Origin of the sequence: Paenactinomyces guangxiensis (genome assembly GCF_016055185.1) — a bacterium.
Classification (GTDB): Bacteria; Bacillota; Bacilli; order Thermoactinomycetales; family Thermoactinomycetaceae; genus Paenactinomyces; species Paenactinomyces guangxiensis.
The window spans coordinates 115344-173014 of record NZ_JAECVR010000007.1 but is presented as its reverse complement, the minus strand read 5'-3'; the positions used below and the strand labels follow the sequence as shown (position 1 = coordinate 173014).

The following is a 57671-nucleotide window of genomic DNA, read 5'->3' as shown; positions in this document are numbered from 1 at the left end:
GTGTGGCGATGACAGCAATCTATGCTTTTATCTTCGCCTGGAATGACCTGTTGATTCCTTTAATTTTTATTACGAAACCTGAATTGCGTCCCGTCAGTTTAGCTTTAACAGATTTTGTAGGGCAGAATATTGTTTACTGGCACCAGATGATGGCAGCCAGTGTTTTGACTACTTTACCGGTGGCCATTATGTTTAGCTTTGTACAGAAATTTTTTGTCCAGGGGTTTATGGCCGGCGCTGTTAAAGAGTAAGGATTAAAAAAAGGGGAGAATGACATGTTTCATGTGTTAATCATCGGTTCGGGTACGATGGGAAAAATACATGCCAGGGCTTATCAGGAAATGCAGGATGTTCAAGTGGCCGGAATCGTTGATATAAATAACGGTCGGGCAGAGAGCCTGGCAAAACAGTTAAACTGTAGAGCTTTTACCACTTTTGAAGATGCGATGGAACAAACGGATCACGTTGATATCGTTGATATTTGTCTCCCGACTTTTTTGCACCGGACTTATGTAGAAAAAGCAGCGGATGCCGGTATCCATATTATTTGTGAAAAGCCGCTGGCGAGAAATCTGGAAGATGCACGAAGTATGATTAATTATTGTCAAAGCAAAGGGGTTAAGCTTTTTGTGGGCCATGTGCTTCGCTTTTTTCCGGAATATAAAAAAATAAAAAAATTAATTGAAGATGGCACAATTGGTGATGTTGGCGTTGTCAGAACGAGCCGGGGCGGCATTTTTCCTGCGGGTGTTAATGACTGGTACGCAGATTTCAAGAGCAGCGGCGGGTTAGTGTTGGATATGATCATTCATGATTTTGACTTTTTGCGCTGGTGTTTTGGTGAAGTGGAGCGCGTTTTTGCCAAAAGCCTGCACGGGAGAAAGGTGGAACGGCTTGACTATGCACTGGTTACTTTGCGCTTTAAAAATGGGATTATCGCCCATGTTGAGGGAACCTGGGCTCATGAAGGGTTCTCATCCGCGATCGAAGTGGCAGGAAAATCAGGAATTATTGCTTTTGACAGCGCAAAAGAGAAACCGCTGCTGCTGCGGTTGCGTGGTCAGCAAGCGGGTAATCGCGGGGTAGAAGTGCCGGAAAGCCCTCTGCGGCAAACACCCTATGATCTGGAGTTAGCACATTTTCTATCTTGTTTACAGACAAACAGCGAACCGATTGTTTCAGCGGAAGATGCTTTTAAGGCGATGGAGATTGCTTTAGCCGCGATTGAATCAATTGAAACCGGAAAACCGGTCACCATTGGATAGGAGGAAATAAAAATGAAGATAGGGATTATCAGCTTTGCCCATATGCACGCTTACAGCTATGCAAGGGCTGTGCGGGAGATCGAAGGTGTCCAATTAAGCGCTATTGCAGATGATAATCGGGATCGCGGTGAGGCCATTGCCAGTGAATTAAATGTTGCGTTTTATTCAGATTATAAGCAACTGCTCGCGTCGGATGTGGATGCTGTCATTGTTACATCAGAGAATGCAAAGCATGTTCAACATGCAGTTGACGCAGCCAGAGCCGGAAAACATATTCTCTGTGAAAAGCCCCTGGCGACAACGATTGAAGATGGTAGGAAAATGATTGATGAGTGCCGGAAAAACGGGGTGGTTTTGCAAACAGCTTTCCCTGTCCGCTTCCATCCGTCAATCGAGAGAACCAAAAAAATTGTTGAAGAAGGGAGATTAGGAAAGATTTTATCCATTAAAGCGACCAATCGGGGCAGAAACCCGGGGGGTTGGTTTGTTGATCCCGCTTTGTCGGGCGGAGGGGCAGTCATGGATCATACTGTCCATGTAGTGGATATCATGCGGTGGGTGATGAAATCAGAAGTAAAAGAAGTTTATGCTGAGACAGGCAGCTTGCTTACAGAATCGCCGATTGATGACTGTGGAATCCTCACGCTTGAGTTTGAAAATGGTGTCTTTGCGACTCTGGATTGCAGTTGGTCCCGTCCGGCAAACTTCCCGACCTGGGGAGATGTAACCTTGGAAATTGTGGGAACCAATGCGAACTTGAGTATAGATGCTTTCACTCAGAAATTAGATGTATATGCAAATAAAGGTTTTGTCTGGGAATACTGGGGCGACGATATGGATGTTGAATTAATCAAAAGCTTTGTCGAAGCGATCCGAAACGGCACAGAACCATTTATTACGGGTGAAGACGGATGCAGGGCCGTTGAGGTTGCGCTAGCCGCATATGAGTCTTCAAGAAAAAAGGAACCGGTGTTCCTGAAAAAAGAATAATCAGGGATTATCCAACAGGCACCTGTCTTAGAGTCAGCATCAAGTTCAGTAAGGGCAAAGAAAAAACGTTGAAACCTCTAAACTTTAATGCAATTGAAACCATTGCTTAATAAAAGTCGCTGTGTTACAATAACGACAATTGAATACTGAGGATTTCTCTTATCCAGAGAGGTGTAGGGACAGGCCCGATGATACCTCGGCAACCATCCATGAAATCATGATGGAAATGGTGCCAATTCCTGCAGAACACACTGTTTGTTCTGACAGATGAGAGAAGGCGATTACATCGAACATGGATCCCTTTTTGCATCTGCAGAAGGGGATTTTTTGTTGACCTTCTGTGGAAGGCTGTGCAAAGGGAAATTTGGAGATCCGGTATTCAAAATAAATGAATGATCACATGAAAATCTATTTTTATAATGTTGTAAATTGTAGCCGTGGGTCTGCGTGCAAGATCCGGTTACAAAAGGCGGTGATGGTCAGATGGGCATTGAAAACGAGTTTATTGTAGCTTCGTATCTGATTACCGGGAAGTACGATTTTAACAAAAAAGCAAAAGGGATTGCCGTGGGTTTGACGGTTGGAACGTGGACTGAATTACCGGAAGCCAAAAAGGAGCGGATGGCACAACACTTGGGAAAAGTGATCGACATAACGGAATTGTCCCCCGATCTAGATGGCCGGCCGCGGGCGATTTGCAAAATCGGTTATCCGGTCAGAAATCTTACCCCGGATATCCCTGCGCTTTTAACGACAGTTTTTGGCAAATGCTCGATGGATGGGGCTATCAAGTGCCTGGATATTGAAGCTCCTGAAGCGTTTTTATCCCAATTGCCCGGTCCGAAGCTGGGGATTGATAAAATAAGAGAGCGTTTGGGTATCAAAGATCGCCCCCTGTTGATGAGCATTTTTAAACAATGTATCGGCATGACGCTTAAGGAATTGGAGGAAGCTTACCAGAATCAAATTGCCGGCGGGGTTGATCTGGTAAAAGATGATGAAATTTTTTTCCGTGATGATGCTGCTCCGGTGATGCAACGTGTTCGGCGCTTTAAAAGTCTCAGTCGCCAAAAAGAAGAAAGAACGGGGCAAGTTACCTGGTATGCAGTCAATTTAACCGGCCCTGTAACTGAGATGGCGGATCAGGCGAAACGATTGGTGGAACAGGGGGCGGATTGCCTGCTTTTAAATGTTCTTCCCTACGGTTTTGATATCCTGCACCGGATCGCAGCCGACCCCGACGTCCCGGTACCAGTTATGGCCCATCCCTCTTTCTCCGGGGCGATCTATCCATCCGGCCACTATGGGGTAAGTGCCCCGCTGTTATTGGGCAAGTTAATGAGGTGGGCAGGAGCCGATATCGTATTATATCCTTCTCCTTACGGGTCTGTGGCGATGCCGCGGGAGGATGCGTTAGCCATCGCCGGAAACTTACGAATTGAGTCAGCTGTTCACCAGCGCTCCTTTCCTGCTCCTGCGGCGGGGATTCATCCGGGGCTGGTTCCGGTGCTGTTCCGTGATTTTGGAAACGATTTGCTGGTTAATGCCGGCGGAGGGATTCACGGCCATCCCCAGGGAGCTGCCGCTGGCGGGAAAGCCTTCGTTGATGCGATTCGTGCAGCGATGGCGGGAGAGTCCTTAAAAGTGGCGGCTCAGAGATCGCCTGAACTGCAAGCGGCCCTGGATCAATGGGGGTGTATCGAAGAGTGACAATGGATCCTCAACGCGTGATCTTCTGTGATTTTGACGGGACGATCACCAACAATGACAATATTATCAGTATCTTTAAGTACTTTAACCCCCCGGGGTGGGAAGCGATTAAAGACAATATTCTGGCTCAACGCATCAGTATCCGGCAAGGGGTTGGGCAGATGTTTTCCCTTCTTCCGACCTCGAAGAAAGAAGAGATCATCCGGTACTCCATTGATCAGGCGGAGATTCGCCCGGGCTTTGCAGAATTTATCGATTTTTGCCGTAAGAATGAGATCCGTCTGCTGGTGACCAGCGGGGGAATTGATTTTTTTGTTTATCCCATTTTGTCCCGCTTTCCTATTCCGATTGAAGATATCTATTGCAATCATAGTGACTTCAGCGGGGAAAAAATTCGCATCGTTTGGCCCCATCCTTGTGATGAACACTGTAAGGTTGATTGTGGAATGTGTAAGACCAGCTTCATCCGCTCTTATAAAGACCAACGCTATGAGAAGATTGTTATCGGGGACAGCATCACCGATTTAGCAGCAGCTAAGCTGGCTGATTTTACGATTGCCCGTGATTTTCTGTTGCAAAAGTGCAGGGAACTGAATCTCTCTCATCAACCCTTTTCCACGTTTTATGATGTGATTGATATTTTAAGCAGAATGCAGTTAGTGAAGTGAGGTGATGGGAATGACTCAACTTAAATTGAAGAATCAGGTTCAAATTGATTTAGAAAATATCCAGCATTCCTTTGCCGAGTTGCGGGAAGTGAAAGATCTGTTTGCCAGAAGAAACTGGTTTCCCGCCACCAGCGGCAATCTTTCCGTACGGGTTGAAGTTCCGGATGGAGAACCGCCACTCATAGCTGTCACAGCCAGTGGAAAGGATAAGTCCGTACATACGGCTGAGGATTTTTTGCTCGTTGATCTGGAGGGAAAACCGGTACTGCCGACACGCCAAAAGCCGTCGGCAGAAACACTGGTCCATACAACCATTTATCAAAAGATCAAACAATGTCAGGCCATTTTTCATATTCACACCGTTTTCAACAATCTCATCTCCGAGTTGTATGGGGCGCAACAAGAAGTCACTTTTACCAATCAGGAAATTATTAAGGCGTTTAATATCTGGGATGAGGGGGCTGCGGTTGAGTTGCCCATTGTTGAGAATTATGCCCATATTCCAACTTTGGCGAAAGAGGTGGGTCAGGTGCTGGACCCGCGTATACCGGGGGTCCTCATCCGCAATCACGGGATTTACGTGTGGGGGGACAGTGTATTCGCCGCGAAAAGGCATCTGGAAGCCTTCGAGTTTTTATTTGAATATCAAGTAAATCTTTTTCTTTTGAAAAAATAAAGGAAGTTGCAAAAATAATTCATCATTGAAAGGGGTTCTGCAAAATGGCTCAAATCCACATTAGAAATAGTGGTGTACGTCTGGAAAGTGAACAGGAAGTCAGCTCTTTTCTTGAAGAACAAGGAGTGTTGTATGAGCACTGGCCGACTGAAAAGCTCCCGGATCACTTGCGCGAAAAATTTGTTTTAACGGATGCAGAAAAAGAAGAGATCTTAACCGTTTACCAGGAGGAAATTGAATCGCTTGCAAGAAGAAAGGGTTATGTGGAATGGGATATTGTAGCCCTGTCCGAAGCAACCCCCAATCTGGATGAGTTGCTCAAAAAATTTGAAAACGTTCATGTTCATACCGAAGATGAAGTTCGTGCCATTACGGCGGGGAATGGTATTTTTACCATTAAGGGAAATGAAGAGACCGGCTATTTTGATGTGGAACTAACTGCTGGCGATGTCATTTCAGTTCCGGTTAACACTCCGCATTTCTTTACATTGATGGAAAATCGCAAAGTAGTGGCAGTCCGGCTATTCATCGATCCATCGGGCTGGGTGGCACACCCGTATCATGATCCTCAATTTACGGCTTAAATGAATCCTCGCACCCGCACAGGGCTGTGCGGGTTTATCCTTCAAGAGAGGGGAAACATACAATGTTTGAAAAATACAAAGCTTTGACGGAAAAAGAGGCTGTTTCATATGCGCATTCCCTTCCCGGTTTGTTTGCTCCGGATGCTGAACTTTTGAATAAGGAAATCGGGGATGGCAACTTAAACCTGGTCTTTCACATCGCAGACCAGAAGTCGGGAAAAAGCGTGATTCTAAAGCAAGCCCTGCCTTATGCCCGTGTAGTCGGAGAGTCATGGCCGTTGACGCTTGATCGGTCGCGAATTGAAGCAGAAGCTTTAAAGCAGGCGGCAAAGCGGGTTTCTTCACTGGTTCCCCAAGTCTATTTTTATGACAGCCAGCTGGCGTTGACAGCGATTGAAGATTTATCTGATCATATTATATTGAGGAAAGGATTAATCGCGGGAACCCGTTACCCTCAATTGGCGGAGGATTTGTCCACTTATTTGGCGCACACTCTCTTTTATACCTCGGATTACTATTTGGACCCGCAGGAGAAAAAAGAAAAAGTCCGGCAGTTTATCAATCCGGAAATGTGTAAAATTACAGAAGATCTCGTTTTTACAGATCCGTATTATAACGCAGATACGAACTCATTTAATCCGCTTATTCGGGAATCTGTTGAGTCGATTTGGAACAACAATGAGTTGAAACGGGAAATTGCCCATCTGAAAGAGGCTTTTATGACCCGGACTCAGGCCCTGTTACATGGAGATCTGCATACAGGTTCAATCATGGTGAAAGAAGACAGCACCAAGGTTATTGATCCGGAATTTGCCTATTACGGACCGATCGGGTTTGATGTGGGTGCCATTGTTGCCAACCTGCTTCTTTCCTATGTTTCGCATGAGGCCCACAGTCTTGAACCTGACAAAAGAGAAGCCTTCCAAAAATGGTTGCTGGAAACGAGTGAAAAGATCTGGACAGGCTTTGAAACGAAGTTCCGTACCCTGTGGGAGAAACATGTGAAAGATGAAATATGGTTAACAGAAGGATATGTAGATGATATATTGCTACAGATATTACGGGATACTGCCGGCTTTGCAGGTTGCAAAATGATGCGCCGCGTGATCGGTTTGGCTCCAGTCGCCGATCTGGAGTTGATTGAACCTGCGGAAGTTCGGGCAGAAGCGGAAACGAACGCATTGCTTATTGGACAACAATTGATTTTAAAGCGCAAGAGCCTGCATAAGGTTTCTGAGCTGACAGATATTGCCCGTCAAGTTCTTGGCAAAGGATTGACAGTGAAATGAACAACAAACAGCTGATCCCCCATCCTCAATCCATCCTCTGGCAAGAGGATCATTTGGTTTTGTTAGATCAAAGGCTTTTGCCAACGGAAACTGTTTATCTGCATTGTACAACCCCTGAAGAAGTTTGGGACGCTATCGCTACTCTGGCTGTTCGCGGGGCACCGGCCATTGGAATTATGGCTGTTTATGGTTTATACCTGGGCATCCGGTCTTTATCCGAGCAGGATGAGGAGATGTTTTGGGCACAACTGGACCGGATTGCCCATTATCTAAACTCGGCCAGACCGACTGCTGTTAATTTGTCCTGGGCATTGAAGCGAGTGGTAAACAGAGCCAAACAGTTGAGGGGACAACCGATAGCCGCTATTAAAGAAGCGATTTTTAAGGAAGCGACGGAGATTCATGAAGAAGATGTAACGGTATGCCGTCAAATTGGTGAAAATTTGCTCCCACTGCTTTATGACGGGATGGGGATCCTGACACACTGCAATGCCGGAGGCCTCGCGACAGGGGCTTACGGTACGGCTCTTGCCCCCCTCTATTTAGCCCGTGAACGCGGTTGGAATCTGAAAGTGTTCGCTGATGAAACGCGCCCTGTATTGCAAGGGGCCCGTCTCACGGCATATGAATTGCAACAGGCCGGTGTGGATGTCACGCTGATCTGTGACAATATGGCCGGAGCGGTAATGAAGGAGGGGCAGATTCAAGCAGTGATCGTTGGAACAGACCGGGTGGCTGCAAATGGGGATGTTGCCAACAAAATCGGGACCTATAGTGTAGCCGTGCTCGCCAGGGCCCACGGCATCCCATTTTATGTTGCTGCTCCTGTCTCTTCCATTGACCTGGATACGGCAACTGGTGACGATATCCCGATTGAACAGAGATCTCCGGTAGAAGTAACCAACGGCTTTGGGAAACCAACTGCTCCTGAGGGTGTAAAAGTATATAACCCGGCGTTTGATGTCACCCCTGCTGAATATGTAACAGCAATCATTACAGAACATGGTGTATGCAAAGCTCCCTATGAAAAAAGTTTAAAAGAAGCCGTTAAAGTGGAGAGATCTTTGTGATTACCGAATGAACGATAAATGCCAGCATTTTTGAAAGTGCTGGCATTCATTTATGGCAATAAAAGGAGAGAGTGAAAGTGATGAGTGACTTGATCGCTGAAGCGTTCAACCTCCTGGGAGACCGGTCCAATATGATCAAACTTTGTCCGGTAGGGGGTGGAAGCATTAGTAAGGCTTTTTATGTAAAAACAATGTCTGCTGAGTATTTTGTCAAAACAAACGAGAACGTACACAGGGATTTTTTCACAAAAGAAGCTGACGGATTGAGATTGATTAAAAAAGCAAACGCCATTTTAGTTCCCGAAGTATACGGAGAATATTATTTTGAGGGCCGGCAATCTGCTGTTCTCATAATGGAGTGGGTGGAAGGGAAAACAGCTCCGGATACGGATGAACAGCTTGGTAGAGGGATTGCAAGGCTGCATCAAACTGTTGGACAGGCTTTTGGCCTGGAGGAGGATAACTACATCGGTTCACTGCCGCAGATCAATGGCTGGCATGATGAATGGAGTCTGTTTTACCGTGAAAGGAGATTGGGTGTACAACTGGAAATCGGGAAAAAATACGGATATATAAGCGGAAGCAGAATGAAGAAACTAGAGCGGTTGATGGATCATTTGCCCGGGTGGATCAACCATGACCCCAGGCCATCTCTACTTCACGGTGATCTGTGGAGCGGCAACTGGATCGTCGGTCCGGGCGGGCGGCCTTATTTAATTGATCCCGCTGTTTCTTACGGAGATTTTGAGCTGGAGTTGGCATTTACCGAGTTGTTTGGGAGATTCTCACAGAAGTTTTATCAGGCATATCAGGAAATGAATCCGCTGTGCCCCGGTTACCAGGACCGAAAACAGCTCTACCAGCTCTACTATTTGCTTGTTCACTTGAATGTGTTTGGAGAATCTTACGGCAGTTCAGTAGACCGGATTTTAGATTATTATGTGTAGGCTTAGTCCAAAATTGGAATGCTCTCATAGAAAACTGGGAAAACGGCGGATGATTTATTTGATAAAATAACTATTTTAAAATAGTAGATAAAATAGATGTCATCCATCTTATTCTCTTCTTTATATTTTTTATGTTATAAAGAGAGAGGGGTGAATTCGGATGGAGCCGTCAAATCTTATATATTTTACCGCCTTATCAATAATGTTGACCCTTTTACCGGGACCGGACATTTTATTTGTGACGGCACAAAGCATATCAAACGGCAGAAAAGAAGGTATTGCCACTTCACTCGGTTTAAGTTCGGGTCTGGTGGTGCATACTTTGGCTGCCGCATTGGGGATTTCAACTGTTCTCCATCATTCGTCTGTTGCTTTTCAGCTCTTAAAGTATGCCGGAGCTGTTTACCTGCTTTACCTCGCATTTCAATCTTTAAAAGAAAGCCAAAGTACGTTGGCGCCGCACTCTGTGGAAAAGGAAAAGTTTTTTTCGCTTTATAAACGAGGGATATTGATGAATCTGTTAAATCCAAAAGTTTCGTTGTTCTTTTTATCGTTTCTGCCACAGTTTGTTTCGCCGCAAGCGGGGCAGATCCCCATGCAAATGATGTTACTGGGAATCATCTTTATTATCCAGGCTTTTATCATTTTTGCCGCTGTCTCCATTTGCGCAGGCTTCGTCGGGAAGAAGCTGTCAGGAAACAAGAGAATCAATAAGTATGTACCATTCGCGAAAGCGGGGATCTTTGCGATTTTAGGTGTGCGTTTGGCCCTGCTTGAAAAGATATAGACAGGTTCCATGTCAATCTCGGGAAACCTTGTCTTCCTTTGAAAAAGCTTTTTAGATTACTTTTTTAATTGAATGATGCTGAAGGTGATGTACTTGATTGAATACCGAACGGGAAATCTTCTGCACAGCGAAGCAGAAGCGCTGGTCAATGCCGTAAATTGTGTCGGAGTGATGGGGAAAGGGATTGCCTTACAATTTAAACAAGCATACCCGGAGAACTTTTCTTTTTATGAGAGGGCTTGTCGCGAGAACAAAGTAAAACCGGGGAAAGTACTGGTTTTTCTGACTGGCTTATTTACCAATCCGCAATATATTGTCAATTTTCCTACCAAGCGCCATTTCAGGGGTAAATCTACATTAGAGGATATCAGAAACGGTTTGGACGATCTGATAAAGGAAATTCAGATATTAAATATTAAGTCCATTGCGGTCCCCCGACTGGGATGTGGGAATGGGGGGCTTGAGTGGGAAGAAGTACAACCTCTGATGGAAGAGGCATTTGCCCGGGTTCCCAAGGTACAAGTGTTTATCTATGAACCCGGAAAGGGTCATCATTTGCTGGGAATCGGGTAAATAGCCGCAGAGGGGTATAACGATAAAGTAAATGGTTTTTAATAAAGGCTTGGATCATGCCAGATCTAAGCCTTTTGATACCTTAACGGAAAGGTTAACCTCCACTGCCTGTTCTAGAAAAAAAATCGGTTAAAGGTTATATTTATATATGAAATGATTAGAGAAAGGAAAATAGAATGACTAAAATTGATTTTATTATAAATGTGACAGAGTCCACGCTTGAAGAAAACCCCCAGTATTATGACCATGCAATTGCCATTCATGGGATTAAAGAGCGTTTATATCAGGAGACCGGCATTCAATTTCATTTGTATGAAATGGAAATAGATGAGGATGAGCTCTGGGATATCTTGTCAGAAGACCTTGAAACAAATCCCGGACGCGTCAAATTGCTCAGCCATGTATATGACTGTTTGGAAATAAGCCGGGTCAGTGAAGTGATGACCAAAGAACGTTCACTCAAATATAAGGTGATGCCGACTTTTAACAACTCGATTTATTATTATCCGGAATTTAAAGTCTGTCTGTGTAAGATTCCGATTTATCAGGCTCATGAAGATTACGAGTATGAGTTTTTGTTTGCTCCTGATCACGATTGTGTCAATCGTTTTTTACATTATATCAGCCAACGCCAACGAGAGATTATGCACCAATATATCAACATTTTTATTGATACAGCGAGCGGAGTGGAGAGAAAAAAAGAAAGTTTATCATGTCGTGTCAATCGTGAAGATATTTTATTGGAACCAAAATTAATGAATGAAATCTTTCGTTCCATTGATCAATTTTTTCTGGAAGAGGGTGAGTTTTTCAAAAAATACAATATCCCGTATAAACGGGGTATCCTTCTGTATGGAAAACCGGGTAATGGAAAAACAACCTTAACCAAAGCGATTACAGGAAGTGTCCGGGCACCTGTGGTTTACTGGCAAGTAACGGAACATACTTCCAGTTATACTGTCAATGAAGTTTTTTCCAACGTACATAAGCTGGCACCCATTGTTTTGGTAATTGAAGATATTGATTCCATGCCTGATGGAGTGCGCTCTTTCTTTCTCAATATATTGGATGGAGCAGTTTCCAAAGAAGGTGTTTTCTTAATTGGTACTACCAACTACCCTGAACGTATTGATCCTGCCTTAATTAATAGAGCAGGAAGGTTTGACCGTGCGTATGAGTTGCGTCTGCCTGATGCAAATTTGCGTGAAATCTATCTGTTAAAAAAATCGCTGACGCAATTTATCACCAGTGATGAATTAAAAATGATTGTAACGCAGACAGAAGGATTTTCTTTTGCCCAATTAAATGAGGTATATACCTCAATCGCCTTGCAGTGTCATTATGAAGGAAAGGCTGATGTTGAGAAGATTATCGCTGATTTGCGGGCTGACAACAAAAGTGGAAAACAGAATGATTGGGGTTCTGATATGGACTCAAGACTTGGCTTCATTTAAATATTTTGAACCAAATAAAGACTGCCGACTATCGAGGCCGGCAGTCCTATTTTTATTAACGATGATCTAATTTTGCCTGCAAAGTGGAAATTATTTTCAAATTTATAAATATTTTAAAGTTCGGAGACGGGACCTAAACTGCAACAATCTCTGTGAACAAAGCTAAAAAAAGAACCATTTAAAGATTAAGGAGATATCATATGAAACCACAGGTTGTCGTAATGGAATAAATGCGTTGCACATCCCGGGATGGGCTTGTTATAATTTAATCTTCGCATTAAACGACAGTGAGTAAAAAGGATCAAGAAGCGGGTTCTTCACAGTCCTTTCCTTATAATCACTATTGCTGCTACAGATGTTTCTCTTCCTTTTTCTAGCAACATTTTTCTAGCTGAAACGAATAGTTTTTGATAAACTCATTTAGTAGAATGAAAGACAATAGAACAGAGAGTTAAACTGGAAGCTGGTTGAAATGTTGTGAACAGGGGGTGGGGCAATGAAAGTTGGTCATGAACGTTTGCTCAAATTATTTCAAGAGGCAAAGTGCCCGAGTGAATGGCTTCCTCATTTTGAACTGGCATTTATCGAGAAAGTGGAAGTGGATCCGATCAAGAAAACATGGCTGATTCACATCCATTTTCCTGAACCCATTCCACCCGAAGTCTGGCAAGGATTTCAAGAGCGTGTAAAGCAATCATTTCAAAGGATCGCTTCAGCTCACATTCTTTTTCACTATGACCGGGTCGAAACGGATCAGGTCTTGCAAAAATACTGGTATTGGATCAAAAAGAAAATCCATGAAAATGTGGCCCCCGCCTTTTCAGGATGGCTTGGAAAAGCGGAATGGAAAGTGGAAAATAACCAATTACATATTCATTTTCCCAATCCGGCAATGTTGAGAATGGCAAAACAGAAAGAGCTGGATACACATATAGGAAATTATTATAAGAAAATTACACAGAGGGAGATTGTCATTCATTTTTCCAGCAACAAAGAGGAGGAAGCGAAAGACCTGTTTCAAGAGCAGCGGCAGCAGCAGGATCAGGCATTGATTCAGCAAGCGCTTGCAGAACAGGCAGAAGCGGCCAGACAAGCCATAGAAAGCGCGGAAGAATCACCTGTACTGGAGAAGAAAATCGGGTATGACTTTCATGATGAGCCGGTTCCTCTGTCTTCGATCCATGAAGAGGAGCGGAGGATCGTTGTGAAAGGGAAAGTATTTAAAAGTGAATTGCGTGAGTTAAAAAGCGGGAGAAAGCTGTTAACATTTAATTTGACCGATTATACTGATTCGATTGCTTGCAAGATTTTCGCCAGGGATAAAGAGGATGCACAAATCCTGGGACAAATTAAAGATGGTGACTGGCTGAAGGTTCGGGGTTCGGTCCAGTTTGATACGTTTGTACGGGACCTGGTTTTAATGGTGAATGATCTTCATGAGACGGAACCGGAAGAGAGGCAGGATACGGCGGAAGAGAAGCGGGTCGAGCTTCATTGCCATACATCCATGTCGGCGATGGATGGAGTTTATGATGTCAAGGAACTGGTAAAACGCGCCGCCAGTTGGGGACATCCGGCGATCGCAATTACCGATCATGGAGTGGCCCAAGCTTTTCCCGAAGCCTATGGAGCCGGTAAACAACATGGGGTTAAAATTTTATTCGGGATGGAAGCAAATATCGTCAACGATGGAATCCCCATTGTGATCCGGCCGGAGGATCGTGTATTGACCGAGGATACATATGTTGTTTTTGACGTTGAAACAACGGGTCTTTCCGCGGTCCATGACACCATTATCGAATTAGCGGGTGTCAAAGTAAAAAATGGGGAAATTATTGACCGCTTTGAATCATTTGCCAACCCGCACCGCCCCCTTACTGAACAAATCAGTCAACTGACCGGGATTACTGATGAGATGGTGAAGGATGCTCCTGAAGTGGATCAGGTGATCAGCCGCTTTCTCGAATTTATTGAGGGCAGTGTCCTTGTCGCTCACAACGCCCGTTTCGATATGGGATTCTTGCAAGAAGCGGTTAAGCGGATCGGAAAAGAGCCCGTATCCAATCCGGTTATTGATACTTTAGAGTTAGCCCGTTTCCTCTACCCGGGGATGAAAAATTATCGGTTGAATACGCTGGCCGCAAAGTTGGATGTTCATTTGGAGCAACATCACCGGGCCATTTATGATGCCGAAGCAACCGGATATGTGATGTGGAAGATGCTGCTGGACACGGTGAAGAAAGATATTACCCGCCTTCACCAGCTAAATGAACATACGGGAGATCGGGATCTGACCCGATTACGGCCTTTTCACGCCATTCTCCTGGTTAAAAACGAAACGGGATTGAAAAATTTGTACAAACTTATCTCCAAATCTCATTTGGAAACTTTTTTCCGTGTACCGCGAATTCTGAGAAGCGAATTGGAAAAGCACCGGGAGGGACTGATGATCGGTTCCGGTTGTGAAAAAGGGGAACTGTTTGAGACCGCGCTCAACAAGTCTCCGCAAGAGGTGGAAGAAGTCGCCCGGTTTTATGATTATCTGGAGATACAACCGGTCGATATCAATATGCATCTGGTGGAAAAAGGCCTGGTTGAGACTCCGGATCGATTGAGAGAAGCAAACCGATTATTGGTTGAGATTGGGGAAAAGCTGGGGAAGCCTGTTGTTGCAACGGCCAATGTGCATTACCTGGATGAACATGATTCGCTGTACCGCGATATCTTGGCGATGAATCAATCCGGAGGGTTTCGCCCCAGCGGACCGCTTCCCAAAGCCCATTTCCGTACCACGACTGAAATGTTGGAGGAGTTTTCTTATCTGGGGCCTGATAAAGCCAAAGAGGTTGTGATAACAAATCCACGTAAGATTGCCGATTTGATCCAGGATGATATCAAGCCATTCCCGGACGGAACCTTTACACCCAAGATGGAAGGGGCGGCGGATGAGCTTAAGCAAATCTGTTATGACAAAGCCCATTCGCTTTACGGAGATCCGCTCCCTGAAGTGGTAGCTACCCGTTTGGACCGGGAATTAACTCCAATCATCAAGTACGGTTTCAGCGATTTATATCTGATTTCACAGCGGATCGTGACCAAATCCCTGCAAGACGGATATCTTGTCGGTTCCAGGGGATCTGTGGGTTCTTCTTTTGTCGCAACAATGAGTGACATCACCGAAGTGAACCCGTTGCCACCGCACTGGAGATGTCCCAGCTGTAAGCACAGTGAATTTATCCTGGATGGAAGCTACGAATCAGGTTTTGACTTGCCGGATAAAGAGTGTCCAAACTGTGGGACAAAAATGGAAAAAGACGGGCATGATATTCCGTTTGAAACCTTTCTTGGATTTGAAGCAGATAAGACTCCCGATATCGATTTGAACTTCTCGGGAGAATATCAGCCGCGAGCCCATGCTTATACAGAGGAACTGTTTGGAAAAGAGTATATTTACCGGGCGGGAACCATTGCAACAGTCCAGGAAAAAACCGCCTACGGATATGTTAAAAAGTATGCGGAACAAAACAATCTCCAGCTTCGGCAGGCCGAGATTGAGCGACTGGTTCAGGGATGTACGGGAGTGAAGCGGACAACCGGACAACACCCCGGCGGGTTAATGGTTGTCCCGCAATACAAAGATGTGTTTGACTTTACCCCGATTCAGCACCCGGCAGATGATGCAAAATCGGGTACGATTACAACCCACTTTGACTACCGTTCCATCAGCGGCCGATTGCTGAAACTGGATATACTCGGGCACCAGGATCCCACCACGATCCGGATGTTGCAGGATTTGACGGGGGTTGATCCGAAAGAGATTCCGATCGATGACCCGGAAACAATCAAAATTTTTAGCGGCACCGAATCGCTCGGGATCACTCCAGAAGATATCAACGGGACAAAAACAGGCACGTTGGGGATTCCTGAATTCGGCACTCACTTTGTCCGCCAAATGCTGGAGGATACACGCCCCACAACATTTTCCGAGTTAGTGCGGATTTCGGGTCTTTCACACGGAACGGATGTATGGCTTGGCAATGCACAGGAATTGATTCGCAGTGGCACCTGTACTCTGTCCGAAGCCATCTGTACCCGTGATGATATTATGCTGTATTTGATCCAAAAAGGGGTTCCGGCGAAGAGTGCCTTTAAAATTATGGAAAAGGTGCGGAAAGGAAAAGGAGTCACGGAAGACGAGGCAGAACTGATGAAAGAGCACGGGGTTCCCGACTGGTACATCACCTCCTGCCAAAAAATCGCATATATGTTCCCGCGGGCCCACGCGGCTGCTTATGTGATGATGGCGGTACGGATTGCCTGGTTTAAGGTTCATCGACCTCTGGAGTACTATGCAGCGTATTTTTACCGGCTGTTGAGTGATTTTGATGCTGATGTGGTATTAAAAGGACCGGCACATATAAAGAGAATGATTAAAGAGATCGAAGAGAAAGGAAATACAGCTTCTCCCAAGGAAAAAGGGCTCTTTACAGTGCTTGAATCTGTTCAGGAGTTTTATGCCCGCGGGTTCACGTTCAAAAATGTAGACTTGTACCGCTCCCATGCCAAACAATTTGTGATTGACGGAAACTCACTTATTCCTCCGTTTGCATCCATCGCGGGTGTGGGTGAGAATGCGGCCGTCAACATCATGGAGGCCAGGAAAGAAGGAGAATTCCTGTCCATCGATGACTTCCAGCAAAGGAGCAGGGCCACATCTACGGTAGTGGAGATTCTGAAGAACATGGGGTGCCTGGACGGTCTGCCGCAAAGCAATCAGCTTGCTTTATTTTAAACCGTAACTGCCACGGAGTATCTCCGTGAGAAAAGGTTTTACACAACCCCATCATTGCACGCATTTTTATGATTGTGATATAATCAATTTGGCTATACTTAAGGGTAGATACGTCTGATGAGAAAGAGTGGGTGCGGACCCACTCTTTGCATTTGCATGAGAATATCTGCACGAAATAAGGGGGTATGGCCCTTGAGCCGCCAAGTCACTGAAACTGTGGAAAAAATCGCCTTGCCTATTCTTGATGCTGAAGGGCTAGAATTAGTCGATATTGAGTATAAAAAAGAAGGGCAAAATTGGTTTTTACGGGTATTCATCGATGGTCAGGAAGGCAAACCCATCGATCTCGATGATTGCTCACGGGTCAGTGAACGATTGAGTGAAGCATTGGATCAAGAAGACCCTATTCCAGGAGCTTATATACTGGAAGTCTCTTCTCCGGGGGCAGAGCGTCCCTTAAAAAAAGAGACTGACTTTATGAGAGCGATTGGAAAAAATGTTTATGTCACTACGTATGAACCTGTGGAAGGGCAAAAAGCGTTTGAAGGTGTGCTCACCCACTTCGAGAATGGCCACATGACAGTGGAAGAGAAGCAGAAATCTTTTCAAATTCCGCTCGAAAAAGTGGCAAAAGCACGCCTGGCAATCGTTTTTTAATCGAAGGGAGGAAGAAGACCGATGAATGCTGAGTTCATCGAGGCCCTCGGTCAACTGGAGAAAGAAAAGGGAATCAGTAAGGATATCTTGATTGACGCGATTGAGGCAGCACTTATTTCCGGTTACAAACGCAACTTTCACTCTGCGCAAAATGTACGAGTAGATATAAACCGCAATAATGGGCAGGTTCGTGTTTTTGCCAGAAAAACTGTGGTGGAAGATGTGCTGGATCCGCGCCTGGAAATTTCATTAGAAGCGGCACGGGAAATGAATCCTGCCTATCAACTGGGAGATATTGTAGAGATTGAGGTAACTCCTGCCGATTTTGGCCGCATTGCCGCCCAAACGGCGAAACAAGTAGTTACACAACGAATTCGCGAGGCTGAACGAAGTATCATCTATCAGAACTTTATCGACAAAGAAGATGATATTGTAACCGGAATTGTACAGCGTGCGGATAATCGTTATTACTATATCGATTTGGGCCGTATTGAAGCTTTGCTGCCTCACAACGAAACGATGCCCGGGGAGCGGTTTAAGCATGGGGATCGAGTAAAGACGTATATTACCAAGGTGGAAAAATCGACGAAAGGACCTCAGATCTTTGTTTCCCGTACGCATCCGGGGCTTTTGAAACGTTTGTTTGAACTGGAAGTGCCAGAGATCTACGATGGAGTTGTAGAAATCCGCTCCGTATCCAGGGAAGCCGGATACCGCTCCAAAGTTGCCGTTTATTCCCGCGACCCCAATGTCGACCCTGTTGGCGCGTGTGTAGGCCATCGTGGCATGCGTGTACAAACGGTTGTTAATGAGTTGCGGGGAGAAAAAATCGATATTGTGCGCTGGTCTGAAAATACAGAAGAGTGGATTGCCAATTCCCTCAGCCCTTCCAAAGTTATTTCGGTAACCATTTTTGAAGATCAAAAAATGGCACGGGTTGTGGTACCTGATCATCAGCTTTCCCTTGCGATCGGTAAAGAAGGGCAAAATGCACGATTGGCGGCTAAATTGACAAACTGGAAAATCGATATCAAAAGTGAATCGGAAGCAACCGACAATCCGGAGGCAGAGACGGAAAGCATGGAAGTGACTGAACCGGCCTCTGCTGCTGAAGAGCAAGAATAAACAGGGCTTTGCTCCAATTCAACTTTTTCAAGAGTGTGGAGGTTGACGGGAGTATGAAGCAACGGAAAATTCCCATGCGCAAATGTGTAGCATCACAGGAGATGTTTCCCAAAAAAAGTTTAATTCGGGTGGTTCGTACGCCGGAAAATGAGATTATCATTGATCCGACCGGAAAAAAGTCCGGACGTGGCGCCTATCTCTGTGCCAAATTAGAATATATCGATTTAGCACAAAAGAAAAAAGCGTTAGACCGTGCTTTAAAAGTTCAAGTTTCACCGGAAATTTACGACCAACTGCGCGAGTATGTAAAGCTGGTACCATCTGATGAATAAATTATACCAGTTGCTCGGGCTTGCAATGCGAGCAGGGAAAATCATTTCCGGTGAGTATTTGGTGCTCAGGGAAGTTCGATCGGGAAAGGTTCATCTTGTATTACTGGCAACCGATGCGGCTAAAAACACGGAAAAAAAAATCACCGATAAGTGTTTTACTTATAAGGTCCCGATCATCAGATACGGAACAAGACAAGAGTTGGGGAAAGCCATCGGAAAAGTTGAACGGGTGGTCATTGCTGTGACTGATCCCGGATTTGCCCGTTCAATACAAAAGTTCGTTCAGTAACTGACGGGGGTGACGGTATGAGCAAAATGCGTGTATATGAATACGCCAAACAAATGAATATGAGCAGCAAAGAAGTGCTGACCATTCTGGAACGCATGGACTTAAAAGTAAACAATCATATGAGTGTGATGGATGAAGGAATGATACAAAAAGTGGAGCAATTTATCAGCAAAGTAAAACAGGGGGGAAGTACTGCCGGTACAAACCAGCAAGAAAAGCCCCAGGGAGAGAGAAAGACAAGAAACAACAAACCGAATCAACAGCATTCGGGGAATCGCAACCAGAACAAAAGCAACAAACCACAAGCTGCAAACAGTAAGGGACCTCGTCCCAATAGAGCAAACAACAACCAAAATAATGCAAAAGCTAAACCGGCACGTCAGCGTCAAACAGAGGAAAAGCGAAAGCTTGCAACAGATTCAGGAACTTACGATAACCCAAAAGGGAGAAAGTCCGACCACAAAAAAGGTAAATTCACCAAATTTAAAGATGATTCCTCCAAGGAGTCCGGATCGTTCCGTGGAGGAAAAGGCCGGAGCAAGAAAAAAGGAGACAAAAAAGCGGCACCCAGGGAAAAGCAAGCTCCAGTACTCCCAAAAGAAATTACTGTTTCCGGTCCTCTTACCGTCGGTGAATTTGCGAAACTTTTGCGTAAAGAAGCTTCTGAAGTGATCCGCAAGTTGATTTCACTCGGAATCATGGCTACGATCAATCAGGAGATCGATGTGGATACCATGAGTGTGATCGCTGAAGAGTTTGGTGTAACGGTCGAATATAAAGAGGAAGTTGATGAGTCCAACTTTGAAGAACAAGAAGAAAACGATGATCCTGAAGCTCTGGTAGAACGCCCGCCGGTAGTGACAATCATGGGCCATGTAGACCATGGTAAAACTACATTGCTGGATAAAATCCGTCACACCAATGTTACGGCCGGGGAAGCAGGCGGCATTACCCAGCATATCGGTGCTTATCAGGTGGAAATTAATAACAAAAAGATCACTTTCTTAGATACCCCCGGACACGCTGCTTTTACCACAATGCGTGCCCGCGGAGCAAAGGTAACCGACATCACCATTCTCGTCGTGGCCGCAGATGACGGGGTAAAGCCGCAAACTGTTGAAGCGATCAACCATGCGAAGGCAGCCGATGTGCCCATTATCGTTGCCGTAAACAAAATGGATAAACCTGAGGCAAACCCCGATCGTGTCAAGCAACAATTGACTGAACATGGGCTTGTGCCTGAAGAGTGGGGAGGAGAAACCATTTTTGTTCCAGTATCCGCAATCACTGGGGCTGGGATTGATGAACTCCTGGAAATGGTTTTGTTGGTGGCTGAAGTACAAGAATTGAAAGCCAATCCTGACAAGCGCGCCCGGGGGGTTGTCATTGAAGCGGAACTGGATAAAGGCCGCGGGGCGGTAGCTACTGTACTGGTGCAAAACGGAACCTTGAAAGTAGGAGATGGTGTGGTCGCCGGCAACTACTTCGGAAAGATTCGCGCCATGGTCAATGATCGCGGGCGCCGTGTCAAAGTGGCACCCCCGTCTACACCTGTAGAAATTCTTGGTTTATCTGATGTTCCGGGAGCCGGGGATCCCTTCATGGTGTTTGAAGATGAGAAAAAGGGCCGGGCCATTGCCGAAAGACGGATGGCAAAGCAAAAAGAAGAAGAGCGCGGAGGGAACAAGCGCGTCACTCTGGATGATCTGTTCAAGCAGATCCAGGAAGGCGAAATGAAAGAACTGAACGTCATTATTAAAGCTGACGTGCACGGTTCGGCAGAAGCCATGAAAAACTCCCTGGAGAAAATCGATGTAGAAGGTGCCAGAGTAAAAATTATCCATACCGGTGTAGGTGCGATTACCGAGTATGATGTGATTCTCGCCTCTGCTTCCAATGCGATTATTGTCGGATTTAATGTCCGTCCCGAACCTAATGCACGGGCGGTGGCAGACCAGGAGAAAGTGGACATCCGGTTGCACCGTATTATTTACAAGGCGATTGAAGAGATCGAAGCAGCCATGAAAGGGCTTCTTGATCCGGAGTATGAAGAGAAAGTGGTTGGAACTGCGGAAGTTCGGCAAACTTTCAAAGTGTCCAAAGTGGGGACCATTGCCGGTTGCTATGTTACAGAAGGTAAAGTAGTGCGTGATGGACATGTTCGGCTTATCCGCGACGGAATCGTCATTCATGAGGGTAAATTAGATACTCTCAAACGATTTAAAGATGATGCGAAAGAAGTTGCGCAAGGGTATGAATGCGGTATAACCTTGGAAAATTATAATGACATCAAAGAAGGAGATGTCATTGAAGTGTATGTGATCGAAGAAGTGGAGCGGGCCTGAGGTGTTTGTCGGTGTGCAAGAAGTAACGGGGCGGATTATCGGATCTACTTCTTTAAAAGATAAAAGAAGGGTAATCAAAAGCGGTCTGGCAAGGATCAAAAACAAGTTTAATCTTTCCGTTGCGGAAGTGAGCCACCAGGATAACAGGACTTTGACTACCATAGCAATGGCTGGTGTCGGCAGCGATAAAAAAATCATCGAAAAGGAATTGAAGCAGGCTCTTTGTCTTTTAGAGGAGACAGAAGGCTTAGAGGTATTGGAGGCTGCGGTTACCTTTGTGTAAGACTTAGCGGAGGAGGTGTCGGCAATGGCCCGGATCAGAGGGAGCCGTGTCGGCGAACAGGTAAAAAAAGAATTGAGTCAAATCCTTCAACAAGAGATTAAAGACCCCCGCATCGGCTTTGTAACAGTTACTGCCGTAGAGATGAGCGGTGATTTACAAATAGCCAAAGTATATGTCAGTGTGATGGGTACATCAGAAAAGAAACAACAGACGCTTGCCGGATTGGAAAAAGCTAAAGGATATATACGTTCTGAAATCGGACGGCGCATACACCTTCGCCATGTTCCCGAACTGGTCTTTGTTATAGATGAATCGCTGGAACACAGTGAACATATCAGTAAATTGTTGAATGATGTGAACGTCCGGGAGAAGAACCAATGACCATTCAGTTAGAAAAAGCAAATCATTTTATAGGAGAAGCCGATCATCTTCTTGTTGTATCCCATCTCCATCCGGACGGAGATGCGGTCAGTTCAACATTGGCGGCGGCTCAAATGTTCCGTTTGTTGGGGAAAAGGGTTACGATGGTCAATGAATCTCCGATCCCCAAAAAGTTTACTTTTCTGTCGGGAGTGGAAGAAATTCTTCAGCCGGAGCGAGTGATGAATAAATTTCGTTATGTGGTTGCGCTCGATTGTGCCGATGCTGAACGAATGGGAAACAGCCGGGAGCTTTTTGCTGGAGATGTCAAGATTTTAAATATAGACCACCACCCAACCAATGATCACTTTGGAACCGTTAATGTTGTTGAGCCGGGGGCTGCGGCAACTGTGGAAATTTTATTTCAATGGATAGAAAATAATAAGATCCCCTGGAACAAGTCTCTGGCAACCGCCATCTATACCGGATTGCTGACAGATACTGGTGGTTTCCGTTACTCCAATACGAGTTCCCGGGTGCTAAGACAAGCAGCCCACTTAATCGAAATTGGAATCCCGGCTCATATCATAGCAGATACTGTGCTTGAAACGACTACGATTGAGCAGCTTCAGATTCTGCAAACAGCACTTCAATCCTTGCAGAGGACAAAGGATGGATTGATCGCCTGGATGAGTTTGCGTTTGCAGGATTTGCAGCGTATTCGTGCCGCAAATGATGACCTGGATGGAATTGTTAACTATGCCCGCAACATTCTTGGAGTTGATGTGGGAATTCTGTTTCGGGAAACTGAGCAACAAACTGTGAAAGTAAGCTTTCGTTCCCGTTCCCGGGTGGATGTGGGAAGTGTGGCCAAGTCACTTGGCGGCGGTGGACATGCCAGGGCCGCAGGCTGCACATTTCAAGGCACCCTCGAAGAAGCGCAACGTCAAATCCTCTCCCGTGTCCAAGCCGAACTGGAGCGTGACGGAAAGTGACGATCCATGGAATCATCCCTGTTTATAAACCTAAAGGATATACTTCGCACGATATCGTGGCCCGTGTTCGCCGCCTTGCCGGGCAAAAGAAAGTAGGGCATACAGGTACGCTTGATCCCGAGGTAGAGGGAGTGCTCCCGGTTTGTCTGGGACAGGCGACAAGATTGGTGGAATATATCCAGGAGATGCCGAAGCGATACAGTGGTTCCTTTATGCTCGGGATTTCAACAGATACCCAGGATCAAACTGGAACGGTTTTAGAAAAGGCTGTTGTATCAAATATAGATTTACCAACTGTCGAAAAAGTTTTTGGACAGTTTCACGGTGAAATTAAGCAAATACCACCGATGTATTCTGCGGTGAAAGTACAAGGCCGCCGCTTGTATGATTTGGCGCGAAGCGGACATGAGGTTGAACGTCCTTCCCGGAAAGTGACGATTTATCAGCTGATCTGTACCGGCTTCACACCAGGAGAATATCCGGTTGTTCACTTCGATGTTATTTGCTCCAAAGGAACATATATCCGAACGCTCTGTGTGGATATCGGACAAGCTCTTGGTGTTCCTGCCCATATGTGCTCCCTGACCAGGACGGAGAGCGGCCCCTTCCATTTGGACGATTGCTATACATTGGATGAATTACAGCAAGTTTCGGAACAACAGGCTTGGGTGGATGTCCTGACAGCACTCGATGAAGTGTTGGGCCAGTTTCCAAGCCTGATTGTAAGTGTCGAGGATGCAGCACGGGTACTCGACGGTTGGCCTCTTCGTCTAGAAAATGGGCCTCTGTCTTTGTACAAAGAGGGAACTTTGCTTCGTGTCTACTCAGAAACAGGATCTTTTTGTGCCTTATACCGCTTGGGGCAAGAAGGATTGGCCAAGCCGGAAAAAGTGTTTCGGGATGTGGAAAGTTAAATGCAAACCAAATTTTTGACATACCCCTTCGATCAATGTGAACCGGAGCAGCATATTTCTCTGGCAATCGGTTATTTTGACGGAGTTCATCGCGGTCACCAGGCAGTGATTGCTGAAGCGAAAGCAGTAGCAAAAGAGATGGATGCCATTCCTGCAGTGATGACATTTTACCCTCATCCGCGGGAAGTATTGGGACATGCGAACATTACCCGTTATTTAACCCCTCTCCCCGAAAAATTGAGGCAATTTGCCAAATCGGGGGTAGAGTGTACGTACGTGATCAAGTTTGATCTTACTTTTGCCGCCCTCTCCCAAGAAGAATTTGTACATAAAGTACTTGTTCCCCTTGGTGTGAAAGGGGTAACCGTTGGCTATAACTTTACCTTTGGGCGTGAGGCTTCAGGAAAAGCATCTGACCTTGAAAGATTGGGAAAAGGGATTTATGTTGCGCGGGTGGTTGATCCCATTGAGGCCGGGGGGATTGTTGTCAGCAGTACGCGTTTGCGCCAGGCCCTGGCTCAAGGGGAAATGGAAGCCGCAGCACAGATTTTAGGCAGAAATTATCTAATTGAAGGGAAAGTTGTACCCGGTGACAGGCGCGGACGTCTGCTTGGATTCCCAACAGCTAATCTGGCTCTAGAACAGCCTTTTTTGACTCCACGTCGCGGGGTCTATGTTGTAAAAGTTCAATATGGTGAGAATCAGGCAACAGGAATTATGAATATCGGAGTCCGTCCCACTTTTTCAGACCCCACCCCCCGGGAGAGGCTGGAGGTCCATCTGTTTGACCGTGAAGTTGATCTGTATGGACAAGTGTTAAGGGTTGAGTTTCTTCATTTTATCCGTGACGAAAAGAAATTTCCTTCCGTTGATGCTTTGATCGACCAGATCCGTTCGGACAAAAAGCTGGCAGAGGAATGGCTGGCAACCTCTGTTGAGTAATGTGCTTGTGTGCATTTATTTTACTCTTTCTTTTATTTGTGTTATACTTGTTCGGTAGCAGTTATTGTAGCTGCTGTCAGCTAACCTTGGCTCGGATGTTCGATAGCCTCGGCGATCATCTGGGTCATGGGGTTTCAGGTAAAAGGAGGTGCCAACATTGGCTTTATCGAATGAGCGTAAAAAAGAAATTATCGCTGAGTTTAAAACACATGAAGGCGATACTGGATCTCCGGAAGTGCAAATTGCTATACTGACGCATCGCATTAACGAATTAAACACTCATTTGAGAGATCACAAGAAAGATCACCATTCTCGCCGTGGTCTTTTGAAAATGGTAGGTCAACGCCGTAACTTGCTGAACTACCTCAAAAATAAAGACATTACTCGTTATCGTCAGCTCATCCAAAAACTTGGATTGCGTCGGTAATCAAAAGCGGGGTGCCTTTACCCCGCTTTTAACGTACTCTTTTCCTTTTAAAATAGTGTGAGAAGGAACATAATGTACATATGAAGAAGTATGAATGTTGTTCGTGATTGAGAGGAGGAAATGACTGTATTATGGAATCAGCAATATTTGAAACGGAACTTGCAGGACGGAGTTTATCTTTGGAAGTTGGAAAATTTGCAGGACTTGCCAATGGTTCTGTGATGGTTCGCTATGGAGATACCGCAGTCCTTGCAACAGCTGTCGCATCCAAAGAACCGAAGGATACAGACTTTTTTCCACTGACGGTCAATTATGAGGAACGATTGTATGCGGTAGGAAAAATCCCTGGCGGGTTTATTAAGAGAGAAGGACGGCCCAGTGAAAAGGCCATCTTGGCCAGCCGTTTGATTGACCGCCCCATTCGCCCTTTATTTGACGAGGGTTTTCGTCACGAAGTGCAAGTGGTTACCACGGTTATGTCGGTCGACCAGGATTGCTCGACCGAGGTCGCGGCAATGATTGGCGCTTCTGCAGCACTTTCGATTTCGGACATCCCGTTTCGTGGGCCGATTGCCGGAGTGATCGTCGGGCGGGTCGACGGACAATTTATTATCAACCCTACCGTCGAGCAAATGGAAAAATCAGATTTGCATCTGGTTGTCGCCGGCACCAAAGACGGCATTAACATGGTGGAAGCGGGATCGGATGAGATTCCCGAAGAGACAGTTCTTGAAGCGATTCTCTTTGGCCACGAAGTGATTAAAGAGATGGTTGCTTTCCAGGAAGAAGTGGTCGCAAAAGCAGGTCAGCCTGAGATGGAAACGGTATTGTATGAGGTGGACAGAGACATAGACCTCCGTGTGAGGGAACTGGCTACAGAAAGCTTAATCGAGGCTGTCCAGGTGGCGGAAAAACATGCCCGTCAGGATGCGATTGATCAGGTGAAAGCGCAGGTTGCAGAGCAATTGGCTCAAGAACTGGGAGAAGTAGTTTATCCGGAAAAAGAGAAAGATATCCAGATGACTTTGGATAAGATTGTGAAGGAAGAAGTGCGTCGTTTGATCCTGGAGCAAGGGAAGCGCCCTGACGGACGGAGCACGGAAGAGATTCGTCCTTTATCCAGTGAAGTAGATATCTTACCGCGCACGCACGGTTCCGGACTGTTTAGACGCGGACAAACTCAAGTGTTAAGTGTTTGTACACTGGGAGCTCTGGGGGATGTACAAATTTTGGACGGACTGGATTTGGAAGAATCCAAACGGTTTATGCACCACTATAACTTCCCTCCGTTCAGTGTGGGTGAAGCCCGTCCATTACGCGGTCCCGGTCGTCGTGAAATTGGGCACGGAGCGTTAGGTGAACGTGCGTTGGAACCGGTCATCCCTTCTGAAGACGAATTTCCCTATACGATCCGTCTTGTCTCGGAGGTACTGGAGTCTAACGGTTCTACCTCGCAGGCAAGCATCTGTGCCTCAACGCTCGCTTTGATGCATGCTGGTGTGCCGATTAAGGCACCAGTGGCCGGAATTGCGATGGGCCTTGTGAAAGAGGGAGACAAAGTAACGGTTCTTACCGACATTCAGGGAATGGAAGATCATTTGGGGGATATGGATTTTAAAGTAGCGGGAACACGAAAAGGTGTAACTGCACTGCAGATGGATATCAAAATTGACGGGATTAATCGTGAAATCCTGGAAAGAGCACTCGAACAGGCGAAAAAAGCACGTATGGCCATTCTGGACAACATGGAAGCAGCTATTGCTGAACCGCGGAAGCAACTTTCACCATATGCTCCAAAAATCCTTACGATGCGAATTCACCCTGATAAAATCAGGGATGTGATCGGACCGAGCGGTCGTGTGATTAATAAAATTATTGAGGAAACCGGCGTGAAAATCGATATTGAACAAGACGGCCGGATCTACATCGCTTCCCCGGATGAGTCCCAAAACGAGAAAGCGAAGAAAATCATTGAAGATCTGGTACGCGAGGTTGTTGTAGGTGAAACTTATCTCGGAACGGTAAAACGGGTGGAAAAATACGGGGCATTTGTGGAAATCTTCGCCGGAAAAGAGGGTCTGGTTCATATTTCGCAATTAGATGTGAATCGGGTAGCCAAAGTGACTGATGTAGTGAACGTCGGTGACTCCATCCTTGTAAAAGTCACAGAGATTGATGATCAGGGTCGCATCAATCTTTCGCGCAAAGCAGTATTGAAGGAAGAAGCAAAGGACCAAAAAAAGCCTTCATAACTTCATAGCAGCTTACAACAAAAGAGTCAGAGCGATCTGCCTCTTTTTTTATGCCTGTTAACCGGAAGAGAATAGGGAGTTGTCCATGCGCATAAGTTACAAACAGGAGGTGGTTAAGCCTTGACTTTACCTGTGAGAGTGGCCGGACTCGTTTTGTCCGCCGTATTTGTTGTCTTTCTTGTGCAATCTCCACCAGTTGCTTCTTACGTTACATCCGTAAAAGAACACAACTCCGTACCCGCTTTTTTTCAAACAGACGAGGCCAGTTTGATTCGTGAAAAAGTGAAAAAAGAAGCTGCAAAACGATACATAAAACCGATTGATGCAAGGATTGACCGGGTATGGAAAGCGATTCCGGGACTCAATGGCCGCAAAGTAGATGTGGAGGCGACGGTAGAGAAAACGATAAAGCAAAAAAATAAAAATGAAATTGCCTGGGTTTACAGGGAGATTCCCCCGCAAAAATCATTGGATGATCTGGGAGCCCAACCGATCTACCGAGGCAATGAGCAAAAGAAGGCTGCTGCCATCATGGTCAACGTTGCCTGGGGAACAGAATATCTCCCGGCCATGCTGGATATTTTAGCCAAAGAAAAAGTGAAGGCTACTTTTTTTCTCGACGGTTCGTGGCTGTCCAAACATCCCGAGGAAGCAAAGAAAATTTTGCGGGCAGGCCATGAAATTGGCAACCACGCTTATTCACATCCTTTGATGAGTCAAATTTCCCGCGAGCGCATCATCAGAGAAATTACTCGTACACAAAAACTGATTCAAGATACACTTCATGTTCAAAGCCGTTGGTTTGCTCCCCCGGCAGGAGACTTTAGTCGTCAGGTATTGGAAGCGGCTCAGGAGCAAAGAATGAAAACGGTCTTGTGGACCGTCGATACAGTTGATTGGAGAAAATCATCAACTCCGGAAATGATGGTGAGCAGAATTGAGAAAAATATTGGTCCTGGCCATTTAATCCTGACACATCCGACAGACCGGACTGTGAAAGCGTTGCCTCAAATCATTCGTACGGTCAAGAGAAAAGGAATAAAATTAGGAACAGTAGGCGATGTCCTCTCTTCCAAACGATTGGACACGATTGAGTGAGCCAAGCAGATTTGATATAGTAGGGATATTGCTCTGACAGGCCGTTTGATCGTTGATAAGGAGGCTATTTTGTGATTGTTAAACATTCTTTACCAAATGGAATCCGTATCGTTGCTGAACAAATTCCCTATGTACGATCAGTCGCGCTTGGCATCTGGATCGGAACAGGTTCAGAAAATGAGACCCTACGCGATAATGGAATCTCCCATTTTATTGAACATATGATGTTTAAAGGAACCAAAACCCGCACTGCCCGCCAGCTTGCAGAGGCGTTTGACGAAATTGGCGGCCATGTTAATGCCTTTACCTCCAAAGAAATCACCTGTTATTATGCGAAAATACTGGATCAGCATTTTCCTCTTTCCCTCGAAATTCTGGCAGATATGTTCTTTGAATCTATATTTGCCGAAGAGGAGATTGAAAAAGAAAAAAAGGTGATTATCGAGGAAATTCGGATGGTGGAGGATACCCCGGATGATTTAGTCCATGATTTGTTGTCCGAAGCTTCCCTGGGAGCTCATTCCCTGGCATACCCGGTGCTCGGCAGTGTGGAAAATGTGAGGAGTTTTAACAGGGAGGACTTGCTTCGCTATAAGGAGCGTTATTATAACCCGCATAATGTAGTGATCGCGATCGCAGGGAATTTGCCTGATGATTACTTAGACCAGATCGAATCAGCGTTTTACCGTCATCAAGGTGAGTTTGTCCCTGTAAAAGAAGAATCACCCACATTTACACCGATGATCAAGTTAAAGCAAAAGGCAACAGAACAAACTCATCTTTGTCTGGGACTGCCGGGTTTGTCCATCGGTGACCCGCGCATATATACTTTGGTTTTATTAAATAATGTATTGGGTGGCAATATGAGTTCCCGGTTGTTTCAGGAGATCAGGGAAGAACGCGGACTTGCATACTCTGTTTTTTCCTATCATTCCGCCCATCGGGAAACGGGAATGCTGGCGATTTACGCCGGGACGGCACACGGACAAGAAAATGAAGTGCTTGAGTGCATTCAGAACATCTTAGAGCAGGTAATCCGACATGGCCTGACCCCGTTTGAGTTGAATAAAGCCAAAGAACAATTAAAGGGCAGCCTGATGCTCGGGTTGGAAAGCACCAACAATCGCATGAGCCGTTTAGGACGTAACGAACTATTGCTGGGAAGGCATCTGACCCTGGATGAGATCATAGAAAGTGTAGAAGAAATTACACTTGATGAAGTGAATATATTAGCCCGGGAGATCTTTTCGTCACCGATGTCTTTAGCTATCATTTCCCCGGAAGGAAAAGTACCGTCAACTTTTGGGAGGAATAATCTTGCTTAATATCCAAATTATTCAATTGCCAGGAAACGAAGATATACCTCTTCCTGTTAAAATGTCTTCCGGTTCCAGTGGATTTGATCTTCATGCTGCAGTATCCGAATCTGTACACATTCAGCCGGGAAAATGGAAGATGATTCCTACTGGCATTGCCATTTCCATGCCTCATGGACTGGAGGCCCAGGTCCGCCCGCGAAGTGGCCTCGCATTTAAGCATGGTATTTCCGTGTTGAACAGCCCGGGTACGATTGATGCTGATTATCGTGGAGAAATTGGCATCATCCTCCTTAACCTGGGAGAGGAAACCTTCACAGTTGAACGCGGACATCGTATTGCCCAGTTAGTATTTATGCAGGTACCCAACGTTCAGTTACAAGTGGTGGAGCAGCTGGATGAGACTTCACGTGGTTCAGGTGGTTTCGGACATACGGGTAAATAGGAAGAGGTGGGTTTCCATGGTTGAAATGCTTCGGATCAGACGGTTGGAAGAAGAGTTGGAACGACTCAGAACCAAGCTTTATCAATCAGTCGATGGGGAACCTTCTCGACTCGCTGATTCCCGGGTATTGCCGTTATCCAGGAGGCTGGATGCCCTCATCCTGGAGATTCAGAAGGAGAAAGAAAAGTTTCGTCAATAATTGCAAATAAGCAAAAGAGATGATTCCATCGCCTTCCGTTGAGGGCGATTTTTTTGTCATAACTTGACCTCATTTCAGATACATTCATAGCAACGTGATGAAAAGAGGTGGAAAATAGTGCGGTGGAGCGAGTTTTCCGAAAAGGAATGCGTTGATTTAGTAAATGGTGAAAAGCTGGGGAATTTTTCTCGTGCAGATCTGACTTTTCATCCCCATACAGGAAAAATTGAATCGATCCTCATTCCTGTAAGTGCTTCTTGGTTTAAAAAAAATACGCATAAGGTGGAATTATCATGGAAAATGATTAAAAAAGTGGGACCAGAGATGATTATTGTGAATACAGCATTTAAACATGGTTCTGATCAAGATTAATGAGAGCATTTCCAAAGGTAACCGAATATCGACCCCTTTCATATGATGCAAACAAGGAACGGTTAACAGAGTGTACGTATCTTGTATACCGGTAATTCTTCCGGGGAAAGGGGTCATAAGCAAATGCTGACAGGCAAGCATGTAGTCTTCCTCGGTGGAGATGCCCGACAACTGGAAGTGATTAAAAGTTGCATTCAGATGAATGCCAAAGTCAGCCTGATCGGATATGATAACTTACAAAGTCCTTTTAGCGGTGCGGCGCAGAAAGAGTTGAACCAGGAAGTTCTACAGACAGCAGATATCCTTGTCCTGCCGATTATCGGAACGGATGAGTACGGACAGGTGGCCAGTGTATTTACATCCAAAAAATTGGTTTTGACCGAGGAACACATTCAGTCACTGCCCAAACATTGTATTATATTTGCAGGGATGGCTAAATCATATTTGCAAAACTTATGCAAGGCTCATGAAATAAGAATCATTGAGCTGTTAGACCGGGACGATGTGGCCATCTACAATTCGATCCCTACCGTAGAAGGGGCCTTGATGATGGCGATTCAAAACACTGACATCACCCTCCATGGTTCTGTCTGTGTCGTATTAGGATTGGGAAGGGTAGGAATGTCTTTGGCGCGTACCCTTCATGCTATCGGAGCAAAGGTGCGGGTAGGCGTACGTGGCTCCAATTATATCGCCAGGGCGTTTGAGATGGGGGTCGAATCTTTTGATCTCGCAGAGTTATCAGAACAGGTCCAGGACGCCGATGTCATTTTTAACACAATCCCTGCCCTTGTTGTAACAGCCCCGATCCTCGCGCAAATGCCATATGATGTGGTTATTATCGATTTAGCCTCCAAACCGGGTGGGATTGACTATGCTTTTGCCCAGAAGAGGGGGATTAAAGCGATTTTGGCCCCAAGTCTGCCGGGGATTGTGGCTCCAAAAACAGCTGGCAGAATTTTGGGCCGGACCATCACTCAATTAATGACGCATGCAATCCAAAGGGAGGGAAGTTTCCGTTGAATTTTAATGGGCTGACAATCGGCTTCGGGATGACGGGCTCCCATTGTACCCATGATGAAGTATTGCCACAGATGAAGAGGCTGGCAGAGTTGGGAGCGCGTGTGATACCGATCATCTCCCATACTGTTGCAATGGTAGACAGCCGTTTTGGCACTGCGGAGGATTGGAAGAGAAAAATTAAGGAGATCACAGGAGAAACACCACTGATGACCATTCCCGAAACAGAACCTTTAGGGCCCTCCAAAATGCTTGATTGCCTTGTTATTGCTCCTTGTACGGGAAATACAATAGCCCGCCTGGCAAATGCCCTCACAGACGGCCCGATCCTTATGGCGGCCAAAGCTCAAATGCGCAACCATCGACCTGTTGTACTGGCCATCTCAACCAATGATGCTCTGGGGCTTAATGCCGCAAACCTAGCTAAGCTCCTTGCTGCCAAGGATATTTATTTTGTGCCTTTTGGTCAAGATGCCCCTGAGAAGAAGCCAAAATCAATGGTGGCACGAATGGAGCTGATCCCCGCTGCCTGTCTCTCCGCCATTGAAGGGAAACAATTACAACCATTGATAGTTGAAAAATACCGCTATTCCCCTTCATAATAGGTAGTGGATGTAGTCTGGAAAGAAACCTCTCTATTGAAAATATAGTCTTCCAATAGTAATCTAAATAGAATAGAGAAAGGCGTTTTCAACTGATTAGGCAATCCTTTTACAGAAAACATTTATGAATGGGGAATACAGCCCGGTGATGAATGTTTGTCTGATTGGAACCGCTCTGAAAGCATAAGGACGGCATAGAAGTTTTTAGAGTATAAAACGATAGGAACTTCTATGCCGGATCCTGTTGCACGGAACGGACAATCTTTCACAGAAAAAGAGCTTTTCATTATGTAAAATGTGGTATAGCCCCTACATAATTTATTCTTTTTGAGGGGCTGCTTTGCTATTTTTTGCATATTTTAGAGGGGGATTATCAGATGTCAAGTCAGGGTTATACAGTTGCTGTCGTTGGTGCTACCGGTGCGGTCGGTCAACAGATGATGAGGTATTTAGCCAAACGAGAATTTCCGGTCAAAGAGCTTCGACCTCTCGCTTCCGCCCGGTCGGCAGGTCAAAAAGTAATTTTCCACGGAGAAGAAGTGGTCATTCAGGAAGCTGTCCCCACAGCATTCGACGGAGTGGATATTGCCCTTTTTAGTGCAGGGGGAAGTGTTAGTGAAAAGTTAGCTCCGGAAGCGGTTGCCCGTGGAGCTGTAGTCATTGATAATACCAATGCTTACCGAATGAATCCGGATGTTCCGTTGGTGGTGCCGGAAGTAAACAGAGAGGCGATCCGTCAACATAAAGGAATCATCGCAAATCCAAACTGTTCAACCATACAAATGGTTGTGGCTTTAAAGCCTCTTTATGATCGTTACGGGATTGAGCGTGTCATCGTTTCCACTTATCAATCTGTATCCGGCGCCGGTTGGCAGGCGATTGATGAACTGCAGCAGCAAAGTAAGGCATTACTCAACGGGGAAGAGATCTCCGCAAATATTTTGCCGGTCGGCAAATTGAGCAAACATTATCAGATGGCTTTCAATGTTATTCCTCAAATCGATGTTGCCCAGGAAAATGGGTTTACTTTAGAGGAAATGAAAATGGTTAGGGAGACCAAAAAAATCTTCAATGATTCCAGTATTGGCGTAACAGCCACCTGTGTCCGTGTTCCCGTCATGCGTGGACATAGTGAATCAGTCTATGTGGAGTTAAAATCGGAATTTGATTTAGATGAAGTTCGGCAACTTCTCAACAATGCTCCCGGAGTTATCGTGGAAGACGCTATTGAAGAACAGGTATATCCGATGCCTGTTGATGCTGCTGACCGTCCTGAGGTCTTCGTGGGTCGTATCCGCCGTGATTTCACTCATCCCCGAGCCTTAAACCTGTGGGTGGTTTCAGATAATCTGTTGAAAGGGGCGGCGACAAACGCGATCCAGATCGCCGAGGCACTTATATCAGAAGAGAAATAGAGAAGGGATATTCATGAGAATCTTAGTACAAAAATTTGGCGGAACTTCAGTCGCATCACCAGAGCTCAGGGAGAGGGTGCTTTACCATATCAAACGGGGGCTGGCTGAGGGATACCATCTGGTGGTGGTTGTATCGGCCATGGGGAGGAGCGGGGATCCCTACGCCACTGATACCTTGCTAAGTTTGGTTAAACAGTATGGGAATCAGATATCTCCTCGTGAACAGGATTTATTGATGAGTTGTGGTGAAATTATTTCTGCGACGACCCTGTCCAGTCTATTATACCGGCATGAAATTGAAAACTGTGTGCTGACCGGCGGTCAAGCAGGAATTATTACCAATAATCATCATACCAATGCTCATATTGTGACAATTAATTCAAAACGCATTTTAAGACAACTGGAAAAGAGGAAAGTAGTTATTGTTGCCGGTTTTCAAGGGCAAACTGTCGATGGGGAGATTACCACCCTGGGACGTGGTGGGAGTGATACAACTGCGACTGCGCTCGGGGTAGCTCTTCATGCTGAATGTGTAGATATTTTTACAGATGTAGAAGGGATTATGACAGCTGATCCGAGAATCGTGGAAGATGCCGCTCCTTTGGAAAAAGTCACCTATACCGAAATGTGTAATCTTGCTTTTCAAGGGGCGAAAGTAATCCATCCACGGGCAGTGGAAATCGCTATGCAAACAAATGTTCCGATTCGTGTTCGTTCTACGATGTCTGATCATCCGGGAACGCTTGTTACAACAATGAGTGAAGCGGACCGCTTAATTGGTGAAATGAGAGACGGCCTGATTACGGGAATCACTCAGATGCCGAATGTGACTCAAGTCAGAGTACCTGCTAAACAGGGACAATATGATATTCAATTAAAAGTGTTTAAAGCAATGGCGGAAAATGATATCAGTGTGGATTTTATCAGTGTAAATCCCAGTGGGATTGCTTACACTGTATATGATGATTTAGCGGACCGAGCCGAGGAAATATTGCGCCGCCTTGATTTGGAGCCTGAGCTTAACAGAAACTGTGCAAAAGTTTCTACCGTTGGAGCCGGAATTGCCGGTGTTCCCGGTGTAATGGCCAAAATAGTGGAAGCATTGACCGAAGAAGATATTCAAATCTTGCAATCTGCGGACTCGCATACAACAATCTGGGTGCTGGTCAGAGGCAGCGATATGGTCAAAGCGGTACGTGCGTTGCATCACAAATTTAGCTTGCACAGGTTAAACTATTCGTGATGGAATGGAGGAAATTCTTGTGTTATTCGGGCGTTTAATAACAGCCATGTTTACTCCGTTTACTCGTGAAAACAATATTGATTGGACCCGTCTGGAAGAATGCATCGAACGCCTCATCGCCACAGGAAGCGATGCGATTGTCGTATCAGGTACGACGGCGGAATCCCCCAACTTAACCCATGAAGAAAAACTGCAACTGTTTCAATTCACCCTCAAAAAAGCAGCGGGGCGCGCAAAAATTATAGCCGGTACAGGCAGCAATAACACAGACCAGAGTATCCAGCTTACGAAAGAAGCGGAGGAAACGGGTGTAGACGGTATTATGCTTGTCTCCCCTTACTATAACAAACCTTCCCAGGAAGGGCTGATTCAGCATTTTAAAGCAATTGCCGAATCGACCCGGCTGCCGATTATGCTTTACAATGTTCCGTCCCGAACCAGTGTAAACATGAGTGTCGAAACCATGGTTCACCTTACTGAGGTTGACAATATCGTTGCCATTAAAGAAGCGAGCGGCGACCTGGGGCAAATCTCCCAATTGATTGCCGGTGTAGCTGATGATATTGCAGTCTACAGCGGGGACGATAAATTAACACTGCCGATTCTCGCTGTTGGTGGAGCGGGAGTTGTCAGCGTGGCCAGCCATCTTGTGGGCAATGAAATGAAAGAGATGATAAATGCATTTTTCTCAGGAGAAATTCAAAAAGCCATTGCACTGCACAAAAAACTTCTGCCTGTCTTCGAGGGGTTGTTTATCACCTCAAACCCTGTCCCCCTGAAATATGTGATGGCACAAAAAGGCTGGTGTGAGCCTTATGTACGCCTGCCGCTTGTCGAGATGGATGAAGAAGCAAAAGCCTTCACAAATGACTGGATGCAAAAGATATTGTGATTTTTGCAACAAGCCCTCTTTCCTTGCTGAAAGGGGGCTTCCCTTTTTTGTAAAGGAATAGGATTCCTTGGCATCCGGATATTCGACAGAAAGACAAAATATTTAGTTGCATACCCATTTTTTAATCGTATATAATGGGGTTAAGTGAGATTTGTGCGGTTTAGGGTGAACAACAACTAAATACAGGAGGTACCTTTATTGACGAAAAACCAGCGAGGCAAATTAACTATTTTTGCTCTCGGTGGGTTGGATGAAATCGGAAAAAACATGTATGTGATTCAATACGGGAATGACATTGTTGTCATTGATTCGGGTCTGATGTTTCCAGAGGAAGACATGCTGGGAATCGACATCGTCATTCCTGATATCACATATTTGATTGAGAATCAAGATAAAGTACGGGGAATTATTTTAACACACGGACATGAGGATCATATCGGAGGGCTTCCGTATATTCTGCGACAATTGAATGTACCCATCTATGCGACCAAATTAACGATGGGATTAGTGGAGCATAAATTGCGCGAGGCTCATATTTTAAACGACACCAAACGGATTATTATCAATAATCACTCGGAAGTCACATTGGGATCCTTGAAGGCAACCTTCTTCCAAACAAACCATAGTATCCCTGATTCCGTCGGCGTTTGTATTGAAACGCCGGAGGGAGCTGTTGTTCATACAGGAGATTTTAAATTTGATATGACTCCCGTTAACGAACAGACGGCAGACATCCACAAAATGGCGGAAATCGGAAAAAAAGGGGTATTATGCCTGCTATCTGATAGCACGAATGCCGAACGTCCCGGATTTACCGGGTCTGAACGGACCGTCGGCGAAAGTTTGAAAGAGGTATTTCGTAAAGCTAAACAACGGATCATTGTGGCCACATTCGCTTCCAATATTCATCGCATTCAACAGGTGGTGGACGCCTGCCACATGTACGGCCGAAAATTAGCGGTGGTTGGACGCAGTATGGTGAATGTGGTAAATATAGCGTCTGAGCTGGGATATTTAAACATTCCGTCTGACATGTTGATCGATCCGGATGATATTAATCGTTTACCTGCCCACAAAGTAGCGGTGATTTCAACGGGCAGCCAGGGAGAATCAATGTCTGCCCTGACACGAATGGCCAATGCTTCCCATCGCAAAGTGGAGATTTTGCCAGGTGATACGGTTATTATCGCGGCAACTCCGATCCCCGGAAATGAGAAATTGATCGGTCGTACAGTTGACCAGCTGTTCCGTATTGGTGCCGATGTGGTATACAGCAACATTGCTCATGTCCATGTATCCGGTCACGGTGCAGAAGAAGACCTCAAATTGATGCTCAATCTCATAAAACCTAAGTATTTTATTCCGATTCATGGTGAATATCGCATGTTGCGTGCCCATGCCCAACTTGCCGAATCTGTAGGTGTTCGACCCGAGAATATCTTTATCTGTGACAATGGAGATACCGTTGAATTTATGGGCGGTAAAGCGCGCTATGGACCAAAGGTCCCTACAGGTAAAGTACTCATTGACGGTTTAGGTGTTGGAGACGTTGGAAATATTGTTTTAAGAGACCGCAAACTCCTTTCACAAGATGGAATTCTTGTTGTTGTAGTCACCCTAAGTAAAGCAAATGGTGCCATTTTATCCGGCCCGGACATTATTTCACGAGGCTTCGTCTACGTTCGTGAATCAGAAAAATTGTTAGAGGAAGCCAACCAAGTCGTCGGCCTAACCATGGAAAAATGTATGAAAGATCAAGTGAGCGAATGGGCATCGCTAAAAACAAGCATTCGTGATTCCCTCGGCAAGTTCCTGTTTGAACGTACACGCCGTCGCCCGATGATCTTGCCGATTATTATGGAAGTATAATCGGATCAACTATTTAAGAGTCTCATTCCTTATCAATCAAGGGATGAGACTCTTAATCTTTTTTGTACAGCTTTTAGAACATAAAATGTTCATACAGATCGTATTAAATTTATTTATGGAAACCAAATGGAGATTTTTAGTCATAAAAGGGATGAGATTTTTTGAAGAAAGGTTTGATTTTCTCTTTGCTATATTCCCGTTTCATATGGATATAACAGTTCAACTAAACTATAAAACTCAATAAGAGAGGGAGACAAAATATGCTGATTAAATGGATTGTCTGTCAAGTGCCTGGAGAAAAGAGGGAGGCTTTTTCCCAAGCTCAGGAAGCCTGGAAAATATTAAAGGATGCTGACGGGTTTTATGGACAGTGGGGCGGATGGAATATTTACCGGCCGTCAGAGGCTTGCATTATCTCTTTGTGGCAAGATCAGAACACTTATGATCGGTTTATGTCCTTCGATCATGACACGATTTTTCGGGCCAACCAACAACAACATACATACCAGTCGATTTCTGTCACTTTGGCACAACACACCATAGAAATTTCTAGTGAAAGCGGCGGGGTCGTTCAAGCACTGACAGGAAAATGGCTTCAAGCGGCAGACGTGATCGTTGATCCAGAACGGGAACAACCCTTTTTGGAAACCCAGCAAACCGTTTGGAATCCGGCATTGGAGCAAAGCACAGGTATGTTGGGCGCTATGGTGGCAAAAGTAAATCAACCCGCTTGCCGTTACCAGATCTTTAGTTTTTGGAGAGAAAAGGCTTACCAGCAAGATATAACATCGCTCCCTCTATTGCAGAAGCAAGAGGGATCAGACCGGGACACAACTGCCGTAATCAGTTATCTGGTGGAACGAAATGAACGGTGGCTGGTAAAGGGGTAGCAAAAATCAAACATAAGTTCCAAATCGTTGGGAATTGTTTTGTACTGCTCAAAAGTCGGGGCCAGGGTATAACAGCCAGTGTCTATAACCGGCCCGGGTTTCGTACATACTAATGGAGAAATTGATGAAAAAGGAAGGGACTATAGCCATGTTTAACGATCATTCCAATGTTCAACAACCCCAACCGCAGCCACCACAGGCAACACAGCCGCAGCAGCCTCCCCAGCAACCTCCCCAGCAACCGTCTCAACAACCGATGGAGGAAGAGTTAGCGAAAAAGAAAAATGCCATCAGCGCCATTCAGCAATTGGGAGCAGCCAATGTCCCGCAGTTAGAATCAAACGTTTTTTGTCTAAATGTGATTGGTCAAATAGAAGGACACCTGGTTATGCCGCCCCAAAATAAAACAACCAAATACGAACATGTGATTCCTCAGATTGTAGCTGCTGAGCAAAACCCCAAAATTGAAGGTGTTGTGATTATCCTCAACACAGTGGGCGGGGATGTAGAAGCCGGCCTGGCGATTGCTGAGATGATCGCCACGATGAGCAAACCTACGGTATCCATCGTTCTGGGGGGAGGCCATAGTATTGGTGTACCCATTGCTGTCGCAGCAGACACCTCCTTTATCGCTGAGACGGCAACGATGACGATCCATCCGGTTCGTTTGACAGGGTTGGTGATCGGGGTTCCGCAAACATTTGAGTACCTGGAAAAAATGCAAGATCGTGTGATTCGGTTTGTAGCCCAGCATTCCAATATTACAGATGAAAAATTTCGTGAGTTAATGTTCAGGACAGGTGAGCTGGCGAGGGATATCGGGACCAATGTCATTGGCCAGGATGCGGTGGAGTACGGACTGATTGACCGGGTGGGAGGGATTTCAGATGCCCTTGTTGAGTTAAATCAGAAAATCAAATTGAAAAAGGGAGAAATATTGCAATGATCCACTACACTGTACTGCCGGAAGAGCTGATTTTTTACGATTCGAATCAGAAAGCTCTGCCATTAAAAGAAGTGGTAATCGATGGAATTCAGATGTTAATCCAATTGGATGGTTCTTCTGAAGCAACGATTGTGAGACTGTTAAGTCCCGATCCGATGCATTATTTAGATTCAAGGTTTCAGCCTGGAAACAAACTACAACTATTTCCAAAAATTTAGATGATTTTTCTGCCGGTGAGCATTTCCATGCTATAATGGGTATGGACTGGATGGGTAGAAAAGGTGGTTTATATGCCTAATAAAAAGAAAAAGAATCCAACTCGCCAACAGCAGATCAAGCAAGAAATATTATTTGAAATCTATGGGATCGTTATTTTATCTCTGTCTTTAATCACCATGGCCAGTTATGGTGCCATTGGCAGGAATTTAACATACTTGTCGCGATTTATCGTTGGAACCTGGGACTTTATTATTCCCCTGCTGGGAATAGGTCTTGCCATATATATCATGGTAAAACGGGACTGGCCAAAACATTGGTCGCCGCGCTTAACAGGGTGTTTGATCATGCTTTTGGCCTTGCTCTCCTTTAATCATTTTTTGACATTTCAAGCTCTTGAAGACCAGGGGAATCATGGCAGTATCTTAGATACAACCTGGAATTTGCTGTTACAGGAGAGGGAGTCCCGTTTGCCAACCGATGTAGGCAGCGGAATGGTGGGAGCCATCATTTATGCCCTGTTACACTTTTTATTTGACGATACAGGGACTATGATTGTCTTGGGAGCACTGGTGTTATCCGGCTTTCTTCTGGTTACGGGGTTCTCTTATGTGAAATTTTTTAAATCGATGCAGTCCCGGTTAAAAAAAGAGAAGAAGAAGTTCAAGGAAGGTCTCGCTCTGTTTTTACAGCGTAACTATCAGCAAAAACAGAAAAAACGGAAACAGCATGGCAAAAAGAAAAAGAACCCCTTTCCCAATGTCAGCCTTGACCCGATCGGTGTTCAGGAAAAGCCGGTTATTTATGATTTTGAGGACAATGCAAGCCATCAAGCTGATCAGGCGGCAGGTAAAAAGAAAAACAAACAACTTACTTTGCATCTGGAGCAAAAACAACAGCCTCAAGCAGCGATGGTTTCTTCGGGAAAAGAGGACGAGTCTATGGCGGTCCGTTTCCAGACGAACACCCGTATGTCCAATTACCGGTTGCCTTCCTTATCACTCTTACATAAGCCTAAAAAGCGAAGTCATAATGAAAAAGAAGATATTGAAGAAAACGCTGATACGTTGGTCAGGACCTTATCCAGTTTTGGGGTTCAGGCAAAAGTAACAGCGATTCACCGCGGTCCCACTGTGACAAGATATGAGATTCAGCCGGAGATCGGAGTCAAAGTGAGCCGGATCGTGAATCTTGCGGATGATATCGCCCTGGCCCTTGCAGCGAAAGATATCCGCATTGAAGCGCCGATTCCCGGAAAATCAGCCGTAGGCATTGAGGTGCCCAATGCAGAAATCGCTATGGTCGGATTGCGGGATGTTCTGGAAAGCACCCAGTATCAACAAGAGACATCGAAATTGAGCATTGCTCTCGGTAAAGATATCTCAGGGGAACCCATTGTAGCCAATCTGGCTAAAATGCCTCACTTATTGGTTGCCGGGGCGACCGGCTCAGGAAAAAGTGTTTGCATTAACGGAATTATCAGCAGCCTTCTTTATAAAGCGAGACCGGATGAAGTTAAGTTGATGATGATTGATCCCAAAATGGTGGAACTGAATATTTACAACGGGATTCCCCATTTGCTGGCCCCTGTGGTTACTGAACCGCGTAAGGCAGCAGTAGCACTCAAAAAAGTGGTTGCAGAGATGGAAAAACGGTATGAACTGTTCGCCAAAAACGGTGCCAGGGATATTGAACGCTACAACCAAATTGTTGCTGAACAAAAAGAGGGAAGCTTACTCCCTCTCCCTTATATTGTGGTTATTGTAGATGAGCTGGCTGATCTGATGATGGTTGCACCTTCAGATGTAGAGGATGCAATTTGCAGGTTGGCGCAAATGGCCCGTGCGGCAGGTATTCACTTGATCATTGCCACACAGCGCCCTTCTGTAGACGTGATCACCGGAGTGATTAAAGCAAATATTCCTTCCCGGATCGCCTTTGCTGTATCTTCACAAGCAGACTCCCGAACCATCCTTGATATGGGGGGAGCAGATAAACTTTTAGGCCGTGGTGATATGCTGTACCTTCCGGTGGGGGCTTCCAAGCCGGTTCGAATTCAGGGTGCTTTCTTGTCGGATGAAGAGGTTGAGGCGGTTGTTAAGTTTGTTAAGACACAACAGGAGCCGGAGTACAACGAAGAAATGATTCCCTCTGCCGGCGAGAGCCCTTCGATGGAAGATATCCATGATGAGCTTTATCCGCAAGCGGTACAGTTGGTTTTAGAAGCAAAGACTGCCTCTGTATCTCTTATTCAACGTCGTTTACGGGTGGGGTACACGCGTGCCGCCCGTCTGATTGACCTGATGGAGAGTAATGGAATTGTCGGCCCTTATGAAGGAAGCAAACCAAGAGAAGTTTTGATCACCCCCGAACAGTTTGAAGAAAATAAAAGAGTAGCCAAATAGAAAAACAAATGGTATAACAATGAAGGGGTAGATTTAAGAACTGGGTAAATGAAATTATTTCAAACTACTAGAAAGTTTGTTGGATGAAAAGTGAGTAAACCATCGTTCGGCTTCGTTCTTCTATCTTTGGTTCCCGGTTCTTACTTTTGGTCGATACATAGGTTTGTCCTGTTTGACATCCTGGAGACCCAAGCCCAAAATACTTATCATCAAGGGGGGAGATCCATGGCCAAAAAATCATGGATAGCACTGATTTTGAGTGCAGTGTTCATTTTGGCAGTGGGTTGTAATGGTCAACAACAAGGTACAGGAAAAGGAGAAGGCGGATTTAAAGTCGGAATGGTCACCGATACCGGGGGCTTAAATGACGAATCCTTCAACCAAACAGCCTGGGAAGGTATTAAACGCACAAAATCAGAACTGGATGCTGACATCAAAGCGCTGGAATCGAAACGGGACGAAGATTACGTACCCAACTTGACGAAATTTGCCCGTGAAGGACGAGATATCACCTGGGCAGTTGGTTTCAAATTCGAAAAATCAATTCCGGATGTGGCAAAACGATTCCCGGATGCTCAATTCGGGATTGTTGACACCAATCTGGGCGGAAAAATTCCTGAAAATGTAACCGCTGTTACTTTTAAAGAGGAAGAGGGTTCCTTCCTGATGGGGGTTATTGCCGGACTGACCACCAAAACCAATAAGGTTGGCTTTATTGGCGGTATCAGTTCACCCCTGATCAAAAAGTTTGAATCAGGCTTTCGGGCCGGCGTTCATGCCGCAAACCCCAATGTCACCGTTCAGGTTGCTTATGCGGAAAGTTTCACCGATGCAACCAAAGGCCGTTCTCTGGCACAAAACATGTACAATAGTGGCATTGATGTGATTTTCCACGCCTCCGGCGGGGTGGGCAAAGGCTTGTTTGATGAAGTAAAAACGAGAGAAAAAGGGAAATATTGGGCGATTGGTGTAGATATGGACCAATCATCACTTGCCCCTGACCATACTCTCAGCTCGTTGATTAAACGCGTCGATGTCGCAGTATTTGATATAACAAAAGAGTTAAAAGAAGGTAAACTGAAATCAGGGAAGGAAGTTGTGCTCGGACTGAAAGAAGGCGGTGTGGACATTGCTGAAAATTCCGGCAAACATGTATCTCCTGATGTACTGAAAAAAGTGGATGAGTTTAAACAAAAAATCATCAACGGAGAAATTAAGGTCCCAAAAAACGAAGACGAGCTCAAACAATTTTTAGCGAAGTAATGAAAGGCAACAAAGGCTAGCATTGTCGCTAGCCTTTGTTGCGCTATAGACCCGGCTTCGCGCCTTCTTTTTTGATCTTGTTTGGAAATGCCCTTTTCCTTTTATCTGCTTAATGATGAAAGAGGCGGGAAAGATAAATTTTACGGGGTTTTACAATATTTACAGGGCTGGCTTTGAAAACCAATTAAAAGGGGGAGAGCCATGAACGTTGTTGAAATGAAAGGGATTACAAAGAGATTTCCCGGAACTGTAGCCAATGACAATATTAGTTTGGCAGTAAAAAAAGGGGAAATTCATGCCCTGCTTGGTGAAAACGGAGCGGGAAAATCCACTTTGATGAATATTTTGTTTGGGCTGTATCAACCGGATGAAGGACAGATCCTTATCAATGAAAAGCCGGTAACGATTACAGGCCCGACCATGGCCAACAAATTAGGGATTGGCATGGTCCATCAGCATTTTATGCTCGTGCAACCGTTTTCTGTCACAGAAAATATTATTTTGGGAGATGAACGAAGCCAAAAGGGTTTTATTGATTATAAAACAGCGGAACGTGTGATTAAGGAATTATCTGATCGCTACGGACTTCAAGTTGATCCCCAGGCCAATATTTCTGAAATCTCGGTTGGGATGCAACAACGTGTGGAAATATTAAAAACGCTCTATCGCGGGGCGGATACGCTCATTTTTGATGAGCCAACCGCAGTACTGACACCACAAGAGATTGAAGAATTGATTGAGATTATGCGGAATTTGGTTAAGGAAGGAAAAACAATTATTTTCATCACCCATAAGCTAAAAGAAATTATGAGTGCGTGTGACAGAGTAACTGTGATCCGCCGTGGCAAAGTAATTAAAACTCTGGATGTTTCCGAAACGGATGAAAAGGAACTGGCGGCTTTAATGGTAGGGCGCGAAGTGTCTTTTACCGTAGAGAAAAAAGAAGCGAACCCCAAAGAAACAATTTTACAAGTAAAAGATCTGGTGGTCGAAGGAAGCCGCGGCATACGGGCTGTTGACTCTCTTGATTTAGAAGTCAAAGCCGGTGAAATTGTAGGCCTGGCCGGGGTGGACGGTAATGGACAGACTGAACTGATTGAAGCGATTACAGGGTTGCGTCCGGTAAAATCAGGATCAATTCAACTGAGAGATCGTGATATCACTCATTTCAAACCGCGCAAGGTGACAGAAGCCGGTTTAGGCCATATTCCTGAAGACCGGCATAAGCGGGGACTCATCTTAGATTTTACCGTGAGTGAAAACATGGTGTTACAGACCTATTATCAATCCCCTTTCTCAAAAGGTTGGACCATTCACTTTTCGGAAGTAGATAAATATACGAAGCGGTTGATCGATGAATTTGATGTCCGGACTCCTGATGAGCATACACCGATCCGCGCACTGTCCGGCGGAAATCAACAAAAAGCCATTATTGCCCGCGAGGTGGACCGGGACCCTGATTTGTTGATTGCGGCCCAACCGACCCGCGGCCTTGATGTGGGAGCCATTGAATTTATTCATCGGCGGCTGATCGAACAGCGGGATCGCGGAAAAGCTGTTTTACTGGTTTCCCTGGAGTTGGATGAGATTATGAAAGTGAGTGACCGGGTGGCTGTCATCAACGGAGGAAGGATTGTCGGATGGGTCGACCCGCATACGGTATCGGAAGAAGAACTGGGGCTTTTAATGGCCGGACGTTCAATCCAAGAGGGGGTGAATCAGTAGATGCAGACCATTTTATCTCGTGTACTTAAAAACTCTACCTTTATTACTTCAATCATCTCCATTCTGCTGGGGATTCTGGTTGGGGCAATCATGATGATTATGGCGGGATATGACCCGATTCTTGCCTACAATGCCCTGTTTGCCAGCGCTTTGTTGCAGCCTTATGATCTCGGGGAAACGATTCGGACAATTACGCCCCTCATCTTGATTGGTTTAGCGGTTGCTCTCGCCTTTAGAACGGGTCTGTTTAATATTGGAGTTGAGGGTCAAGTCATTGTTGGACAGTTAGTGGCCGTCATTATTGGATTAAAATTAGGACTGCCTCCCGTATTGCACGCGGTTGTGGCCATCATTGGAGGGGGCCTGGCAGGTGCCCTGTGGGCCGCTGTACCGGGACTATTAAAAGCAATACGGGGAGTTCATGAAGTGATCGTTTCAATTATGATGAACTTTATCGCTCTCAACCTGTCCAATGTACTCATTCGCAGATGGTTGGCTCAAGGTACGGATTCAACGCCTGAAATCCCCGAATCCGCCTCAATTCAGATGGACTTTTTGTCCCAACTTTTCGGGGGGGCACGGGTTCATGTTGGCATTTTTATAGCGCTGGTTGCTGCTTTTATCATGTATTATTTACTCTGGAAAACGAAATTAGGTTATGAGCTCCGGGCGGTTGGTTATAATCCATTAGCCTCAGAATACGCGGGGATGAGTGTCAAACGAAACATTCTTCTCTCAATGATGATCAGCGGTTCATTTGCCGGGATCGCGGGAGCGGCTGAACTGCTTGGAACTTCCGGCTACCAGTCTATTCAAGCTACGTTCACCGGAATTGGCTTTGATGGGATTGCTGTTGCCCTCCTCGGCGCCAACACTCCGATCGGGGTGATTTTAGCATCGATCCTGTTTGGGGTATTGACCTACGGCGGTGGAAATATGCAGTTTGAGGCAGGAGTTCCCTTTGAAGTGATTCGCGTTGTGTTTGCTGCGATTATTTTGTTTGTAGCAGCGAATATATCGGGACCTCTTGTTAATCTGTTTTCCAAGAGAAGGAGGGACAAACATCGTGCTAGACACCTTGACTAATATTATGATGACAACGGTTCTCTATTCGACACCGTTGATTCTGGCGGCATTGGGAGGATTATTTTCGGAACGTTCCGGGGTTGTCAATATCGGTCTTGAAGGTTTGATGACGATTGGGGCATTTACGGCAGCGGCTGTAACGATAACCACCGGAAATGCCTGGATCGGCCTGGGGGCCGCGATTGTTGCCGGAATGATTTTGGCCCTTCCTCATGCGATTGCTTCCATCACCTTTAAAGCAGATCAAGTGGTAAGTGGTGTAGCCATCAACTTTTTAGCCTTAGGGTTATCTGTTTATCTGGTTAAAAGGCTGTATGATGGTGCGGGACAAACTCCGGTCGTTCCGGATAAATTGGAAAAGATAATGATTCCGGGCCTCAGTAAAATACCGGTCATCGGACCGTCCCTGTTTAACACTTTTCCAACCACTTATATTGCGATTTTACTGGTGATTGTCAGCTATATCATTCTTTATCGGACACCGTTCGGAATGAGATTAAGGGCCGTTGGGGAACATCCCCAGGCAGCGGAAACAGCCGGTGTCAGCGTGATTGCCATGCGTTATGTGGCGGTTGTCATCAGTGGGGCTTTGGCAGCCATTGGCGGGGCTGGACTCTCCATTTCCATTGGAAGTGAGTTTAACCAGACAACAGTAGCCGGACAGGGATTTATTGCTCTTGCCGCTCTTATTTTCGGGAAGTGGAGACCATTTGGCGTACTGGGTGCGGCTACCTTTTTCGGCTTCTCGGTTGCCCTGGCCCTTACGGGACAACTGATCAACTTGACCAAATATGTACCCAGTGAAGTGCTCAATATGATGCCTTATGTTTTAACGATCCTGGCGCTGGCAGGATTTGTAGGCCGTGCCGAAGCACCGGCAGCAGTTGGGAAACCATATGAAAAAGGAAGCCGTTAAACGCTTCCCTCTTAGACCTTAGCTCTCCTGGGCTAAGGTTTTTTTTATGGTTTTGGGTCATACTAAAGCACAGAAAATGTTAAGGATTGAAAGAGGGATCTTATGAGAGGAAAAGGATGGGTGGCACTAATCCTCTGTATTCTGTTCATTGTGGCCATTGGCTGTGCTCCTCCGCAGAGACAAGCGGGCCAGAAACAAACCGAAGGAAATAAGGGAAATCGGTTTAAAGTTGCGATGGTTACTGATACCGGGGGGTTGAATGATGAATCTTTCAACCAAACAGCCTGGGAAGGAATTAAAAGAGCCAAAAGAGACCTGGATGCAGACATAAAGGCGTTAGAGTCAAGGCGTGATGAAGATTATATCCCGAATTTGAGCCGCTTTGCCCGGGAAAGGCGCGATATTACCTGGGCGGTCGGCTTTAAGCTGGATAAGGCGGTTCGTCAAGTGGCGAATCAATTTAAAGATGTGCAATTTGGGATTGTCGACACCGATTTAGGAGGGAATATCCCCAATAATGTAACTGCAGTGACATTTAAGGAAGAAGAGGGTGCCTTTTTGATGGGAGTGATTGCCGGATTATCAACGAAAACAAATAAAGTCGGATTTATGGGCGGAATCAGCTCTCCATTGATAAAAAAATTTGAAGTCGGATATACCGCTGGTGTTCATGCATCCAATCCAAAAGCTAAAGTGGAAGTCGCCTATGCGGAAAGCTTTACAGATTCAACAAAAGGACGGTCTTTAGCCAGTTCATTGTACAATCGGGGAGTGGACATCATTTTTCACGCATCGGGCGGGACTGGAAAAGGATTGTTTGATGAAGTGAAAACAAGAGAAAAAGGAAAGTACTGGGCGATCGGGGTTGATATGGATCAATCCAGACTTGCACCGGATCACACCCTCAGCTCAATGATTAAACGGGTTGATATCGCCGTTTACAAGGTGACGAAGTCAATTAAAGAAAATAAGCACCAACCCGGCAAGGAAATAAAGTACGGCTTAAAAGAAAATGGAGTAGGGATCTCAGATCAGACGAAGAAGCACGTTAGAGCGGAAGTACTTCGGAAAGTGGAAGAGTTTAAGAAAAAAATCATCGATGGTGAAATCAAAGTGCCTTCAAGCTAAATCGAATGAATCAGTTTTAAAATGAACAGCATGATCATATAGAAGTTGTTAGAGCCGGTTTAAAAATTGCTTATCTCCCTCAGTTCAGTGTCATAAGGGAAAATAAGCATTGGAACAACGAACTTTTATCTTTATCCCTGACTGTACGAAGAAAGTGGATTTCGTTTCCAAGCTGTGTAAATTGATCTATAATGGTAAGTATACCGGCACAATATAAAGGAGAGTGTCAGCGTGGCAGATACACAATTTGAAACAGTTTCCATCGGCAACGTGCGCGTCCACGTTTATTCAAGTAAAAAATTTAAGACAACTACTCTTTCTGTATTAATTCAACAGGAGCTGGCCCGGGACCGGGTCACGAAAAACGCATTATTACCCAGTGTATTACAACGTGGCACCACTTCATATCCTTCGACGATTGATCTAAAACGCCAACTGGACAAGATGTACGGGGCAACTCTGTTTGGAGATGTTTATAAACGCGGGGAACGCCATATTATGCAATTCGGCATGGAGATCGCTAACGAACAATATCTGAAGGAAAGAAAATCTCTGTTAGATGAGGGGCTCTCTTTCTTCAGCCAGGTATTAAGCCAGCCTGTTAGTGAAAACGGGGGATTTAAAGCCTCTTTTTTAGAAGCTGAGAAGAAAAACCTGAAACAAAAAATTGAAAGCTTACAGGATGATAAAATCCGTTATGCGGCGCAACGAATGGTTGAAGCAATGTGTGAGGGTGAGCCGTTTGCCCTGTTTAACCACGGGCGTCTTGAAGATATTCCTGCGATAGATCCCAAAAACTTATATACATACTACCAGGAAGTGATGGAAACCGCCCCTATCGATTTTTACTGTGTGGGTAATGTTTCCGTAGAGGAAGTTGTTGCTCTTTTAACCAAACACTTTCGTACAGAATCAGCAGGAAATCGCAAAAATATCCCGGTCGCACCGGTGACCCGCTCTGTTCAAGAGGTGAAGGTGGTTATTGACCGTTTGAACGTCAAACAAGGTAAATTAAACATGGGTTGCCGGACGCAGATTTCTTTTCAGGATCCGGATTATCCCGCCTTACTCATGTATAACGGTATACTCGGGGGATTTCCGCATTCCAAATTGTTTATGAATGTCAGGGAAAAAGCGAGCCTGGCTTACTATGCTTCCTCCCGGCTCGAAAGCCATAAAGGACTTTTAACCATTCAGTCAGGGATTGAGATCGGCAACTATGACCAGGCAGTCGACATTATTAAACAACAGCTTGAAGCAATGAGAAATGGGGAAATCAGTGATAAGGAGCTGGAGCAGACAAAAGCAACTCTTTCCAATCAGTTCAGGGAACAGCAGGACCGCCCGTTTGACTTGGTAAACTTTCATTATCACTCCGTTTTAAGCGGTACGGAGCGCCGGCTTGATCAGTTGCTTGAACAAATCAACCAAGTCGGCAAAGAAGATATTCAAAAAGTCGCAGAAAAAGTACAACTGGACACCATTTACTTTCTGCGGGATCAAGGGGGGAATCAAGATGCATAAAATTGAGCATCCACAGATCCAAGAAACCCTTTACCATGAAAAATTGTCCAATGGATTGGAGGTATATATTCTTCCTAAGCCGGAATTTAGTAAAACTTATGCTACATTCACGACGAAATACGGCTCAATCGACAATACCTTTCAAGTTCCGGGACAAGATAAAATCAATGTTCCTGATGGCATCGCCCACTTTCTGGAACACAAAATGTTTGAACAGGAAACAGGTGAAGATGTTTTCCAGGAATTTGCACGTCAAGGGGCATCCGCCAATGCCTTTACTTCATTTACACGGACTGCTTACCTTTTTTCGTGCACAGACCATGTGGAACAAAATTTATCTACATTGCTTAACTTTGTACAAAGTCCTTATTTCACGGATCAAAATGTGGAGAAAGAGAAGGGGATTATCGGACAGGAAATTCGCATGTATGACGATAATCCCGATTGGCGCTCATATTTTGGTTTAATCGAAGCAATGTATCAGAAACATCCGGTCAAAATCGATATTGCCGGAACGGTAGAGTCTATATCCAAAATCACAAAGGAAACCCTGTACACTTGTTATGAAACCTTTTATCATCCCAATAATATGCTTTTGTTCCTGGTGGGACCTGTCGAACCAGATGCGATGATCAATCTGATTAAAGAAAACCAGGCTAGAAAATCATTTAAACAACAGCCGGAAATTAAGCGGTTTTTTGAAGAAGAACCGGATAAAGTGGCTGAAAAAAAGAAAGAAGTACAGCTCAGTGTGGGAATCTCCAAATGTTTATTTGGTTTTAAAGAGGGGAAGGCAGCCATTGGCCATACAGGGGAGTCGCTGCTAAAACAGGAGCTGACGACCTCAATTGTATTGGAAGCACTGGTGGGCCCCAGTTCCGAACTGTACCAATCTCTTTATGATGATGGTCTGGTTGATGATAACTTTGGCTATGATTACACTCTGGAAAAGGGATATGGTTTTTCGATGATGGGGGGAGATACACCTGATCCCAACCGTTTGCTTGAACGTATCCAGTCAGAGATTCCGCCGCTGGTGGAGAGAGGCATTTCCGAAGAGGCATTTGAGCGGATTCGCAAGAAAAAGGTTGGCTCTTCCCTCCGATTTTTGAATTCACCAGAGTGGATTGCCAACCAATTTACCAGTTACCGTTTTAATGATACCGATTTGTTTCGTATCATTCCATTGCTGGAATCATTGACGCTCGAAGAAGTGAACCAGAGGATGAAAGAACATTTAAACTGGGATCGTTTTGCTGTTTCTCTCGTTCGACCGCTTCAAGAGCAAAACTAAATGAAATTTGCGTGTCCCGGGTATGGGGCACGCTTTTTTGCGGGGGGATTTTAATGAGTTCTTTGTCCGGACAGGTTGCATGGATTACCGGAGCCAGCGGAGGAATAGGAGCAGCCATTGCGGAAAGCCTGGCAAGGACAGGGGCCAATGTGGCAGTCGGTTACCGCAGGTCAAAGGAAAAGGCTGAACAGGTTATGTTCAAATGCCGGGCCTTGGGTGTAAAAGCACAATCGATTCATGTGGACGTTCGGTCGAAACCCTCTGTCATAAAAGGCTATAACGAAATCTGTGAGGAATTGGGAGAGCCCGATTTGCTTATTCATGCAGCGGGAACATCGCAGTTTGCATTATTCCAGGACTACAAAGATAAAGACTTTGATGAAATGATGGATGTTCATGTCCGGGGAGCATTTTATCTCATTAAAGCCGTTTTGCCCTCTTATCTTCGCAGGAAAGCCGGCCGTATCATTTTAATTTCCTCGATCTGGGGGGAGACGGGAGGTGCCGGGGAAGTTCTCTATTCTGCAGCAAAAGGAGCGCAAAACAGCATGGCAAAAGCATTGGCGAAAGAGTTGGCCCCCTCGGGAATCACGGTAAATGCGGTTGCTCCCGGAGCCATTCTTACACCTATGTTACATTCACAGTTGACCGGTAGCCAACAACAAGAACTGGCTGAAGAGATTCCTGCGGGACGTCTTGGAAAGGCAGAGGAAGTGGCCTCACTGGTAAGATACCTCTGCTTGCCGGAATCTTCCTACATCACCGGGCAAGTGTTACATGTGAATGGCGGCTGGTATACGTAACAGCAAGTGGATGAAAACGGAAGAATAATGTAAGCCGTTTCGACTCATATTATTCCTAGATAGTTATTGATTGTCAAAGGAGGGAACATCCATGTCAGTTCTTGATAACTTTCAAGAGTGGAAAGAATTTCTTTCATCTCGTATTCAGCAAGCTGAAGGACTGGGAATGAATCGGGAAAGAATCAATGATTTAGCCTATCAGCTAGGTGACTATTTAGCTCATGATATTGATCCGCAAAATGTCCAAGAGCGTCTCTTGAAAGACTTATGGAGTGTGGCAAGCGAAGAGGAACAGAGAATGTTAGCAGGATTGATGGTAAAATTGGTTGACGATGGAAATAGATAATCAATATAAATTAAAAGAAATAAAACACCTAAAAACGCTAGGTGTTTTATTTCTTTTACATAAGGATTTCTTTGTTAAAAGTGGTTTCGCAAGCCTTTCATCATGTGCTATACTAAGAAACATATAACGCTTGTGATCCTAGCAGAGCCACTGATACAAATGGATTGAAGGGTGTGTTGCAATGGATCGTCATGAATGGTATCTGGAATATCAAATTCATAAAAACCGCCCTGGTCTTTTAGGTGATATTGCCTCATTATTGGGAATGCTTTCCATTAATATTTTGACAATTAATGGTGTGGAAGATGATCGGCGCGGAATGTTATTACGGACGGAAGATCATGAGAAGATCGAAGCATTGAAGCAAATTCTGACCCGAATCAACAACATTACCATTACTGCCTTGCGACCACCCAAATTAGTAGACCGGATGGCTGTACGTCATGGCAGATATCTCGACAGGTGTCTGGAAGATAAACGGACATATCGGTTTACACGGGACGAGCTGGGATTGTTGGTTGATTTTATGGCTGAATTGTTCAAAAAAGACGGACATCAGCTGATTGGTGTCAGAGGAATGCCCCGGGTTGGGAAGACAGAATCAGTTGTTGCCTCCAGTGTTTGTGCGAATAAGCGTTGGACTTTTGTCTCTTCCACCTTGTTGAGACAAACAGTACGCAGCCAATTGGCTCATGATGAAATGTCCAACCATCATGTATATATTATTGACGGAATCGTATCAACTCTGAGGTCGACTGAACGGCACGATCTTTTGGTGCGTGAGATTATCCGTATGAATGCCACCAAGGTGATTGAACATCCTGACGTATTTGTGAGCGAAACAGAGTTTACTATGGACGATTTTCATTACATCATAGAACTGCGTAATCATCCGGATGAGACCATTACATACGACGTGTTAGAACCCGGATTTGACGGCTTTTAAATGGAGATGATTGATAGGAGGAGGTAAACAGATGGGTGTTGGTATTGTTTTGAAGCAAGCGAGAGAACGGATAGGCTACAGTCTTGAAGAGATGAACCGGATCACAAACATTCATACTGAATATTTGCATGCATTAGAAAATGATCGATTTGATCAACTTCCCAGCCCTTTTTATGCCCGGGCTTTTTTAAGAGCTTATGCAAAAAGTTTAGGTTTAGAAGTTCAACCGTTGTTAGATACACTTGAAAAAGTGTATCAGAACACTGCGTCCTATCAAGCGGCATCAGTAAAACGGGGCCAGGGGACTCCAAATGATAATTATGATTCTGCCGGAGATCTGTTGAACTCAAGGAAAAAGCGCTCTTTGCCGCCAGGGACTGAAGAGCCGGCCGATTATTCCTTGCGGACCTTACCAGCACCCAACCAAGTACCCTCTCGTCAAAGACTGGTCCGCTCGCCTGAATCTCAGCCGCCACAATCTGTAAATCCAACTTATGCTCCTGTTGAAAAAGGTTTGCCGGTGCAAAACGGATTCCCTAACCTTCCAAAGCCCGACCCCAGTGCACAAACGCTTTCGCCTCGTCGAGTGGCGATCGAGGCAAAGCAAGGACAAGCCGATGCCGCGGAGAAAGAGAATAAAAAAGGGAAAAAGCCGGCGGGACTGGCCATCGGTGTTGCAGTAGCGGCGTTGCTCCTTGTTGGGGGAGTAGGAGCTTATGTGATGACCGGGGACGATTCCGGCCAGACCTCGGTGAGTGAAGGATCAGATATAGATTCTTCACCCATTGATACCTCTGTTAATGCGAATGGAAAAGATGTTCCGATCCTGATGGACGGAGGCTCTTCTGAAAATGAGTATGAGGGTCAATTGTACACGATCTCAAATGTAAATAAACTTGAGGTCAAAGTAAAGGGAAAGACAGGTGAATCGGTGGTTATGCATGCTCCTTCACCAAAAGAGTCTCCTAAAATTTTTACCTTAAGAGTGGGCCAGGAAGTGGCTTTAGATACAGGCGGTAAGAATGAAATTTGGTTCCGCCTGAGTGTTCCTTCCAATGTAGAAGTAACGGTTAACGGTCAAACAATCCGGACAGATGCTCAGGATACACAGAAAAGCTACCGTGTTCAATTAAAAAAATAAAAAGGATGAATGGGTGATTGGCAGGGAGGGGTTTTTTTGTCAGTTGAAATTGGCAAGCGTTTAAAGCAAGCTCGCGAATCTATGGGGCTTTCGTTAGAGGATCTTGAAGCACGGACCCGTATTCAAAAAAAATATCTCATTGCTCTGGAAAATGGCCAATTTGGCTTATTACCCAGCCCAATATACGTACGGTCTTATTTGAGATCTTACGCAAATGTAGTTGGGGAAAACCCACAGACGATTTTAAAACAATATCGTCCAAATACCCGTTCGTCACGGCATCCTGAGGAAAACAGCTCTTTTCGCAACGATTTAAGGCGCGACCGGCCTGTTCTGCCGCCTGCCCATAAGCGGGGGGCTTTCCGGTATAATCAGTCATACGGCCAACAATCGGACCTTTCGCCGACACAAACCTTTAGCGATTTACCGTATCGCTCAAATCGTTCTTCGGATCAAGAAGAAGAGCACAATGCTGACTATGAGATCTCAAATTACGGTTCGGAGTCCCGGCAACAATCGGACTTAGGCTATTCCAGGTCTGCTCGTTCCGTAAGGAGTAGAAATTCAGCCTACCATGATTCAGCGGCTCCGGACTCAACCAGCTATCCTGCGTATGCTTCAGCAACACCTGCGATTGATGAGGAATCGCTTTCGCTGGCAGAAACATCGGCCACTTCATCTCCGGGGCAACCACCTCGAAAACCTAAAATGCCTTCTGACGTTCCAGATCCCGAGGAACTTGGGCTTGATTCTTCTGAGAGTTATGACAAAGGATTGCAAAGGTCATCCTCGTTTCCAAGTCGTCGTAGTGTAAGCCGTTCACAGTCATCGCGCTCGGAGGGTCTCATGGATGAAGATAGGCGAAAAAAGTCCGGGTTCTCTTTTGGCAAGCTATATAACTGGCTTTTAATTATTGGGACTGTTTTATTAGTCCTTGCTCTGGCAGGCTTTTTCTATATAAAAATGACCACTGCATCCGGCAAAGCCGATAAACAGCCTCCTCCAGAGGTTGCGAAAGAGGATACAGCATCAGCTTCCCAAACCAAACCGGTTGGGAAGCCTATTTTCACCATGTTATCATCAAGTGAATATAAGGAGGATCGGTACGAGCTGGTCAATGCGGAAAAGCTGGAGTTAAAAATGGTTTCACAGGCTGGCGGAGCAAGTGATTTTGAAATTCGGGAGCAAGAGGTAGGCAATCCCGTGGCGAAAGGCAGTGTCGCTCCGGGTAAAGAATATACCAAATCTTTTACCACCGGGATTTGGCTTAAGTTAGATCGGCCAAACCGGGTTAAGGTAACAGTGAACGGAAAGCCTGTTATCACGGACCGGTATCGCAAGGAGAAGGATATTTATATTTCATTTGTTCGATAAGCTCTCATGAGTGGGGGGCTTTTTTTGACACAATGAAAATCGCATGTTATGCTTGAATCAAATTTGTGTTATGTGTCATAATCCATATTGGGGATTCTCAAAAATCATACCTGTGAGATGTTTGGACAAGGGGGGTATCCCCTTCCTTTTTGAAGTTATTTAAACATGAATGAGAGCAGGTCAGTACAGTTAACTACATGAAGCTGTAGATCGTGCTGTTATAACCTCACATGGGTGATCGCGATAGCTCCCGTTTCCAGGCGTGGAGATTCAGGTAGAAACTTTTACTGGGTTGGAGAACGATCAAATCCGCTCTTTACATTTACCTGGCGGAAGTTCAACAACCTTTCAGGAGGTGGCTGGGGTGTCTGTCGAAATCGGTAATTATCTTCGACAAGCCCGAGAGTCGATTGGACTGTCCCTCGATCAGTTACAGGATAAGACTAAAATTCAAAAATCATTTTTGACCGCAATTGAAAATGGCGAATTTCATAAGCTGCCAAGTCCGTTTTATGTAAGAACTTACCTTCGTTCTTATGCGAATTGTGTGAAAGTTGAGCCCCATCATATTTTAAGGCAGTATCGGAAAGCAGAACAGGCAGAACGGGGATTGACTGGCGTACATAGAGCCGTGAATGAACACGATCTGGCTCAGGCAAAGCAAACACCGCCCCAAAATACAGGTCGCATGCCGGTTATCACCGGACCGCAGCAATCTGTTTCCCAGATGACAGGATCAATGCCGCACAGGCTCTCAAACACATTAGCAAACACCCGGACGAGTATGAATACAGCATTAACCATTGCCCGTTCGGAAAGTGATCAGGCGAGGGATGTATCACTCAAAGATAAAGAATTGGCGCGTCGGAATTTAGGTTATCAAAGGACAGGTGGTGTGATGAGATCCGGTTCTCCGAGCCTGCCGAACGATCGTCCCGATTTGCCGCCTGTCCCTAAACCATCAATTTCTCAAAGCGAACCGCCAGTGGCATCGTCCTCTGAACCGTTATTATCTTCAATGCCTCCACGCAGGTCAAGGGATACGCTGAGGGAAAATACACAAAAATTTAATGCCGGTACACTGCCGACCGGAGATATGAATTCACTGTCAAGATCGGCAAGATTGCGGAAAGATACCTCACAAGCTTCAATTCCTCCTTCTAAACCGGATGTACAGTCTCCTTATATGAAAAATCCGGACGAGGAATCAGGTTATACGCAAAGGGCTTCACGTGTGCAAAAACTGAGCCGAAGTGCAGTTAAAAATCGCAAGAGCGGCAAATCAAGATCTTCAGGAAAGAAACGTGCAGCCATTATCATCGCAGCCAGTGCTGCTGTCTGTATTCCGTTGGCATGGGTCGCTGTCCATTTTGCCTCGGATCAGGGGGAAGATGATCAAAGCCGGGTAGCGGCTCCTCCGAACAACGGCGGATCAGCTCCGCCGAGGGACTCTTCAGAGGTAAAGGAACAG

54 protein-coding genes and 1 riboswitch (2 of these 55 cut by a window edge) are annotated in these 57671 nt (G+C 45.4%); all 54 genes read left to right on the top strand.

Annotated features, from left to right (window positions below; genetic code table 11):
* Nucleotides 1–251, top strand: partial view of a carbohydrate ABC transporter permease gene (locus tag I8U27_RS09155; RefSeq protein WP_181751603.1) — the final stretch only. The gene continues 580 nt to the left of window position 1, outside the view; only the last 251 of its 831 coding nucleotides appear in the window; its start codon lies beyond the left edge, outside the window; its stop codon occupies nt 249–251.
* A gap of 24 nt (nt 252–275) precedes the next feature.
* Entirely contained in the window at nt 276–1265 is a 990-nt protein-coding gene (locus I8U27_RS09150) for a Gfo/Idh/MocA family protein (RefSeq protein ID WP_181751604.1), read from the top strand.
* 12 nt (nt 1266–1277) lie between these two features.
* Nucleotides 1278–2255 (top strand): Gfo/Idh/MocA family protein, encoded by a 978-nt coding sequence (locus I8U27_RS09145; RefSeq protein WP_181751605.1) that lies wholly within the window; start codon nt 1278–1280, stop codon nt 2253–2255.
* Between the two features lie 156 nt (nt 2256–2411).
* Nucleotides 2412–2529, top strand: a riboswitch (SAM riboswitch).
* 209 nt (nt 2530–2738) lie between these two features.
* Nucleotides 2739–3965: a 2,3-diketo-5-methylthiopentyl-1-phosphate enolase gene (locus I8U27_RS09140; RefSeq protein WP_220185923.1), complete on the top strand. Its 1227-nt coding sequence runs from the start codon at nt 2739–2741 to the stop codon at nt 3963–3965.
* A gap of 2 nt (nt 3966–3967) precedes the next feature.
* Nucleotides 3968–4633: a 2-hydroxy-3-keto-5-methylthiopentenyl-1-phosphate phosphatase gene (locus I8U27_RS09135; RefSeq protein WP_181751750.1), complete on the top strand. Its 666-nt coding sequence runs from the start codon at nt 3968–3970 to the stop codon at nt 4631–4633.
* A 10-nt stretch (nt 4634–4643) separates the two neighbouring features.
* Nucleotides 4644–5309 (top strand): methylthioribulose 1-phosphate dehydratase, encoded by a 666-nt coding sequence (locus I8U27_RS09130; protein ID WP_181751606.1) that lies wholly within the window; start codon nt 4644–4646, stop codon nt 5307–5309.
* Between the two features lie 44 nt (nt 5310–5353).
* Nucleotides 5354–5893, top strand: a complete 540-nt coding sequence (locus tag I8U27_RS09125; RefSeq protein WP_181751607.1) for a 1,2-dihydroxy-3-keto-5-methylthiopentene dioxygenase — start codon at nt 5354–5356, stop codon at nt 5891–5893.
* A 62-nt stretch (nt 5894–5955) separates the two neighbouring features.
* Nucleotides 5956–7182 carry an S-methyl-5-thioribose kinase gene (gene mtnK / locus I8U27_RS09120; protein WP_181751608.1) on the top strand — a complete coding sequence of 409 codons (1227 nt, stop codon included), beginning with the start codon at nt 5956–5958 and terminating at the stop codon, nt 7180–7182.
* Nucleotides 7179–8252 (top strand): S-methyl-5-thioribose-1-phosphate isomerase, encoded by a 1074-nt coding sequence (gene mtnA, locus I8U27_RS09115; RefSeq protein ID WP_181751609.1) that lies wholly within the window; start codon nt 7179–7181, stop codon nt 8250–8252. Before mtnK ends, mtnA begins: the two co-directional genes overlap by 4 nt.
* Before the next feature lie 80 nt (nt 8253–8332).
* Entirely contained in the window at nt 8333–9199 is an 867-nt protein-coding gene (locus I8U27_RS09110; RefSeq protein ID WP_181751610.1) for a fructosamine kinase family protein, read from the top strand.
* Between the two features lie 160 nt (nt 9200–9359).
* The gene (locus I8U27_RS09105) at nt 9360–9986 is read left to right on the top strand and encodes a LysE family translocator (protein ID WP_181751611.1); all 627 of its coding nucleotides are present in this window, start codon (nt 9360–9362) and stop codon (nt 9984–9986) included.
* Nucleotides 9987–10079: 93 nt separating this feature from the next.
* Nucleotides 10080–10559: a macro domain-containing protein gene (locus I8U27_RS09100; protein ID WP_181751612.1), complete on the top strand. Its 480-nt coding sequence runs from the start codon at nt 10080–10082 to the stop codon at nt 10557–10559.
* A 176-nt stretch (nt 10560–10735) separates the two neighbouring features.
* Nucleotides 10736–12013, top strand: coding sequence for an AAA family ATPase (locus I8U27_RS09095; protein WP_181751613.1), 1278 nt, complete (start codon nt 10736–10738; stop codon nt 12011–12013).
* Between the two features lie 496 nt (nt 12014–12509).
* Nucleotides 12510–16805: a PolC-type DNA polymerase III gene (locus I8U27_RS09090; protein ID WP_181751614.1), complete on the top strand. Its 4296-nt coding sequence runs from the start codon at nt 12510–12512 to the stop codon at nt 16803–16805.
* 192 nt (nt 16806–16997) lie between these two features.
* Nucleotides 16998–17462 carry a ribosome maturation factor RimP gene (gene rimP, locus I8U27_RS09085; RefSeq protein ID WP_181751615.1) on the top strand — a complete coding sequence of 155 codons (465 nt, stop codon included), beginning with the start codon at nt 16998–17000 and terminating at the stop codon, nt 17460–17462.
* A gap of 21 nt (nt 17463–17483) precedes the next feature.
* Nucleotides 17484–18587 carry a transcription termination factor NusA gene (gene nusA / locus I8U27_RS09080; RefSeq protein WP_181751616.1) on the top strand — a complete coding sequence of 368 codons (1104 nt, stop codon included), beginning with the start codon at nt 17484–17486 and terminating at the stop codon, nt 18585–18587.
* 53 nt (nt 18588–18640) lie between these two features.
* A complete protein-coding gene (rnpM, locus tag I8U27_RS09075; RefSeq protein ID WP_181751617.1) occupies nt 18641–18919 on the top strand; it encodes an RNase P modulator RnpM in 279 nt (92 codons plus the stop codon).
* Complete coding sequence (locus I8U27_RS09070) at nt 18912–19208, top strand: YlxQ family RNA-binding protein (protein ID WP_181751618.1); 297 nt, start codon at nt 18912–18914, stop codon at nt 19206–19208. Before rnpM ends, I8U27_RS09070 begins: the two co-directional genes overlap by 8 nt.
* A gap of 17 nt (nt 19209–19225) precedes the next feature.
* Nucleotides 19226–21553, top strand: a complete 2328-nt coding sequence (gene infB / locus I8U27_RS09065) for a translation initiation factor IF-2 (protein ID WP_181751619.1) — start codon at nt 19226–19228, stop codon at nt 21551–21553.
* Nucleotides 21554–21566: 13 nt separating this feature from the next.
* Nucleotides 21567–21836 (top strand): DUF503 domain-containing protein, encoded by a 270-nt coding sequence (locus tag I8U27_RS09060; protein WP_309506118.1) that lies wholly within the window; start codon nt 21567–21569, stop codon nt 21834–21836.
* A gap of 24 nt (nt 21837–21860) precedes the next feature.
* Entirely contained in the window at nt 21861–22217 is a 357-nt protein-coding gene (rbfA, locus tag I8U27_RS09055) for a 30S ribosome-binding factor RbfA (RefSeq protein WP_181751621.1), read from the top strand.
* Nucleotides 22214–23191: a DHH family phosphoesterase gene (locus tag I8U27_RS09050; RefSeq protein ID WP_181751622.1), complete on the top strand. Its 978-nt coding sequence runs from the start codon at nt 22214–22216 to the stop codon at nt 23189–23191. Before rbfA ends, I8U27_RS09050 begins: the two co-directional genes overlap by 4 nt.
* Nucleotides 23188–24105, top strand: a complete 918-nt coding sequence (gene truB / locus I8U27_RS20985) for a tRNA pseudouridine(55) synthase TruB (protein ID WP_181751623.1) — start codon at nt 23188–23190, stop codon at nt 24103–24105. Before I8U27_RS09050 ends, truB begins: the two co-directional genes overlap by 4 nt.
* Nucleotides 24106–25047, top strand: a complete 942-nt coding sequence (locus I8U27_RS09040) for a bifunctional riboflavin kinase/FAD synthetase (protein WP_181751624.1) — start codon at nt 24106–24108, stop codon at nt 25045–25047.
* A gap of 157 nt (nt 25048–25204) precedes the next feature.
* Nucleotides 25205–25474: a 30S ribosomal protein S15 gene (rpsO, locus tag I8U27_RS09035; protein ID WP_181751625.1), complete on the top strand. Its 270-nt coding sequence runs from the start codon at nt 25205–25207 to the stop codon at nt 25472–25474.
* Between the two features lie 131 nt (nt 25475–25605).
* Entirely contained in the window at nt 25606–27726 is a 2121-nt protein-coding gene (pnp, locus tag I8U27_RS09030; RefSeq protein ID WP_181751626.1) for a polyribonucleotide nucleotidyltransferase, read from the top strand.
* 120 nt (nt 27727–27846) lie between these two features.
* Nucleotides 27847–28824, top strand: coding sequence for a polysaccharide deacetylase family protein (locus tag I8U27_RS09025; protein ID WP_181751627.1), 978 nt, complete (start codon nt 27847–27849; stop codon nt 28822–28824).
* A gap of 71 nt (nt 28825–28895) precedes the next feature.
* On the top strand, nt 28896–30149 hold the full coding sequence (locus tag I8U27_RS09020; RefSeq protein ID WP_181751628.1) for a M16 family metallopeptidase: 1254 nt from the start codon (nt 28896–28898) through the stop codon (nt 30147–30149).
* Nucleotides 30139–30585: a dUTP diphosphatase gene (gene dut, locus I8U27_RS09015; protein ID WP_181751752.1), complete on the top strand. Its 447-nt coding sequence runs from the start codon at nt 30139–30141 to the stop codon at nt 30583–30585. Before I8U27_RS09020 ends, dut begins: the two co-directional genes overlap by 11 nt.
* Before the next feature lie 16 nt (nt 30586–30601).
* Entirely contained in the window at nt 30602–30784 is a 183-nt protein-coding gene (locus I8U27_RS09010) for a Spo0E family sporulation regulatory protein-aspartic acid phosphatase (RefSeq protein ID WP_181751629.1), read from the top strand.
* Between the two features lie 117 nt (nt 30785–30901).
* Complete coding sequence (locus I8U27_RS09005; protein ID WP_181751630.1) at nt 30902–31156, top strand: YlmC/YmxH family sporulation protein; 255 nt, start codon at nt 30902–30904, stop codon at nt 31154–31156.
* 123 nt (nt 31157–31279) lie between these two features.
* Complete coding sequence (gene dpsA, locus I8U27_RS09000; RefSeq protein WP_181751631.1) at nt 31280–32179, top strand: dipicolinate synthase subunit DpsA; 900 nt, start codon at nt 31280–31282, stop codon at nt 32177–32179.
* The gene (locus I8U27_RS08995; RefSeq protein WP_181751632.1) at nt 32176–32778 is read left to right on the top strand and encodes a dipicolinate synthase subunit B; all 603 of its coding nucleotides are present in this window, start codon (nt 32176–32178) and stop codon (nt 32776–32778) included. The genes dpsA and I8U27_RS08995 overlap by 4 nt, the downstream gene beginning before the upstream one ends.
* 377 nt (nt 32779–33155) lie before the next feature.
* Nucleotides 33156–34193: an aspartate-semialdehyde dehydrogenase gene (locus I8U27_RS08990; RefSeq protein WP_181751633.1), complete on the top strand. Its 1038-nt coding sequence runs from the start codon at nt 33156–33158 to the stop codon at nt 34191–34193.
* Between the two features lie 13 nt (nt 34194–34206).
* Nucleotides 34207–35436 carry an aspartate kinase gene (gene dapG / locus I8U27_RS08985; protein ID WP_181751634.1) on the top strand — a complete coding sequence of 410 codons (1230 nt, stop codon included), beginning with the start codon at nt 34207–34209 and terminating at the stop codon, nt 35434–35436.
* A gap of 4 nt (nt 35437–35440) precedes the next feature.
* Nucleotides 35441–36328 (top strand): 4-hydroxy-tetrahydrodipicolinate synthase, encoded by an 888-nt coding sequence (gene dapA / locus I8U27_RS08980; RefSeq protein ID WP_181751635.1) that lies wholly within the window; start codon nt 35441–35443, stop codon nt 36326–36328.
* Nucleotides 36329–36526: 198 nt separating this feature from the next.
* Nucleotides 36527–38197 (top strand): ribonuclease J, encoded by a 1671-nt coding sequence (locus tag I8U27_RS08975; protein WP_181751636.1) that lies wholly within the window; start codon nt 36527–36529, stop codon nt 38195–38197.
* Between the two features lie 260 nt (nt 38198–38457).
* Nucleotides 38458–39087 carry a YdbC family protein gene (locus I8U27_RS08970; protein ID WP_181751637.1) on the top strand — a complete coding sequence of 210 codons (630 nt, stop codon included), beginning with the start codon at nt 38458–38460 and terminating at the stop codon, nt 39085–39087.
* Between the two features lie 124 nt (nt 39088–39211).
* On the top strand, nt 39212–40033 hold the full coding sequence (locus I8U27_RS08965) for a ClpP family protease (RefSeq protein WP_374057922.1): 822 nt from the start codon (nt 39212–39214) through the stop codon (nt 40031–40033).
* On the top strand, nt 40030–40251 hold the full coding sequence (locus I8U27_RS08960) for a YlzJ-like family protein (protein WP_181751638.1): 222 nt from the start codon (nt 40030–40032) through the stop codon (nt 40249–40251). Before I8U27_RS08965 ends, I8U27_RS08960 begins: the two co-directional genes overlap by 4 nt.
* 72 nt (nt 40252–40323) lie before the next feature.
* The gene (locus tag I8U27_RS08955; protein WP_181751639.1) at nt 40324–42654 is read left to right on the top strand and encodes an FtsK/SpoIIIE family DNA translocase; all 2331 of its coding nucleotides are present in this window, start codon (nt 40324–40326) and stop codon (nt 42652–42654) included.
* Nucleotides 42655–42879: 225 nt separating this feature from the next.
* Nucleotides 42880–43917: a BMP family lipoprotein gene (locus I8U27_RS08950; RefSeq protein WP_181751640.1), complete on the top strand. Its 1038-nt coding sequence runs from the start codon at nt 42880–42882 to the stop codon at nt 43915–43917.
* 201 nt (nt 43918–44118) lie between these two features.
* A complete protein-coding gene (locus tag I8U27_RS08945) occupies nt 44119–45642 on the top strand; it encodes an ABC transporter ATP-binding protein (protein ID WP_181751641.1) in 1524 nt (507 codons plus the stop codon).
* Complete coding sequence (locus I8U27_RS08940) at nt 45643–46728, top strand: ABC transporter permease (protein ID WP_181751642.1); 1086 nt, start codon at nt 45643–45645, stop codon at nt 46726–46728.
* Nucleotides 46729–46732: 4 nt separating this feature from the next.
* The gene (locus tag I8U27_RS08935) at nt 46733–47644 is read left to right on the top strand and encodes an ABC transporter permease (protein ID WP_181751754.1); all 912 of its coding nucleotides are present in this window, start codon (nt 46733–46735) and stop codon (nt 47642–47644) included.
* A 102-nt stretch (nt 47645–47746) separates the two neighbouring features.
* On the top strand, nt 47747–48772 hold the full coding sequence (locus I8U27_RS08930) for a BMP family lipoprotein (protein WP_181751643.1): 1026 nt from the start codon (nt 47747–47749) through the stop codon (nt 48770–48772).
* Between the two features lie 231 nt (nt 48773–49003).
* Nucleotides 49004–50296, top strand: coding sequence for an EF-P 5-aminopentanol modification-associated protein YfmF (gene yfmF / locus I8U27_RS21125; protein WP_181751644.1), 1293 nt, complete (start codon nt 49004–49006; stop codon nt 50294–50296).
* Complete coding sequence (gene yfmH, locus I8U27_RS08920; RefSeq protein WP_181751645.1) at nt 50289–51590, top strand: EF-P 5-aminopentanol modification-associated protein YfmH; 1302 nt, start codon at nt 50289–50291, stop codon at nt 51588–51590. Before yfmF ends, yfmH begins: the two co-directional genes overlap by 8 nt.
* A 53-nt stretch (nt 51591–51643) precedes the next feature.
* On the top strand, nt 51644–52393 hold the full coding sequence (ymfI, locus tag I8U27_RS08915; RefSeq protein WP_181751646.1) for an elongation factor P 5-aminopentanone reductase: 750 nt from the start codon (nt 51644–51646) through the stop codon (nt 52391–52393).
* Between the two features lie 91 nt (nt 52394–52484).
* Entirely contained in the window at nt 52485–52739 is a 255-nt protein-coding gene (locus I8U27_RS08910) for a DUF3243 domain-containing protein (protein WP_181751647.1), read from the top strand.
* A 181-nt stretch (nt 52740–52920) separates the two neighbouring features.
* On the top strand, nt 52921–53685 hold the full coding sequence (locus I8U27_RS08905) for a DUF3388 domain-containing protein (protein ID WP_181751648.1): 765 nt from the start codon (nt 52921–52923) through the stop codon (nt 53683–53685).
* A gap of 31 nt (nt 53686–53716) precedes the next feature.
* Nucleotides 53717–54826 carry a helix-turn-helix domain-containing protein gene (locus I8U27_RS08900; RefSeq protein ID WP_181751649.1) on the top strand — a complete coding sequence of 370 codons (1110 nt, stop codon included), beginning with the start codon at nt 53717–53719 and terminating at the stop codon, nt 54824–54826.
* A gap of 36 nt (nt 54827–54862) precedes the next feature.
* On the top strand, nt 54863–56200 hold the full coding sequence (locus tag I8U27_RS08895; protein WP_181751650.1) for a helix-turn-helix domain-containing protein: 1338 nt from the start codon (nt 54863–54865) through the stop codon (nt 56198–56200).
* 364 nt (nt 56201–56564) lie between these two features.
* Nucleotides 56565–57671, top strand: partial view of a helix-turn-helix domain-containing protein gene (locus I8U27_RS08890; protein ID WP_181751651.1) — the 5' portion only. Its footprint extends 330 nt past the window's final position; the window shows 1107 of its 1437 coding nt (coding positions 1–1107); it begins with the start codon at nt 56565–56567; its stop codon lies beyond the right edge, outside the window.

Bases quoted from the DNA above. Each gene is read 5' to 3' on its own strand.
- mtnK (WP_181751608.1), top strand. From the start codon at position 5,956: ATGTTTGAAAAATACAAAGCTTTGACGGAAAAAGAGGCTGTTTCATAT.
- ymfI (WP_181751646.1), top strand. From the start codon at position 51,644: ATGAGTTCTTTGTCCGGACAGGTTGCATGGATTACCGGAGCCAGCGGA.
- nusA (WP_181751616.1), top strand. From the start codon at position 17,484: ATGAATGCTGAGTTCATCGAGGCCCTCGGTCAACTGGAGAAAGAAAAG.
- I8U27_RS09050 (WP_181751622.1), top strand. From the start codon at position 22,214: ATGACCATTCAGTTAGAAAAAGCAAATCATTTTATAGGAGAAGCCGAT.
- I8U27_RS08955 (WP_181751639.1), top strand. From the start codon at position 40,324: ATGCCTAATAAAAAGAAAAAGAATCCAACTCGCCAACAGCAGATCAAG.
- I8U27_RS08960 (WP_181751638.1), top strand. From the start codon at position 40,030: ATGATCCACTACACTGTACTGCCGGAAGAGCTGATTTTTTACGATTCG.
- dapA (WP_181751635.1), top strand. From the start codon at position 35,441: ATGGAGGAAATTCTTGTGTTATTCGGGCGTTTAATAACAGCCATGTTT.
- rbfA (WP_181751621.1), top strand. From the start codon at position 21,861: ATGGCCCGGATCAGAGGGAGCCGTGTCGGCGAACAGGTAAAAAAAGAA.
- pnp (WP_181751626.1), top strand. From the start codon at position 25,606: ATGGAATCAGCAATATTTGAAACGGAACTTGCAGGACGGAGTTTATCT.
- infB (WP_181751619.1), top strand. From the start codon at position 19,226: ATGAGCAAAATGCGTGTATATGAATACGCCAAACAAATGAATATGAGC.
- I8U27_RS08900 (WP_181751649.1), top strand. From the start codon at position 53,717: ATGGGTGTTGGTATTGTTTTGAAGCAAGCGAGAGAACGGATAGGCTAC.
- I8U27_RS08940 (WP_181751642.1), top strand. From the start codon at position 45,643: ATGCAGACCATTTTATCTCGTGTACTTAAAAACTCTACCTTTATTACT.
- I8U27_RS09140 (WP_220185923.1), top strand. From the start codon at position 2,739: ATGGGCATTGAAAACGAGTTTATTGTAGCTTCGTATCTGATTACCGGG.
- mtnA (WP_181751609.1), top strand. From the start codon at position 7,179: ATGAACAACAAACAGCTGATCCCCCATCCTCAATCCATCCTCTGGCAA.
- I8U27_RS09070 (WP_181751618.1), top strand. From the start codon at position 18,912: ATGAATAAATTATACCAGTTGCTCGGGCTTGCAATGCGAGCAGGGAAA.
- I8U27_RS08945 (WP_181751641.1), top strand. From the start codon at position 44,119: ATGAACGTTGTTGAAATGAAAGGGATTACAAAGAGATTTCCCGGAACT.
- I8U27_RS09105 (WP_181751611.1), top strand. From the start codon at position 9,360: ATGGAGCCGTCAAATCTTATATATTTTACCGCCTTATCAATAATGTTG.
- I8U27_RS09130 (WP_181751606.1), top strand. From the start codon at position 4,644: ATGACTCAACTTAAATTGAAGAATCAGGTTCAAATTGATTTAGAAAAT.
- dapG (WP_181751634.1), top strand. From the start codon at position 34,207: ATGAGAATCTTAGTACAAAAATTTGGCGGAACTTCAGTCGCATCACCA.
- I8U27_RS09090 (WP_181751614.1), top strand. From the start codon at position 12,510: ATGAAAGTTGGTCATGAACGTTTGCTCAAATTATTTCAAGAGGCAAAG.
- I8U27_RS09040 (WP_181751624.1), top strand. From the start codon at position 24,106: ATGCAAACCAAATTTTTGACATACCCCTTCGATCAATGTGAACCGGAG.
- I8U27_RS09135 (WP_181751750.1), top strand. From the start codon at position 3,968: ATGGATCCTCAACGCGTGATCTTCTGTGATTTTGACGGGACGATCACC.
- I8U27_RS08970 (WP_181751637.1), top strand. From the start codon at position 38,458: ATGCTGATTAAATGGATTGTCTGTCAAGTGCCTGGAGAAAAGAGGGAG.
- I8U27_RS08965 (WP_374057922.1), top strand. From the start codon at position 39,212: ATGAAAAAGGAAGGGACTATAGCCATGTTTAACGATCATTCCAATGTT.
- I8U27_RS08905 (WP_181751648.1), top strand. From the start codon at position 52,921: ATGGATCGTCATGAATGGTATCTGGAATATCAAATTCATAAAAACCGC.
- I8U27_RS09125 (WP_181751607.1), top strand. From the start codon at position 5,354: ATGGCTCAAATCCACATTAGAAATAGTGGTGTACGTCTGGAAAGTGAA.
- I8U27_RS09010 (WP_181751629.1), top strand. From the start codon at position 30,602: ATGGTTGAAATGCTTCGGATCAGACGGTTGGAAGAAGAGTTGGAACGA.
- I8U27_RS09145 (WP_181751605.1), top strand. From the start codon at position 1,278: ATGAAGATAGGGATTATCAGCTTTGCCCATATGCACGCTTACAGCTAT.
- I8U27_RS08910 (WP_181751647.1), top strand. From the start codon at position 52,485: ATGTCAGTTCTTGATAACTTTCAAGAGTGGAAAGAATTTCTTTCATCT.
- I8U27_RS09095 (WP_181751613.1), top strand. From the start codon at position 10,736: ATGACTAAAATTGATTTTATTATAAATGTGACAGAGTCCACGCTTGAA.
- I8U27_RS08935 (WP_181751754.1), top strand. From the start codon at position 46,733: ATGATGACAACGGTTCTCTATTCGACACCGTTGATTCTGGCGGCATTG.
- dpsA (WP_181751631.1), top strand. From the start codon at position 31,280: ATGCTGACAGGCAAGCATGTAGTCTTCCTCGGTGGAGATGCCCGACAA.
- yfmH (WP_181751645.1), top strand. From the start codon at position 50,289: ATGCATAAAATTGAGCATCCACAGATCCAAGAAACCCTTTACCATGAA.
- I8U27_RS09110 (WP_181751610.1), top strand. From the start codon at position 8,333: ATGAGTGACTTGATCGCTGAAGCGTTCAACCTCCTGGGAGACCGGTCC.
- I8U27_RS08950 (WP_181751640.1), top strand. From the start codon at position 42,880: ATGGCCAAAAAATCATGGATAGCACTGATTTTGAGTGCAGTGTTCATT.
- I8U27_RS09150 (WP_181751604.1), top strand. From the start codon at position 276: ATGTTTCATGTGTTAATCATCGGTTCGGGTACGATGGGAAAAATACAT.
- I8U27_RS08930 (WP_181751643.1), top strand. From the start codon at position 47,747: ATGAGAGGAAAAGGATGGGTGGCACTAATCCTCTGTATTCTGTTCATT.
- I8U27_RS08990 (WP_181751633.1), top strand. From the start codon at position 33,156: ATGTCAAGTCAGGGTTATACAGTTGCTGTCGTTGGTGCTACCGGTGCG.
- rnpM (WP_181751617.1), top strand. From the start codon at position 18,641: ATGAAGCAACGGAAAATTCCCATGCGCAAATGTGTAGCATCACAGGAG.